A 43392-nucleotide genomic window follows, 5' to 3' on the forward strand; every position below is an offset into this window, starting at 1 on the left:
CACATTAACTCCGCCATAATTCCACCTATTTCTGTTCAAATTTGCATTCACCACGCTATCATGATACGGACACCCTTTTTTCAGGGGCAAGTTGCTCAGGGTTTGGTGATAAAATTCCTGCCGTCTGTCCTGACGCATCCTCAACATCAAAATTGTCTTGTTACAGACCGTTGCAAAAATGGCAAGGCCTTCTCGAAAAGACATTACGAAAATGGCAAAAGCACTCATACACGTTTTTCAAATTTCCTAAAAATTCACATTTATTTGATTTACAAACAGTTGATTACTTAATTTCACTGTTATGAAAATAGCAACAAATGGTGCAATTCGAGGTTTAGCTGGAAATCTCGTGGCACGAAAAATTGGAAATCAACAAATTCTACAGTCTAGACCTCGCAAGGCTAAGCAAACCATGGCCACCAAAAAAGCCTCAATCGATTTTGGTCAAGCCAGCAATGCCGGAGGCTTTGTCCGGTCGGCTTTATCGGACACACACCTAGACTTATATGATAGCAATATGGTGGGTCGACTTAATGGACAAATATTGCGTGCCATGCGCGCTAATCCCGATCAAATACCGGGAAAAATGTGTCTTCAACACGGCAAACTGAATCGCCTAGCTAACTTCCAGTTCAATGAAAAGAGTAATACGCAGGATTATCTAAATTTTGACATCGAATCATCACTTAACGAGAACAACTTACTCGCTATAGAAATTCCGAAGTTTAAAAAAGATCGTGATATCACATTTCTTGACGCTGCCGGAAAGATGATTGTTATCATAAACGCCATGGCTATCGATTTCGCCAAAGCAGACTACCATATAGTATCGTACACAGAAATAGAAATTAATTGCACGCAGTTGAAGGGCTGGCGCGAAGCGGAGCGAATAGAAGTGGATTGCACGCCATTCGTGGGATGCGTAGTTTTCGTTGGGTTATCGGTTTTGTATTTTAATAACTCCCGCGGGAGGGATCTATTAATTAATTCCAGAGCACTTCATCCAGCAAGTATTGTAGGTGCATTTAACGTTGCATAAGTGAATTGTGGCAGAATCATAGCTTAAACACAGAAGCTTGCCTAAAATTTATGGAGGTAGCTTCTTTTGCGTTAATAACCTTACCCAAACAACAGCAACGCAATAACCAGTGTCACCACAATATTGAATCCCTGTGCGACCAGAAACGCATAAAGCGGTTTCTTGTTGTTTTGCACAAATAGATCTTTAAAATTCGTTTCCAAACCGATGGATGTAAACGCCAACGCAAACCATAAGCCCTGTATACTTTTCAATTCCGCTTTTACACCGCTAACTTGCTCTGGATTAATAACAAAAGAAAACAAGAGAGAAGCAAATACGAATCCGATTACAAATTTGGGGAAACGCTCCCAAATAATTTTCAAAGTTGGCTTTTCCGCATGCTCTGCACTCTTGGAGTGTGAATACGTCCAGTAGATACTGATGGCAAAAGCTGCAATTCCAAGCAGTACATTTTGCGAGAACTTCACGATCGTACTGATCTCTAAGGCCCGCTCACCCACTAAAGATCCCGACGCAACGACCGCACCGGTCGTATCAATACTGCCACCGAGCCATGCACCCGTTACCTCTTGGGACAAACCCATCCATTCTGCGATATAGGGCATGAAAATCATCATTGGCACCGCCGTAATCAAGACTAACGAAACCACATAGGATAGCTTCTTGGGATCTCCCTTAATTGCGCCTGACGTTGCAATCGCCGCGGATACACCGCAAATAGATACCGCCGACGAAAGCATCATAGACATTTCCTCATCTATTTTAAGTCTTTTGCAGAGCCAAAACGCGAAATACCAAACTGATAATACCACGACCAACGCTTGAATGAGTCCTAAAGCTCCGGCCTTCAATATATCACCGAAAATGACGGTTGTTCCCAGTAGTACCAGCCCAATTTTCACGTATAATTCCGTAGAAAGGGCTTCCTTAAACCATGTAGGTAATCTGAAAAAATTGCCTATCAACAAACCGATGCCCAAACTAAATATAACCGCTTCCAGGTTGTATTCCCGCACGGTACTGTTACCTGCTAAAACCAATGCAAATGTAGTCAGCACAAACACGAAAGGAAAAACACTTAGTAGTGGTTTTAATGGTTTTCCTAGCAAGAAAGCCCCCAGCAATGCGGTAACGAACACCAATAGGAATTGCATACCGACGGCTAGTAGATTGCTTTCTGATAGCACTTGTCCAAAGAGAACAACTGTCGTATCCCAGGAAAAAGTTGGTTTGGGTATTACAACACCACACAGGGTTACAAAAATGATCGCTAATCCGAGTATCACGACAACCCAGTCTTCGCTAATCGCTATAGCTGATTTAGAAGATGACATTTTTACGTTTTATGAAATAGAATAATGAATGATGGTCACAATATAATATTATTATACTAAATCCGCCAGCGCATCGCTGATATTTCCAAACTTAAAAACAAATCCGTCTTCAACAGTGTATTTGGTCGTCGCCGGAACACTTTGGAGTAGTATGCTCGAGTCGACGCCTTTTATATACGAACCGATATGTGCTATAATCCGTGGAAGAGGCAGGCCAAAAGAGACGCCTACACTTTTTCTAAGCACTTTCATAAAAGCAGCATTCGTAACAGGATGAGGAGTGCACGCATGATAAACTCGCCGAGGATTTGTCTGTTCTATTATCCACTGCACCAACATCACAAAATCCTGCTGATGAATCCAACTAACATATTGACTTCCTTTTGCTACTTTACCTCCCAGTCCCCATTTCGCTATAGGAAGTAATTCAGCAAACATACCCTGTTGCTTAGATAACACGGGACTGACACGAAGTATCACTTTCCATGTATCCGAAAGGTCAAATGCTGAAAAGGCGGCCTCCCACCGGCGGGTCAGTTGGGCTAGATAATCCGTTCCAACAGCTATACTGGTCTCGTCCTGTAATTCATTTAGCCCCGAAAAAATAGATATACCGGAAAAATTTACCCATAGCCTCGGCGGTTTCGAGCATCGTGCAATAGCCCTCCCTAAGGCTTTGGTAGGCAAGATACGGGAGTCGTCCAGGATCGCTTTGTTTTTCGATGTGAAGCGGCATTGTATACTTTTTCCACTCAGATTGATTACGGCATCGGCTCCCTCCAGGACATCCGTCCAGTTCCCTAGGTGTTCGCCGTCCCAAAACACATAGCTTACCTTGTCTTCTTTCTTATTCCGTTGTCGGGACAAAAGCACGACTTCCCATCCTAAATCCAGAAATGCTGTCTTTAATAGTGTTCCCAAATGACCGGTTCCTCCAGCAAGTATAATCTTTCTCATAACTTTACATCAATATTAAAATGGTCTTTTAAGATTAATCTGGCTGCATGAAAGCCGGCCATTCCATGGACACCTCCCCCAGGAGGTGTAGATGAAGAGGCGATATACATGTTTTTATTCGACGTACGGTAAGGTGTAAGAGACAACGTCGGTCTGGTATACAACTGGTAGATATCCATCAAACCTCCATTGATGTCTCCTCCCACATAGTTGGGATTGTATGCCTCGATATCAAGGGCATTCATCGTAGATTTAGCCAGGATGGTGTCCTTAAATCCGGGAGCAAAACGTTCAATCTGATTCTCGATTTCTGCTGTAAAGTCTACTGTAGATCCATTCGGGACATGGCAATATGCCCATCCGGTATGCTTACCCTCCGATGCACGCAGATGATCAAATTGGCTTGGTTGGGCAAACAATACAAATGGTTTTTCCATTATCTTGCCCTGGTGCGTAATCTTTTCATAATTTGCAATCTCCTCGAAAGTATTTCCCAGGTGCACAGTAGCCGCTTGCTTACAGCGTATATCCCGAAAAGGCGTAGGATCAGATAAAGCCCAGTCGATCTTGAAAACGCCCATTCCCTGCTTGAACCGTTCCAATGAACGTCTGTATCCGTCGGAAAGTCCTGTGTTCTGCAATCGTAAAATCTGACGTGGGCTCATATTAAGTACCAGCGTTTTGTGTTCAGGTAATTGTGCTACATTATTGATCCATAAACCTGTTTGTATTTCACCTCCTAGTGAACGATAGTATGCTGCCAGCGCATCAGCGATGGACTGTGAACCACCTTTGGGAATAGGCCAGCCATAACGATGTCCTACGGCCATCAATACCAAACCGATGGCAGAGGTCGCCCAGTTAGACAGCGGTTGTATGCCATGTGCCGCCATTCCTGCCCATAATGCTTTTGCTTTTTGTGTTTTAAACGATGATGCTGTCCACGTAGCGGGTTTTAAAGCCTTTAATCCAAAACTAGCTAAATCCAGCGGATGGCCAGGGAAACGCAATGGCCCCATGGTGTCTAGGGCCAAGCTTTCCCATCGGTTAATTATGGGTAGAATCAATTTTTTATAGGTACGCGCATCAATACCTAAATCTTGTGCGGTTTTTTCTAAACTACGGTGCAATAACGCTGCATCACCGTTATCCAAAGGATGTGCCGCCGCATAGGTAGCATGGACAAATTCTAACCCGTATGCTTGCAAGGGTAAAGAGCGCATAAAAGGAGATGCCATCGCCATCGGATGTATGGCCGAACAAACATCATGCTTAAACCCCGGCAAGGTCAATTCTTTCGTACGCATACCTCCTCCGATGGTATCAGCTCCCTCCACAATCAACGTAGAAAGCCCTTGTTGCTGCAAAGTAATCGCAGCAGCAAATCCATTCGGACCAGAACCTATTATGATGGCATCGTATTTTTTCAAAACAACTATTTTTATATCTGCAATTTAACAAATCGAACGGAACTAGTAGACATCTATAATTAATTGTACCCCGGATTCTGAACTAAATCATCATCAACTTCCAAATCATTGAATGGTATGGGAAACAACCAAAGATTATTATTTGTGACACCAAGAACTTCTCCTGCTCTTTTCGTTCTGACTAAATCAAACCATCGATGCGGCTCCAACGGAAATTCCAATCTTCTCTCTTTTTCAATAGCCTCCACCAGTTCCTCATTGCTTAAAAATTCATGGTATAAGCTCGCATTTGCTCTGGCCCGAACGGCATTGATATCTGCTAGGGCCTGCTCAGCATCGGGATTTAATTTTTTAAGCGAGGCTTCGGCACGAATAAGGTATTGTTCACCAAGCCTTAGAACATACGTCGGATTTTCACCCGTCGCCCGCCAATACAATTTTTGAACAAAATAATTACGTATGGCTGCTGATGAATTATCTTCGATCAACCGTGTCCTATCACCCGCTTCTGTAGCGTCCTGTAAATACGCATAAATTTCAAGACCAGGAGCAAACTGGTTACGATAATCTATGCTTGACCAAGAACCAAAATGAGAACTCTGGTCTACAGCAGAAAAAGCCAATTCAAAAATCGATTCTCTCGTATTTAGATTACTCAAAATAGTAGGCCAAGTAACTAATTCATAAGAACTATCCTGAATTATATGAGTAGAATACGTAACGGCTTCCTCCCAATCTTCATTATAAAGATGTACTCGGGCTTTCAAGGCGTATACTGTCTTCTTGGTAACTCTGTTTCGATCAAGCGTTTCGGGCAGCAAAGATTCCGCCTTGTCAAGATCTTGGAGAACTTGTTGAAAAACATCTTTTTGATTACTTTGTTTTATTCCGCTAAAGTCATTCGGAGCACGTGTTGGCTCCAATACCACGGGAACATTTCCCCAAGCTCTGCCCAAATCAAAATAGGCTAGTGCCCGTATAAAATAGGCTTCACCTACAAATAGGTTTCTTTTCTCCTCGCTGATACTTTCTCCAGATAGACTTTCGACCTTTTCTATAACATTGTTTGCTCCATTAATCACCGTAAATATCTGGCTCCATACATTATCAAGCAATGTGTTATCCGGACGGTAGGTGTGACTAGGGAAAGCATTATAATAATTTAATGTTCCAACCCATATATGATCTCCGCCAGACAGATACGCTGTCGCCGCAAAGCCATCTCCACCATAATATAATCTATCCTGTAGCTGATTATAAACACCCAATATAGCTGTCTCGGCAGTGGCTTCATCTACAATAACAACATTATCGGATACAGATTCTATAGGCTCTATAGCTAGAAAATAATCGGTACATGACTGTGCTAACGCCGACACGCCGATCAAGGCTAGGGCAAATATTTTTCGTATAGATGTTGATAATTTCATGTGTTTCTATTTCGAGTAAGTTTAAAAAGTGACATTTAATCCAAATTGCACCGTTCTGGGATGCGGAGGCATAGAGAAATCCAACCCCTGTACAGTAGCGCCAGGTTGCTGTTGGGCGACATTGACCTCCGGATCAGGTCCGCTGTACTTCGTAAAGGTCAACAAATTAGCCGCATTAACAAATAGCTTGGCCTGTTTGAATAAATTTTGCTTTCTTAAGAGAGACTGTGGTAAAGAATAGCCTAAATACACGCTTTTCAGACGAATAAAGGAAGCATCTTCTAAAAACCTGTCACTTTCGTAATTATGGTTTAAGCTTCCGTCGGCATTTTCCTTCGTCGTTACCCGCGGTATGTCCGTGATATCTCCTGGATTTTGCCACCTATCCATCATACTCTTTTGCATGGACCAGGAGGTTCCCCTAGAACCGGCATGTTCCTGAAAATAGCGGTTCATGTTGAACACCTTATTCCCTTGTGAAAAATAAAAATAGAATGAAAAGTCTATATTTTTATATTTAAAGGTATTATTAATCCCCCCTTGGTATGCGGGCCAAGCATCCCCTACAATTTGTCTATCTTCTACCGTAATCCGTCCATCCTGCGTCCGTGAATCATCATAGACTGCATCACCTGTCTGCGTGTCTACATAAAGCTGCTTATACAACCAGAATGAATAGAGTGGATATCCCTCTTCTAAGCGCACCCAATCCCTATTATATTGTGTAAAAGCCCGCGGAAGTTTTTCAATCCGATTTCTATTATGAGAAACCGTCACCTGTGTTGACCATTGAAAGTTTTCCGATTGTACATTGACCGCGTTAAGAGACAATTCAAATCCCCTGTTGCTCATTTCTCCCAAATTTTGGAATACAGAAGAAAATCCGGTCTTCGCCGGGGTAGGAACCTGAAGCAATAAATCTGTGGTATACTTATCGTAGATGTCCAACCCCACAGTAAACCTGCGATTAAAGAACGATCCTTCCAGTCCGATATTCCATTGACGTGTCGTTTCCCATTTCAAGTCTTCATTGCCGAGCTGCGAAGGAGATACTCCAGGTTGACCAAGATAATTATTACCACCCGTCCAGAGACCCAAAGAAGCAAAATCAGGAATTCCCTGGTTACCAGACCAGCCTATACTAGATTTGAGTAAAACTTCATTTATAGAAGACCATCTATCCTTCAGGAATTCTTCGTTACTGATACGCCAAGCTAAACCTAATGACGGGAAAGTTGCCCATCGATTATTGCGTCCAAAACGTGACGAGGCATCACTCCGCAGATTGGCGTCGACCACATATTTGTCTTGATAGCTATAGTTAACTCCTCCAAAATAGGAAATCAACCCTGAAGGAAGAAGACCTGTCGTAGATCCTGTAGTCACCGCAGCCGCAGAAATAGCTGTAAATTGCGTACTGGGATAATTTGTACCCGTAATGGTTGATCGGGAAAACTCATTTCTTTGCAAGGTGTTTCCTAAAAAAACAGAGAGAAAATGGTCGGTATCGGAGAAAGGGGTATAGTTTAACAATTGCTCGGCAATCCACACGCGCTCGCTAGTCAATGCGTCCGTTCCACTCCCGTTTGAAGAGCGACCTTGATTAAGATTCGCATTATAGTAAATAACTTCATTATAACTGTTGTCGTCTAAGCTAAAAGAACTTCTGAAGCTCAGGTTCTTTAAGATATCCCATTTTATAAATGCATTACCGATGAATCGTTTAGTGTAAGCGTGACTATTGCTGTTTTCCAGTAATACATAAGGATTATTAAAGCGTTCTCCTCTATTGTACGATCCATCGGCATTCAGAATAGGTGTAAGTGTAGGCGTATGTAGTCCCGTATTGGTAATACCTCCTGTATCCCCCGTTGGAACAGTTTCCCTATTGACTAAGCTATAAGAAATGTTAGTTCCAATTTGCAAACTATTAGAAATATTATGATCAAGATTTGATCTAAAACTTTTTCGGTTAAAATTCTGTAGCTTTAAAATAGAGGGTGAATTATTTATTTCTCCGCTCACATAGAAAGACGTTTTGTCGCTTCCTCCTCTGACAGACAGATTATTGATTGTTTGATTGGTTGTTCGGAATATTAATCCCAATCTATCATAGGTACCTTGTTCTTCAGGTAGACCCTGTCCGCCTTCACTTATTGGACGATATGGACGTGTTTCGTAGGTTCCTCCATCATTTATCCACTGCTCATTTAATATAGTAGCATGTTCAGGGCCTGTGACCAACTCCCAAAGCTTTGGAGCCTTTGCAATACCAAATGTGCTATTAAAATTGACTTCGGTTCTTTCGCCCTTCTTTCCTTTCTTGGTCGTAATAACAATAACGCCATTAGCCCCTCTAGCACCGTACACTGCTGTCGCATTCGCATCTTTATATACCTCTATCGTTTCTATATCAGCTGGATTGATATCCGCCAACGGATTTGAGGTTTGTCCTCCTGCACCTACACTCTGCAACGAGGAACTATTGATAAATACACCATCGATGATATACAAAGGGTCGTTATTGGCGTTAATGGAAGTTGCTCCGCGCAGACGGACCAGAGCTGTACCTCCTTCGACACCTGAAGAAGAAGAAATCTGTACGCCGGGTGCAAGGCCTTGTAGCTTTTCGGTGAAACTAGTCCCTAAATTGTTGGAGAGATTGTCCCCATTTACCTGGCTAACGGCTCCTGTTATATTTGATTTTTTCTTTTGTCCGTATCCTACGACCACGATTTCATCTAGTCGCTCTGCAGATGGTTCAAGTTCAATGACAGTCGGTGACAAGCTTACATCCAAAATTTTCTTCTCATATCCTATATAAGTCACATTGATGGTGAAAGGCAGTTTTTGCCCCGTGACAAACTGAAACTCGCCATTATGGTCTGTTTTCACGCTATGTGTGACCCCATCTAACTGTAGGGTAACCCCTTCAAGTGGCTTTTTTTTAATCGCATCTATAACCTTTCCTTCTAGTGCTGCATTAACAATCGGCCTTGGTTTCTGCTGTGCATAACTCGTTGTTGCATATAGCCCTAGAAAAAATAATAATCCTATTTTTACGTATCGAAACGCGGTATCTTTATTTGTGTTCATTTTGTCTTAACAGTAAATATCTACAAGTGCCAACGCCAATTGATTACTTGTTTTTGTTTCTTCTATAAGTTGGGGAATCGAATCATATTGCTTCCCCCAATTTAATATGTCATGTAAAAGTTTTAATCGCATCCAGTCGTAGGATCGACTTCATCGTCTTTATTCAATGCTTTTACACTGTCTGCTTCCAACTTATCCTTCTCTTTTTTATCAGAATTTCCGCCACACGAGATGACCAGTTGGGTTACTACAAATAATAACAAGATATTCTTCAATAAATGCTTCATGTCTGTTTTTTTATGATTATTCAATAATTAATTTAATATGATCGTATATTATCTCTTGGTGAAATACGCTTGATAACGCGCCTTTAACTCTTGCTGTTGCTCCGGCGTAAGGGTAGTATGGCTATCCGTATGAGACACAACTGTCGACACAACTTTATGGGTCCCTTTGCCGTTCTCAATAAAAAGTACGGTTGGGGAAGATATTCGCTTGATGGAATCTATCCCTAAAACCGTATACGGATTTAAGATATCATGGAATTTTTCTAGAATTGCACGATACCCCGCCGATCCTTCTTCCGTAGTTACCACCTCGTCGTCCTGTAATTCTTTAAAGTCGCGTATATCTTTAATATTCAAATAATAGATTGTCGCTTTTTCCTCTGCCGAAAATTCAAGCAAAGGACCTACCGCATTTCTAAACCAAGGACAAGACGGCCAACCGAATAGGACAATGCCATTTTGAAGTTGGAGTATATCGTCTTCATCCGCGATGACAATTCGACTACTATCCGGTACCGAAACGACAATGTCATTCTTCTCGTTCAAATCCTCCAGTTCTTTTTTAAAGTGTTGGACATCTTCGGCACTGATCACAACATCTTTGTTCCGAATCTGATTTTTAATATCCTTACAACCGAGGAATAGTATCAACATCATTCCAAGCCACACTATTTTGTTCCGCATATTGATTTTTATAAAATTTTAGATACAACTTATTTGCTTTACTGATTATATCGAGCATAGATCTCCTTATAGATCTGCTTTAGCTCCTCGTGTTGTTCCGGTGTTAACTTTACATATGGATCTTTTTGACTTTCGATAGTGCCTGATTTTTTCTCAAAGGCCTTATTGTCTTTGATAAACAAGACCGTGGAGGAGGAAATTCTTTTAATGGTATCATCACCCAACCCTTTATAAGGATCCAACACTTCATCGAATTTTTTCAAAATTGCACGATAACCTTCTGTTCCCTCATTTGTCGTGACAATCGCGATGCTGTCTTGCTGTAGTTCCTTTTGATCTCGAATCTTAGCAATATTTAGGTAGTGGATTTTGACATTCTGCTCCTTAGCAAAATCCAACAAGGGCTCGATGGTATTTCTACACCACGGACAGGTCGGAAAACCAAACAAGACTATACCATTTTCAAGTTCAAGGACGTCTTCCTCTGTAGCATAGATAATACTGCTGTCATTTTCTACATGAACGTCGATATGGATATTTTTACCAGAAGGGGACTTAGCCCCGTTTACACTTTCATATTCCTCTCTAAAAGATTTGGCTGTCGTCGTATCTGCAACCGCTGTATCTTCATTATTCTGGTTTTTATTCCCACCTGCGTTTTGGCATGCTACCGTCAGCAAGACGATCACGAAGCTCCATAATAAACTTATTTTTCTTTTCATATCTATTCTTTTTAATGTGTAATATTTACTTTTTTCCCCAAGATCTATTTAACGACAAAACTGATGCGGTCTACACCGGTATTGTACACTTTATTGTCAAATGCAGTGACGGCTATCTCATAATTTCCTGGTTCTTTGACCGGTATTTGAACTTCAAAAACATTGTCTTCAGCCGTTTTGATTAAATCCACTTTAGCGATTTCTACACCTTCTTTCCATATCGTGGCGACCACGTCATAGTTCTTTGCATCCCACACGCCGCCTTCTTGTACCGTGCAACCACACATCAAGACAAGATTGGTCCGGATGATCAACGAATCGCTGTCAGCCGCAATAACCTGATGTGTTGTCGGTGACAGTATATCGACGATAAAGCCGGGTATCTCCAAGATGATACCGTCACCAAGAATGTCTTTGCCTGGTATGGCCCAGATCTGCGTACTCGATCGGATCGCCGCATGCTTTCGCTTGATCGGCGCAATAGCTTCGATATCTAGCAAAGTCGGTTCGTCGATGTCCAAAGTCGCGATAAACTTCGCCGTCTCCTCATCGGAGAGATGAGCATGACGCACTCTTGGATTTTTTACGATGACATCCGTATTTCCCGAAGCTCCGCTTGTATAACCTTTGGCCAAGACCTCTTGAGTATAATGATCTTTCACGACGATATACGCCCCACCTATTCCCGTACCGATGAACTTGGCATCCTTCGCCAGCGCACGAATAGTTATTTGCGTGGTTTGTGCCGTCAATCCGCTAACGATACAGATAGACAACATCATAAAAGCTAAAAATTTTCTCATATTATTTATCTTTTGTTCCTATTTGATTTTTTATACTCTATTATTTCCGAACCGATATCATACACATCGGCATTTGGATATACCTTTTTTATTAAACTGGAACCGATAGAAGACCTATATCCAGACGCACAGTGCACATAGATAGGCTTATCTGTCGGGAGGGTTGCTATTTTTTCTTCCAGCTCAGACAACGGAATGTTGACAACATTTTCGAATACCGGATCCTCTGATGCTTCTTTAACAGTCCGAACATCCAAGATGATGTAATCTGCTTTGTTCTTATCAAAGTCCACTTTATCGAAGTTTGAAAATTGTTGTCCCTGATGATCTTTGTAAATCAAGATAGCTTTCACCAAAGCTTCATATCCTATCTTGGCGGCCTTGGATAGTTGCTTTTCTTTATCGATCTCGTCTCCGACAACGAGATAAAAATTGTCTTCTGGGTCAACGAACGTCCCTAACCAAGTCTCAAACTTTTTGTTGTCCGGTATATTGACTGACTGCGGTAAATGGGAAGCCCTAAAATCTCGTGAACCACGGGTATCTACCACTAGGGTTTGAGAAACATCGGTACCGGTCACGGGAAGAACCGAAACCGCTTTTATAGCTTGTTCAAATGTCGGCGCTCCTTTTTTATTGAGCTCGACGTTGTATGGAAAATATTTAGGAATATAGGGCTGATCCTGAAGCAGGATCTTGACAAACTCTTGTTCATCTTTAATCTGGAAACCAAAATTATGCGCTCTCTCATACCCAATCGTGCTTTCCTTCACATCGCGTATGGCATTGCCACACAAAGAGCCGGCTCCATGCGCAGGGTATACCAATACATTATCATTCAGCGCGGCATATTTTTGATGGACAGTGTGGTACATCTGCTTAGCAAGTTCTTGCCGCCTAGCCGCAGCCTCGCCAGAATACTCCCGCAAATCCGGTCTGCCCACAGAGCCAAAGAGCAAAGCATCACCCGAAAAAACCGCAACATCTTTATCTTCTTCACGCAATACTACAGAAATGCTATCGGGAGAATGTCCTGGTGTATGGAGTGCCACCAAAGTGACCGTATCTGAAAGAGCAATATGATCGCCTTCATCAAAGGTTTGATGCGGATAAGCCGCATGAACCAACCTGCTCACATATATTTTTGCCTGCTTTTCCTGATGGATTTGCAGGTGGGAACTCACGAAATCCGCGTGAGGATGTGTTTCAATAACACCGATGATCTCCGCTTCCTGTTCATCAGCATAATCGTAATATGGTTGAGGATCCCGGGCGGGATCCACCAGTACAATTTTGTTGTCGACCAGTATCGCATATGAAAAATGAGCCAATCCTTCGTCTTCAAATTGTTTGATTGTATACGACGCCTTGCTTTTTTTGGTACCGAGACATGCAATTGCAGTACCTCCAGAAGCAAAAGCCAACAATACCAACGATTTATGCACAAAATCTCTTCTTTTCATCATTTTTGTTTTAGCTACTATATGTTTTTGATTATGCATTACTTTTTTCTTATTTGTAAGTATACTTCTTACTTTTGCTGTACCATCCCTCTCCCACGGCATAGTGCTGATGCTTTCTCTCCAGGACTACTGCTATGGTATCCTTATTTAGGTCTATGCCCGAAAGTACAATCTTGTCATCGTCCGGACGATCGTATAACCATCGTAGGATCTGTATATCATCGCCTACAGAAGTTCCATAGAGTTCTTTTAAATCAGCCTCGTTTTGCCTATTGAAGCGTCTATTGTAACCTCGGGGGTAAAACAGCTGGTTTTTTTCTACTAAATACAGGAGGTTCTCGGCCGAATCTATCTCGTAATAGAAGTAAGAATAACCTCCAGCTCGTCCTGTAAATTCATAATTCTTGATCAAATCGCCAGTTTGGGCGCCTCCGTTGGTGATGTCTATATACAAATCCTTATTCACCTTGTAGGAAAACGTAGAATATCTTTCAAAGATAGCCTCATGCCATCTCACCGAATCGTTTGGTGAGTATTGCAATGTGTCACCATTCAGCACAAATGTTTTAACTTCATAGTAGCCGGCGGCTTGGGGTAGTCCAGGAATCACGGGTTCCTTACGTTTGCCCTTATTATAAATAAGGTCGTAAGCGTAATAGCCATACACCAATACGAACACGAAAATAACGACGAATTTACCACTTGCATAAACTATCTTTACCCATTTGTTGTTGATCCGCGGATGATAATATGTGGGTTGGACAGTTTGACCGGAGAGAAACAACCGCCATAGATTTGGTATATAGGATACCAAAAGGAAAAGAGACAATAACACAAAATACGATGCGTAATTGTGAACTGCGCCGTCGTACGCTAGATTAGCATGTGCAATATTGAACAATACACCTACTGTTGCAATGGCTGCAAAGGCTGTGGTTGCTCTAAAGAAGAAGAGGACACCAATCGCTATCTCCAAAAAGCCTAAAAATATTTCATATCGAAAAGATAACCCCACAGCCTGCCAATAGAGCTTGTACGGTGCATAATTACCCAGTTCGGTATTCAGATTGGCCACAGAGGGAAAAGGCATCTGCATGGGGAAGAATTTGATGAAACCAAACGCAATAAGCCCGATGGCCAAGCGGTACCGTACAAGGACACGTAGCCAATAATACAGTACGTGGTAGATTCTTCCAGCGCTTTTACGGGCGATAATCGTCCATATTGTAGCTAAGAGCAATGCAGCTAAGGTCGTAAGTCCCCACGAAGCATACGATGCTATTCCCCAACGGCCACTTTCCGTAGGGATTTGTATCAACAGATTGAACCGGGATCCTCCTGCTAGCGTATTCAAAAACGCATATACGGAAGAGGACGAAAACAAGTCGTCGTACCATTCCCACCGTAACGGAAAGACCATTAGTACAATAAAAACAAAGGCAAATCGAAAAACAATTTTTTCCAATTTTGTCCAAGCAGCATACGCAATATCACCTCTGCCTATGTTTGTATATATCGAAGCCATGCTCTATATTTATTTAAGATATACGTCTAGCGTAACTTTATTTAGTTATACGTGAATTTGTTGTTCTCCATATACCATTCTTTTCCAGTCAGGTAGCTTTCATCCAAACGATCCAGCACCACAGTTATGCTGTCTTTATTTACATCTTTTCCTGACAACACGACCCGATCCTTGTCAGGTCGTTCGTAGCTCCACAACAAAATATTTATGCTATCACCTGTTGATGTACCGTAAAGCTCTTTGAGACCTATACTGTTTTCTTTGTCCAGGCGTTTTCTCAATTCCTTTGAGAATTTCTGGTTTTTGTCCACAAGATAAAGTTTGTGAGTAGCTGAATCGATCTCGTAATACAAATAGGTCTTACCACCTGCTCTTCCCGTCAACTCATAATCTTTTAGTATATCGCCGACACTAGGCGTACCATTGCCTACCGCTATATCAATATCCTTTTTTACTTTATAGACCAATGTAGAATAACGCTCAAAAACGGCATCATGCCACCTCAACGAATCGTGCGGAGAATATGGAAGCGTATCGCCGTTCAAAACAAATGAACTGATGTTATAATGGCCTGCCGCGCCAGACAATCCCGGCACAACAGGTTCTTTTAGTATACCTTGATTGTAAAATCTATCGTACCTAAAATAACCATACACAACAATGAAAAGGACTATGATGGTTGCTTTTGTGCCTAAGTGTACATATTTTTTTGTTTTCCCACTGAAATCTGGTCTATAATAGTAGGGAGTGACAGTTTCTCTCTTGATAAATAACTTCCATATATTCGGAAAGTATTGCATCAACAAAAACAGGGAGAGCAAAACAAAGTAAGATGCGTATACGTGTACCGCTCCGTCATACCCCAGATTGGCATGCGCAATATTAAACAATACACCGGCGTTGATAATCGCCCCTAAGACTATAGTCTTTCTGAAAAACAACAACGTTCCTGCCGCGATTTCCAAAAATCCCAAAAAGCTTTCATACCTGAACGATACGCCCACGATCTGCCAATACAGTTTAAAAGGAGCATAATCACCAAATTCCGTATTTAAGTTTGAAATCGAAGGAAAGGGCATCTGCATGGGAAAAAACTTGATGTATCCAAAAGCGATAAGGCCCAAAGCTATGCGATAACGAACGATTACTCCTAACCAATAATATAATACATTATACTCCTTTCGCTTACTATTTCGACTAAGAATTGTCCAAATAGCAGCAACCAATAATGCAATCAATGTCGCTAAGCCCCAAGAAGCAAAAGAGGCTGCTCCCCAGCGTCCACTCTCTGTAGGAATGTGAATAAAATTTAATCGAGTACCTGAAATAGCCGATAAAATATTATAAAATGTTTCTGCAGAAAACAGACGCACATACCATTCGCTCTGAACCGGTATTATCAACAAAATGAAAAACACGAAAGCAAACCGAAAGGCTATTTTCTCTACATTGCTCCAGGTCTGATACCTTGAATCCTGGCGCTCTAATACGGTAAGATTTGAACCTGCCATAGTTATTTATAATCTGAATACATTAATAAATCTTAATCGGCTTCCTCCGACCTTCTTTCAATAAATAGCGCTTTGGAAGACGGTCGAGTGTAATACGCAAGGAGTCTCCTTTCCAATCCGTTCCTCGTAACAAAACCTCATTCTTACTCCGTTGCTCATAGGTGAAATCGTAGAACCTGGATGTGTCCGTCTTATTGAATAGTTTGAGTGTCGCTGGTCTGTCCTCTTCTCCCTCCGTGTATGTATATCTATAAAAATGACGCCCTCCATTGCCCAATTGCTCGTAGTTTCTATCTTTATTGGACTGGAACACAATCCTCGGCTTGAGGCTGTCTATCTTTACTTTGGTGTTTTCACGAACACTCAACGTGTTCCACTCTTCGAACACGATGTTCTGCCAGCGAACCGAATCGGTCAAAGAATAAGCAAGTGTATCTCCATTCAACACAAAGTCCCTTACATCATAAATACCACTAGACGCTTCTATACCCTTTTCATAAGGAAACGGGTAATCCGTATCTTTCCATGATGAATAAGCCTGCACACTGAAAATACTAATAACTAGCAGAAACAAGACTTGAAGAAACGGCCTTATTTTTCTAATCTTATCGCTGTAAAGGGGTACAAATGTATCTGGATAAGATGTGGTCTCCCTAACCAAAAGACTATACAATCTTGGTAGATCATAAAGAATAAGAACAAAAGATAACAGAAATAAAAAAGAGCTATACACTTGTTCGCCAATGTCATAAACGAAGTTTACCAACACAACATTCAAAAATACAGCTAACAAAATTCCGGCTCCGATCACAGTCGTCCTTTTGCTCAACAGCAGAAGACCTCCCGCTATTTCTAACACACCGATGACCGGAACGTAACCTGCCGTCGATATTCCGTTGGTTAGATAGTATAACTTCCAAAGGAGGTAATCACCATATTCTGTATGTAAATCACTGATCGTCACATCGGGTATTTGTATAGGTAGAAACTTTACGACACCAAAAAAAATGGCAGCGAGCGCCAGACGATACCGGATAAGGACACGTAACCAATAATAAATCTGATCGTAATCATCATTTCTCCTGTATTTGCTCTTCTGCCATATAAATGTACCTAACAAGGCGACAAAAAAAGCGATAAGCCAGTTATAGTAGCCTTCCAGATTTATACCTACATAAAGACTTTCTGGTATAAAAGATGTTCGATAAGTCGCCAGTTGAAACCAATTCTCAAATGCAAAGAATCCACCAGATAATGACCTAAACAAATTAAGGTCATATGGAATAGACAGGACGATGAAAAATAGAAAGGCCAAACGAAGCAGAAAAATCTGCTGGGGCCTCCAATCCTTGTTTTCTGTAGTAATAGTAGACATTATTTAAAATATTAGAATAATATGAATGACAAGTTTTAACATTAATCTAATCCCGGATTTTGTTTAAGATTAGGATCAACTTGTATCTGACTATAAGGAATGGGCAGCAATAGCCTGTTCGTACTAGCAATATTCAATACAGATTGTGCCCTTCCGGTCCTTACAAGATCATACCATCGATGATTTTCTAAAGCAAATTCTACCCGGTTCTCATTTTCTATAGCCAATAGTAGATCGGTCTTTGTAGCGACATCTGTAATTCCTAAAAGAGGCACATTTGCTCTAGCCCGCACAGCGTTCAAATCCGCCAATGAAGCATCTTTATCTCCAGAAGCATCTCTTTCTGCTAAGGCTTCTGCTCGGATCAAATACAATTCGGCTGTACGGATGATAAATGCAGGATCAGTGCTATTATCTCTATAATATAGGAGTCCAAACCAATTCGGTGCATTGTTAATGGTTTGTAATTCGACCAAAGCAGAACGATCTCCACCAATATTGGGATCTATCAAAAGCTCAACAATGTTACCTGGCTCGTTGTTAACGGGGTTTGAGGGTTTAATCCATGCCACGCCTCCTCTCGTACTTGGCTGCCATTGATACCGTTGGTTGTTCGTGTTGTTGATATCGTAGTAGAGTTCAAAGACAGATTCTTTGGTCCCGGATGCATTGCCTGCATAGAAAGCACTATAAGGTCTGACCAACTCGTAATTATCTGTATCGTCAATAATCCTTGTGGCATAGTCTATCGCTTCATCCCATTCTTTCTGATACAAATGATAACGAGCTTTTAATGCCCATACCGTTTTTTTGGTCGCCCGGATCCTATTGGTAGTTTCGGGTAATAATGCCTCTGCATTGTTTAAATCCTCGAGAACCTGTGCATATGTTCCCTGTAAAGTACTTCGCTCTACATTGGGTAAATCATTTGGTGAGGTAGTCGGCTCTAAAACAAGTTGTACGCCTCCCCATGTTCTGGCTAGATCAAAGTAGGCTAACGCCCGTACAAAGTACGCCTCTCCGATAAAACCGTCTTTTGTCGCCTGCGTAAAGTCGGCCGTAATTGGAAGATCGGGTACTTTATCGATTACATTATTCGCTCTATTAATTGTGCTATATATCGCATTCCATGCGGATTCAATCCCAGCAAAATCCGCTCTTACCGTGTGGTTGGTCAATTGCTGACGAACAATCTGGCTGCCCACATAGACCGTATTATCGGCAGATAAAAGGCTGAGCCAATGAAACTCCTGTCCATAGTAATTATTGGACCTAAGTTCATCATAGATACCCCGCACAGCAGATCTGGCAGATCCCTCGTCGACTATCGTCGCTTCATCCGACAAATACTCCTGTGGATCAACACTTAAAAATTTATCGCACGACGCAAACAAAATTAATACGGCTGCGCTCCATGTTTTTATTATTATTTTCTTGTTCATTCTATATTCATTTTTGAAGTGGTTCCTTAATTTCTCTTTAATCACCTACAGCATACTAGCCTACAGTGTCAAATTAAGTCCAAATTGAAAACTTCTTGGCTGAGGAGGTGTACCAAAAGCACCAAGTCCCTGGGCGTTCGGATTGCTCGTGACAGTTGATTCGGGATCGCCGGTAAATTGGCTCCAAACAAATAGATTGGCTCCGACAAAATAGATTCTCGCTTTGGAGAGGCCTGTTCTGGATAAAATAGCTGTAGGCAATGTATAGCCGAAAGACACTTGTCTTATTTTTAAGAAAGAAGCATCTTCAAGATAACGGCTGTTTTGATCAAGCGTATAATTCAAGCCTTGGGAAGTCAAACGAGGGACATCCGTGATATCACCTGGTTGTTGCCATCTATTCAGCAAGTTTTCGAAGATACCACCACTCGTCGGGTTTCGCTCTCTGAAATACCGATACAAATTCACGCTCTGATTTCCATACTGGAAGCTGATATCTGTGCTTAGGTCAAACTGCTTGAAAGTAAATGTATTGTTTAACCCACCATAGAATTTAGGATAGGCACTCCCCATGATTTTTCGTGCCTCAATAGGTAATGTGCCATCCGGTAACTGCCCGTCAAATACAGGGTCACCGGTTTGCGGGTCCACGTACAATTGTTCATACAACCAAAAGGAATTTAGAGAATAACCCTCTCGGGCCACCACCCAGTCCCGACTATAGAACGAGATCTGGGCTGGTAATTTTTCAATTCTATTTTGATTCCCGGATATGTTAAGGCTCGTATTCCATGAAAAATTCTTCCGTCGAATATTGGATGAACTGACCGTAACCTCATACCCTCTGTTTCTGATCTCACCAATATTCGCCCAATAGCTTGAGAAACCAGATGATGCGGGAATAGGTTGTTCTAGCAATACGCCAGAAGTATACTTGTTATATACGTCTACCGTGAACGACAACCTATTGTTGAACGTCGCAAAATCCAATCCTAAGTTAGTCTGCGCCGTTTCTTCCCAACGTAAATTTTCGTTTCCTAACTGATACGGTGCAATACCTGCCCGCGGCGTCCCTAAAATATCCGCATACGCCGCTCCACCGCTCCATAATCCTCGGGAGGCAAAGTTATCGATACCAGCCTGATTACCCGTAATCCCCCAGGAAGCTCTTAACTTTAAATCGTTAACCCAGGAAGCGCCTTTTAAGAAATCTTCTTCGACAATCCGCCAACCCATAGAAAAAGCAGGGAAGTAACCCCATCGATTATTTCCAAGAAATTTAGAAGAACCATCTGTTCTGAGTGTAGCTTCTACGATATATCTGTCTGCATAATTATATCCTGCCCTTCCAAAGAATGAGGCTATGGTATATTGGGTCCAACTTTCAGAGGCAGTTCTTACAGATGCAGATGAGATGAGTTTATAATTGTCATTGGCAAAACCAACTCCTTGGGCATAATTGTATTGCAACGTATTGCTTTGTAAAGTATTTCCTACTAACGCTGTAATTTGGTGGTTGTCAAACTTCTTTTGATAAGTTAACGTTTGTTCGTTTATCCAGGTACCGCTTCTGGAAATCCCACTTGTTGACTCGCCATCTTGTGCGCTACCGATACTCGTATTGGTATTCCAATATTGCGACTCATCATATTGATTATAATCCAAACTTATACTTGATCTTAATTTTAACCCTTTGGCAAGATCCGCTTCAACAAAAGCACTTCCTACATACCGCAAGCTAACGGTGTTGATGTCGTAATTATTGATTAACGTATAGGTATTGTCTGCCCCACTGGCTGTTCCTTCGTCGGTGAAGATAGGCTCATAAACTGCCCTCGCGATAGCAGAGTTGTACAATTGAACCTGTGGACCATCTCCTGTCCTTGCCTGATTTCTATAGCTTCTTGAGAAACTGTTGGTTAATCCAATTTTAACTTTTTCGGATAATTTCTGATCGAAATTAAACTTTAAGCTAGCTCTCTGGAACTCAAGAACTTTAAGATACGACTGTTGGCCGGTATACCCTGCTCCTAAATAATATCTCGAGTCTTGTCCTCCTCCGCTAATTCCCAAATTATAATCTTGTATATATCCCTTTCTTAATAAGAGCCCTAACCTGTCATAGGTAGGAGTTTCTTCCGGAGTCCCTAGACCGGGCACACCATTAATTACCTCATTGACTGGACGAAAAGGTCTACGGGCATAGGCATAATCATAAGTTTGACCATTATCGATCCCGGAGTTAATATGCCACTCATTAGCCAGCTCAGCCACTTCAGGACCCGTTGCCAGCGGGGGCAACAACGATTTATCGGCTTGAACCCAACCATTTGATACATTGAGATCAATTTTTGTTGTGGCGCCATAATTACCTTGCTTTGTAGTAATAATAACCACACCATTTGCCCCACGGGAACCATATATAGCCGTTGCCGCCGCGTCTTTTAACACTTCTATAGATTCAATATCTCCTGGATTTATGTCGGCCAAAGGCGAAGTGACCCGGCCTGCTAGGCTGATATTCTGTAAAGATGTATTGTTTAGGAATACGCCATCCACTATATATAAAGGATCACTACTGGAGTTAATAGATGTGGTACCTCTCACCCTTAAAAAAATCGCCTCCCCCGGCACTCCAGAGTTAGTAAGAACCTGTACTCCTGGCGCTTTTCCCTGCAATTGGGCATCAAAACTGGCTACTGGAATCTTATTGACTTCAGCGGCATCGATTTTAGCAATAGATCCCGTCAAATCTTGTCTCCTTTGTGTACCGTAGCCAACCACCACCACTTCATCAAGTTCTTTTTCAGAAGGAGAAAGTGCGATCACGGTAGGAGAAGTGGTAATAACTAACTTCTTGTTCTCGTATCCCAAATAAGAGACCGTTACGGTAAAAGGCAACTTTTGTCCCGTTATAAATGAAAAATTTCCATTACGATCAGTTTTCACGCTATGGGTAACGGCTTCAAGTTGTACCGTAGCGCCTGCAATGGGCTCTCTCGTTACTGAATCAATGACAGTTCCAACAAGCGATGCATTAATAATCGGTTTTGTTTCCTGCGATTGAGCCGGCGGAACAAAAATCAAGAATAAAAAAATGGGAAGCGAGTATCGGAATACTCTACGATATTTCATAGTTTTGAATGTTTAATAGTAAATACGGACAAGTGCCAAGACCAATTGAACTTGTTATTTGTTATTGAACAAAAAGGGGAAGCGTCAACTTCCCCTTTTGCTTTTTATGTAGAGAGGAAAGTTAATAACAAGGCATTCGCATGCGATAACAAAGACAAAATAAGATTATTCTATTTTTCATCTGATTAAATTTATTTTTTATAGTTGGTGAAGCTATCAAATTTATTCATCTCATTGTGTGATTGAATAAATCATGATGGTTTCATTGTATCCATATTTTTCATTTCTATTGAAAGCATAATCATCTGAGATTATATCGCAGCGTCACACCATAGGTCTGCGGATCGCCAATTACCCCAGCATATTGACCGAAATTACCCGGAGCAGCGAGTAATTGCTCATAATAATCTTTATTCGTCAAATTCCTGCTCCATACAATGACAGAGAGTCCACTTGCCGCCCGGAATCCTACACGTGCGTTTAGTAATGCATAGGCATCTATGTTCAAGTATTGTGATGGTGACGGGCTAGACGAAAATTTAGACCGATAAAAAAGATCCGTTCCCAAAAAGTAATTTCCTGACAGTCCTAACAAGCGCCCCTTTGTCGTCAATTCGGCGGACAATGACCAAGACCACTTCGAAATCCCAGGAAGTTCTCCACCGGAAACATCTTTAAAGGCTTCGGGACCTCCCACTTCTTCCAATGGAACAGGCGCGTTAGTGAACGAAACATATTTTCCATCCGTATAAGCCAATGATCCATTCAGTCTCAAAAATTCCCACGGCCTAACGCTTCCATCTAGTTCAATACCTTGTACGCGCACTTTCTCCGCATTGGCTAAGTAACCTCTGTTTACTCCCGGATCCGGTGTTTGTACTTGCGCCTGATAATCTTTAATATTTGTCTGGTATACTGTTAAGTTCAAAAAAGCATTTCGGTTAGGGCTGGTTTTTACGCCAAATTCCACGTGGTTTACAGATTCCGGCTTTACTTCCGCTAGATCGGTCGCGACTTCTCCATCAATAACCGGCAGTCCACCGACGTTGATTCCTATTGGCTTGTAACTTTTAGAATAGGTTGCGTAAGCGTTGTAAAAAGGGTTAAACCGATATTGGAGTGACAGTTGACCGGACAGATTTCCGGCGTCAGCATTTACATCAAATGTTTGATCAGAATAGATACTATTTACCGCTGCAAATTGTTCCGGCGTATAATCTATGGTGTTATCGATATACTTTTTACGGTCGTAATCGGCTACTTTTTTATCGTAGTTATACCGTAATCCCGGCAATAGATGTAATTTAGAAGTAATCGCCCAGTCAAATTGGGAGAAAACGGCTAAACTCGTACTTTTGATACCATATTTGGTACGAATGCCAACTCTATCGATCAGACCCGGACCCCATTGCGTGGCCGACTCATTGTTTTGCTGAAAGCGCCATAATGCTTCACCGGCTTCTTCTGTGTGTACCGGATCCGTTTTCAAATCCTGCCATAAACCGAATACGCCGACAACAGCACTTACTTTTTCACTAATATTACCGGAATATCGAAATTCCTGCGACCATTGATCGTGTACGGAATTTCCGGCTGAAATAGTATAAGCAGGAACACCTAAATAATCTCTGTCATTTAGCGGTACCCAATCCCAATAACGCCAGGCTGACGTAGATGTCAATGTACCGTTTCCAATTTTATAATCCACGTTAAGAGACACGCCACCTAGTTCATTGTCAGCCTTAGAACGGGTATCCAAATCCACTTTTCTTTCGAAAGCACTTTTGTAGGGAATTTCATAACCTAAGTCTTCAATAATTTTATTGAACTGGCGATAGGCTGATCGTTGGTTTTCAACAACTCCGGCGATACCCCAGCCGTAACCATCCGGACGTTGCTTCGTCACATCTCCGGCCAATGATATGTTTAAATTCTCATTCGGCGTAAATAACAATTGTCCTCTCACACCTAAGTTATTAATGTCATTAATCTGGCGATCGGAATGAACATTATACAAAGTTCCGTCACGCTGTGTTCCTGAAAAAGAGACACGAGCTGCCAGCTTATCTTTGATTAATGGGCCAGTTAAAGATGTTTTAGCCTGTATATAACCGTAGTTACCGTAACTCAACTCGAAATTTGCACTGGGTGTGAATTCAGGTTGACGGGAGGTTATATTAAAAGCTCCCGACGTCGTATTTTTACCAAATAGTGTTCCTTGGGGACCGCGCAATACTTCAATTTGCTCAATATCAATAAAATCTAAAGATGTCGCAGCGGGACGTGCCAAATAGACACCATCTAAATAAAATCCCACACCCGGATCTATACCATCATTGGTAAGACCGTATGTAGATCCCAACCCTCTGATGTTTAACGTCGTATTACGCGGATTGGAAGAGTAAAGCTGTACCGTGGGAACTATTTCCTTAATTCTACCGACATTAAATGCCCCCGCATCTTCTATCGTGCTCGCTCGTACTATAGAGACCGGAATAGGCACATCCTGAAGTTGCTCTCTCCTTCTCCGCGACGTTACAATAACTTGGTCCAATGTTTCCTGTTTGGGTGATAATTCTATCGTAGTCGGTGAATTATTGGCGACAACTCTTTTCTGCTGATAGCCCACAACCGTGACAATCAACGTGAGGGGTAATTTCTGACCAGTGACAAACACAAATCTTCCGTTTCTGTCCGTGCGGACACTATGAGTCACCGCCTCGAGTTGAATAGTTGCCCCTTCAATTGGTTCTCTGGAAACCGAGTCAACAACGACACCTTCTAATGTAGCATTAATGATCGGTTGAGGTTGTACTTGTGAGAATAGGTTCTGTTTGAGTAGAAAAACAAACAATAAAGCAGTTGAGTATCGCAATACTCCATATTTTTTCATATTTTCGGATGTTTGATAGTGAATACTGACAAGTGCCAACGCCAATTGAACTTGTAATTTACTTATTGAACACAGGAGGGAAACAGCAATGTTTCCCTTTTCTGTGTTTTTATATAGAGGGGAATATTAGCAACAACACATTCGCATCCGAAGTGAAAGGCAATAGAGATTGATTAAATTGCGATTTACTTTAACCGCTGAACTTAAAATTAGGTTGTAGTTTTCCATGTTTTGTTTTAATGTTTTATACTATCGTTGCCAACGCCAATTGAAACGAACAGGACAAATATAAAAACATTTTTAACAAAGTCTACCAAATAGATAGATTTTATTTAAAAAAAACAAAAAAGCCTGCCACACATACTGTGACAGGCCAAATCAATCAAAAACAATGTCTAAAAACAATATTTATTCTCGTCGATCATTTTCTTCGCAATCCGCTGACGAGCTTCTTTTGTATTGAATGGCTCAGCTTTTGTAAAACGACGAAGACCAACCAACATCATTTTCAGTTCATCTCCTTCTGCAAAGGCATAGAGTGCTTCCTTACCTGCTGTAGCTACTTTATCCAGCGTAGCATATAAGTATACCCTTGCCATATCTAAGGAAAAAGCAGCAGCATGCTCTCCCTGTATGTGATAAATTTTCTCCGCCCGCAACAATATCGACTCCGCCACATAAATATAACCAATGATATCCGCAATATTCATCAATATCTCCTCCTCTTTCGACAAGCTCATCATCAGTTTCTGTACCGCCGCGCCTGCCACCATTAGACCGGCTTTTTTCAAGTTCGCTATAATTTTCTTTTCAGCGGCAAAAACAGTTTCGTCTTCTTCTCCGAAATCAGGAATAGCCATCAATTCATTTGCAACAGCCGTTGCGGGTCCCATCAAATCCAGCTCTCCTTTCATCGCACGCTTCAATAACATATCCACTACTAACAAGCGGTTCACTTCATTCGTACCCTCGAAAATCCGATTAATACGGGAATCGCGATAAGCTCTTTCCATCGGACCTTCAGCCGAATAACCCATACCTCCATAAATTTGCACACCTTCATCAACAACATAATCCAGCATTTCAGAGCACCATACTTTTATAATTGCACATTCTATGGCAAACTGTTCTGTAGATTTTAACTTGGCTTTCGCTTCATCCATCCCGCCGGCAACAAGCGCAGCATAAGCATCATCAATATTCTGTCCGGCCCGATAAGCAGCAGATTCATTAGCGTACAGGCGGATAGCCATTTCAGCCAATTTATGACGAATTGCCCCAAATTTGGATATGGGCAAGTTAAATTGTACGCGCTCATTCGCATATTTTACGGCTTGCGTAACGACAGAACGTGCAGAACCAATGGTCGCGGCACCTAATTTGATACGTCCAATATTTAGAATATTAACGGCAATCTTAAAGCCATTTTCCCTTTCAGACAATAGGTTCTCTGCCGGAACCGGACAATCATTAAAAAATATCTGTCTTGTGGATGACCCTTTGATACCCATCTTATGCTCTTCGGGATTCATGGTAATCCCCCCAAAATCTCTTTCTACAATAAAAGCACTGAGATTTTTATCGTTATCAATTTTTGCAAATACAATGAATACATCGGCGAATCCACCATTTGTAATCCACATTTTTTGCCCATTGAGTAGATAGTGTGTCTCTTCTATATTTAACCTTACTGAGGAACGCCCCGAATTCGCATCCGATCCTGCGTTAGGCTCCGTCAAACAATAGGCTGCTTTCCATTCTCCTGACGTTAACTTTGGAATATATTTTTCTTTTTGTTCGTCATTTCCATAATACAAGATAGGTAATGTACCAATGCCGGTATGTGCCGACAGTGCCACGGCAAATGAATAGCCACCACCTACGGCATCGCCAACTAACATAGATGTATTGAAGTTCTTGCCAAATCCTCCATATTGCTCGGGGATAGACACGCCCAACAAACCCAATTCTCCGGCTTTATCCAGCAGACTTTGCATCAACCCCTCTTCCTGTGCATCAATTCTATCGAGCTTATCCAACACCTCCGCATCAAGAAAATCCAAACACGTCTGGCGAATCATTTTTGCTTCTTCATCAAACTCTTCCGGAATAAAAACTTCCGTATAAGGGGTTTCACGGACCACGAATTCCCCGCCTTTCATAGCTTTTGTCTCCATTGTTTATATATTCCTTAATCTAACATCTCAAAGATTCCCGCTGCACCTTGTCCCGTTCCTACACACATCGTCACCATACCGTATTTTTTCTCACGACGTCTTAACTCGTTCAAGATTTGTACGGTCAATTTAGCCCCTGTACAGCCTAAGGGATGCCCTAAAGCAATTGCCCCACCATTGACGTTCACTTTTTCTTCATCTAACCCCAATTCACGGATAACGGCCAGGGATTGTGAAGCAAAAGCTTCGTTCAATTCGATAAGGTCTATATCTTCTTTTTGTAGTCCTGCCATTTCCAGCGCTTTTGGGATCGCGAATATTGGACCTATTCCCATAATCCGCGGCGGTACTCCTGCTACCGCATAACTCACCAAACGTGCTATCGGTTTAACATTCAATTCCTTCAACATTTTTTCTGACACAATCAAAACAAAGGCCGCCCCGTCGGATGTTTGTGACGAATTTCCCGCTGTAACACAACCGCCTGCTGCAAAGACTGGTTTTAGCTTTGCTAACGCCGCCGCAGAAGAATCCGGTCTTGGTCCTTCATCTGTATCCACGACATATTCGCGTGTCGCAATTTTATTATCCTTTAGGTAGTTTTCGGTGACTTTAATCGGCACAACTCCGTCTTTTAAATGACCGTTTTCTATCGCAGCGATTGCTTTTTGGTGCGATCGAAGTGCAAAGGCATCTTGATCTTCACGCGAAACATGATATTCTTTCGCTACCGCTTCCGCCGTTAGTCCCATCCCCCAATACCAATCGGGATGGTCTTTCGCTACCACCGGATTTGGTACAATTTTCCAACCGCCAAACGGCATTCCCGACATAACTTCTACTCCACCGGCAATAATACAATCGGCCATCCCGGACTTAATCTTCGCTGCAGCCGTCGCAATGGTTTCTAGACCAGATGCACAGTAACGATTTACCGTGACGCCAGGGACTTTGTCGGTATCCAAACCCATCAACGAAATCAACCGCCCAACATTTAATCCCTGTTCTGCCTCTGGCATGGCATTGCCGACAACGACATCATCAATTTTCGCCACATCCAATTGCGGCATAGTTGTCACCATGTGCTTAATAACTTCGGCCGCTAGATCGTCTGCACGCATGAAACGAAAACTCCCTCTCGGAGCCTTCCCTACTGCTGTACGATATCCTGCTATAATGTATGCTTCCATCTTTTCATTAATTTCTAAGAGGTTTCCCTTTCGTCAACATATGTTGTATTCTTTCCAATGTTTTACGCTCCGCACATAATTCCAAAAATGCTTTTCGTTCTATATCGAGTAGGTATTGCTCGGAGACTTCGGTAGGTTCTGACAGGTTGCCCCCACACATCACCCACCCCAATTTCTCGGAGATCTTCTTATCATGGTCGGAGATATAATTCCCTTCCCGCATGGAAGAGGCTCCCACATAAACTATTCCTAATCCTTGATTTCCGAGCACTTTAATATCTGTTCGCGGAGCGGGCTGTATGTACCCTGCATGAGCAAGCTCCAACGCTTTTGACTTCGCATCCGCTAGCAAGCGCTTACGATTCATCGTAATGGCATATTTGCCTTCTTTCAAATAGCCCAGTTCTGCAGCTTCTACAGCAGAAGTTGACACCTTCGCCTGTCCTATCGTTAAGAAGCGATCTTTTAACGTGTTCTGTACAATTTGATCGGGTTTATATTCATCCGAGGCGCGAAGGGCAAATTCTTTGGAACCACCTCCACCTGGAATAACACCAACGCCAAATTCTACTAATCCCATATACGTCTCCGCATGCAATTGTACGAAGTCGGCGTGCATCGAAAACTCACAACCACCACCTAACGTCAATTGGAATGGAGCGACGACAACGGGAATAGATGAATAGCGAATCCGCATGGCCGTATTTTGGAACATACGCACCGCTGTATTCAGCTCATCATAATCCTGCTCGACCGCCATCATGAAAATCATCCCGATATTCGCTCCCGCTGAGAAATTTTTACCATCGTTCGTAATAACAAGACCTCGGTAGTCCTTTTCCGCTAAATCAATCGCTTTATTGATGCCCTGGATAACATCCCCACCAATAGTGTTCATCTTGGTATGAAACTCACAATTGAGGATACCATCACCCAAATCCGTAATAGTTACCCCAGAATTTTTCCAAATGGTTTTTGTGTCCCGAATATGGTCTAAAATGATTAAATCTTCGGTTCCTGGAATCGGTTTATAGGATTTCGAACCTATATCGTAATAATGCCTTACACCATCTTGCACTTTATAGAAAGAGTCGTGTCCGGCTTCCAGCATATCATGTACCCACTGTGCTACGTCACCTTGTTGTCCCGGTAACCTTTTCTCTTCTGTCCGAATATGATCAATTGTTTCCCGCACGCCCAGTGCATCCCACACCTCAAACGGCCCCAGTTCCCAACCGAATCCCGCACGCATCGCGTCATCTATCCGATAAAAGTCATCGGTAATTTCTGGAATACGACGGGAGACATATTCGAATAATGGATAATGCATGGCACGGAATAACGTACCGGATTTATCGGTACCTTGCTCATAAACTTTCATCCGTTTACGGATATCTTCTACAGGCTTAGTTGCCTCAAGGGTTGCCGATTTAACTTTCTCTTGCTCTTTATATTCCAGTGTCTTTAAATCGAGCGCAAGAATGACCGAATTGCCTTTGTCGTCTTTTACTTTTTTATAAAAACCTTGTTTGGATTTTTCACCCAACCATTTATTCTCTACCATTTTGGTGATATAGGACGGCAACTGAAAAACCTCTTTCGCTTCATCGTTAGGGACATTTTGTGTCAGCCCCTGCGCTACATTGACTAATGTATCCAATCCCACAACGTCTGCTGTCCGAAAGGTAGCCGACTTTGGGTGGCCCATTGCAGGTCCCGTATATTTATCTACCTCTTCTACAGATAACCCTATCTGCTCCACGAGATGTATCAACGCTAACATGGAGTAAACCCCGACACGGTTCCCTATGAAAGCCGGCGTATCCTTACATAACACCACCGTTTTACCTAACATTTTGTCTCCAAAATGCAATAGAAAATCGATGACTTCCGGTTTGGTATCAGCTGTTGGAATAATTTCCAGCAACTCGAGATAACGGGGGGGATTGAAAAAATGCGTCCCACAAAAATGGGCTTTAAAATCATCTGATCTCCCCTCTGTCATCAAATGAATGGGGATTCCGGAAGTATTCGATGTAATGAGCGTACCCGCCTTCCGGTGTTCTTCTACCTGTTCAAAAACAGTTTTTTTTATATCTAATCGTTCGACAACCACCTCAATAACCCAATCACACGTTGCAATAACGGGCATATCATCTTCAAAATTTCCGGTATGTATACGCTTTACATAGTGTTTGCTATAAATGGGTGACGGATTGGTTTTCAACGCCGTATCCAAAGAATTGTTCACTATCCGATTTCGAACGACCGGACTTTCTAATGTTAATCCTTTAGCTTCTTCCTGTGGTAACAGCTCCCTTGGCACAATGTCCAACAAGAGTACCTCAATACCAACATTCGCAAAGTGACAGGCTATCCTCGAACCCATCACCCCCGAACCTAAAACAGCTACTTTCTTAATATGTTTATCCATTCTGTTACGTTTTAGTACAAATGTCTCACAACTATTTTCTAATACCGACGTCCCGCACTCCCTCACCCTTTTTCTCTACCCGTACTTCTTGTTGCAATTGATAACTTGCCGTCAATGTATTGATCTTTTGTAACGTTTGAATCAACTGCATGCGCTCCTCTTCGGGAATCTGGGACTCTAAAAATTCATTAAAGCTCCGAACAACGTCTTTCGCGAGTTTTCGCTTTTCCATACCCAAGGGCGTCAAATACACCTTTACAGACCGTTTATCGGATGCATTTACCTCTCTATAGATAAACCCTAACGTTTCTAAATTGTTTAACACCCTAGACAACGATGTCGTTTTCACTCCCGTAGCATTTGCAATTTGAGAAACTGAGGTGCCTTCTTTATGTATATTAATTAAAATATAACCAGCTGCTTGGGTGAACCCAAATTGCGAAGCAATGATGTTGTACTTGTTAGCTACCGTTTGCCAACAGGTTTTCAAAAAATAATCTATGGTATTGTCTTGAGACATAATTCGATTTATAGTTTACTATGCAAGCATAACAAATATAATAAGTCTCTTGGATAAAACAATTTTTTTTAGGTTAATATTTTACTGCTTTTTATCTTTACTCTAATTCCCGTATATTTCCTCTGATAAGTAAATTTTTGTGTAAATTTGCACAAAAATTTATCAATATGGCAACAAATAGAACTTTTACGATGATTAAACCAGATGCAGTAGCAAATGGTCACATCGGTGCTATCTTAAATGATATTATCGCAGACGGTTTCAAAATCGTCGCTATGAAATACATCCAGCTTACAAAAGAAACTGCCGGCAACTTCTATGCTGTGCATAAAGAAAGACCTTTTTATAGTGATTTAGTTAGCTTTATGACATCAGGTCCAATCGTGGCTGCTATTTTGGAAAAAGACAATGCTGTCGAAGATTTCCGCAGATTAATCGGCGCGACAAATCCAGCTGAGGCAGCAGAAGGAACGATTCGTAATAAATATGCAAAATCTATCGATGCCAATGCCGTTCATGGATCGGATTCGGATGAAAATGCAGAAATTGAAGGTAATTTCTTTTTCTCAAAATTCGAAAGATTTTAAAACTCGACATATGCGTTTTAAAAAAAGGGTAATCCAATGATTACCCTTTTTTTATATTTATATGCTTTTTTAAAACGCTCGTTTGCTTAAGTATTCGTTCTCCTTCGCTGTCATCAACTCTTTATCTTCCTTTTTCTTATCCAAATATCCACAAAGGTGTAATACCCCGTGAATGATCACACGATGCAATTCATCACGTTCCGAAACACCAAACTTCAACGCATTCTCTGCTGTCCTTTCTACAGATATAAAAATATCGCCTGCAATAACATTATCCTCTTCCGAAGAATCAAATGTCACAATATCGGTATACGTATCATGATCCAAATATTGTTTGTTGATTTCTAACAAATAGGCGTCTGAACAGAGAATAAAATTTAATTCACCGATTCGGTCAAAGCCCTCTGCCGTAATCGTGGTACCGATCCATTGTCGTATTTTTTGTTTGCCTTTAATTTGATAATCAATGTCCTCGTTGAAAAACGAAATATCTCTTAATGCCATTGTATATTGTATTAAAATGCTTTGGAGTCCATATAGGTTTGTAGAATGATGGTTGCTGATACAGCATCGACTAAACCCTTCTCCTGTCGTTTATGCTTTCTCATACCACTTTGGGCAATAACGCTGGAAGCCATTTTAGAAGTAAAGCGTTCATCAATTTCTACGATCGGAATACCAGGATAAATTTTCCTTAGCTTTCGGATGAAACCAACAATATGTTGTGCTGACTGCGATGCCGTTCCATCCATCTGTAAGGGTTTTCCCACCACAAACGTTTCCACTTCTTCTTTTTGAAGATAATCTGCCAAAAATTCCCAAATTTCTTCCGGATGAACTGTCGTCAGCGACGTTGCGATAAGTTGCATCGGGTCGGTAACCGCAATACCTATTCGCTTCGTTCCATAATCAAAAGCCATGATGCGCATATCTGTCTGTTTGCACAAAAATACGAATCCTTGCTGAGCTTTTTATTGTTTATCCCACCATACGGGTTTCAACCAATCATCTTTTTCGCCCATGCGGCTTATGGCCTCTTTTACGTTTGTAGTATTCTGGATTAGTTCCGACTGTGGATAAAAGAAGCGTTTCGGAATAATCCCCCTTGTTTCGCTCGGATTCGATGCTGTTCCTTCAAAAGGAATAATGACCGAAGGATATCCGGTACGTCTATAGTTCGAGTATGCTTCTACGCCATTAAGAAAAAAGTTTACCCACATTTGCCCATGTATTGCATCCATTGCCTCTTCAAAATCAGCCGGAAACGGACTATAGCTTGTTTTCAGGATTTCGATTTTATCTGAATCGATAGCCGGCGCACCCGGATAATATGTCATCATTTCACAACTAGCCTCTATCCCTTTGTTGAAATGCTCGGTTACATTAAACAAGCCGCCCCAACCCCTTAACGCTGCTTCCGCTTTTAAAAACGCTACTTCTGCATACGTTAAATGAAAGAAGGGGGCATCCAGTGCCGAGACATATATACTGGGTTGCACAAATTTAAAGGAATGTCCTACCCAACGAGAGATTCCATCTCCATCGACTATACTGCCATAATCTTCCCAATAGTCCCAACCCATTGCTCCCGGTCTCACGCCTACAGGATCAATATAATCGGTAATATCTTGAACACCTTGTGATATACCAATGATACCATCCCCCAGATAGGTTCCACCGTAGATCTTTAATCTTGGGTCTTGTCGGTCGTACATGTAGTCGACCAACGTTGTTGTTAGCTTAAATCCGGAGGAAATAGGTTCGTTTTTAAATACCTGAGAACGTCCATTCCCTCTATATTCATTTTCACGGTAGCTTAAGTTCATATGCTTAGTCATAGCTATATCAGCGTTGCTTTCCAATACACCTCCAGCCAAAGCAGCCTCCACTTGTTTACGCGCTTCCTGTTCATTCACTTTTGTTAATCGAAAACCTAAACGTAAACGTAGGGAGTTTCCGAGCTTCTTCCATTGAGCTATATCACCATTGTAAAACAAGTCGCCATCAAACGGACCTTTATCTACATCCAATTGCGCTACAGCCTCATCCAGCTCTTTAAAGAAATCAGTATAAATATCCTCTTGTTTATCATATCTCGGTAACAAGATGCCATCTGTGTATCCTCTGATAGCTTCTGAGTAAGGTATGTCGCCATATAAATCTGTCATTTTCGCATAGATCATGACACGCAGGATACGCGCAGCAGCATGGATATTCACCTGTTCGAGATCATTTGTTGTTTTGTATACAATATCTTCTATATTCTTCAGCTCACGGGGATAGGTCTTCTCCCAGTGGCTTGCCCAATACGTGAGATCGAACACTTGGTACATACCACCTGCTTGAATGCCCCAAGCACCACCAAGGTGCTGAACCATCGGTGAAGCCAGCAATAAATCATAACGCCATACATCTTCCCGATCACCCGACATACCTGCCTGCACTGCCGTAAATTGGTACGCTGGATCCAGCTCGCTATATCCTGCCGGGTTTTCATTGAGCGATGTCAAATCTTTTGTACAGCTGTACAAAAAAATGGCAAATACAAATAATGAAATATATTTAATCGTTTTCATATAAATTCCTCCTTGTTAATACAATCCTTAAAACCGTACATTTAAATTGAATCCTATACTTCTTCTACCGGGCAACGAACCATACTCAAACCCCTGTCCGTTACCATTATTATAGTTGGACTCCGGGTCGATATTCGGAACGTTCTTCCGCATAATCCAAAGGTTACGCCCGATCACGCCGATGGAAACAGATTGGATCGGCATTCTTTTCACCATCGACTGTGGTAAAGTATAGCTTATCCCCACATCACGGAGTTTGATATATCCACCGTCATATATGAAAGATGCCGGAATGTGCTCCGAGACGTGGCGCCAGTATTCAGCAGGGTTAATTGCCACATCATTTGGTTCGCCGTTTTCATTCACACCAACGCCGATAAACCCTCTACCATTTCTATCGACAGCATCCGGATCCAAACCAGCATCCTCTGCCGCCCGTCTTTCCTGATAGTATTCGTTCCACGAATCACGACCTTCTGATGTCGCCAGGTGAGAGCCGTTGTCATACATCATCATGTTTGTCATGGAGAACAAGCTTCCGCCTTTCCGGATATCAACGGTCGCGCGGAACTCTACTCCTCTATATGAAAAACTGTTCGTCAAACCGCCCGTCCAATTTGGCAAGCTATTGCCTATTGCTACAGGGCCGTCTGTATAAAGTGGTTTACCATCGCTCCCATGAATAATATTTCCTGTATCATCTTTTTGAAAATCCCGACCTAAGATGGTGCCGAAAGGTTTTCCCTTTTCCGCGATAATAGTTGCTCCTGCCCAACGGGCTTCCGCTACCGTATAAGCTTCGAGATTATCGGAGAGGTCGACGACTGTATTATAGTTTTTCGCAAAGTTGAAAGACAAATCCCATTTAAAGCTATTTTCCAGAGAAACTGGAGTTGTCTTCAACAGAATCTCTACTCCCTTGTTTTTCAGCTTAGCAGCATTCAATGACGCGCGGGCATAGCCTGTCGGCGACGGAACAGGTACATCCAGTAATACATCATTCGTCACTTCATTATAATAGGTTACATCCAGATGTATACGATTTTTCAAGAAACTTAAATCAGTACCTACTTCAAAGGAGTTTTTGCGTTGTGGTTTCAAGTTCGCATTTGGGATAACGTCGCCCAAAATTTCTCCCATAGGAAACCCATTCATCGACTGACCAGTCAGATTATATAAGAAATCTGTTTTATACGGATCAGCATCACTACCTACTTGTCCATAAGATGTCCTTAATTTTGCGTAGTTCAATACGTTCGATTGAAGGTCAAAAGCATCAGACAGGACAAAGCTCAAGTCAGCAGCCGGATAGAAATAAGCATTACTTCCTTTGGGTAGTGTAGACGACCAGTCGTTACGTCCTTGTAAGTTTAAAAATAAATAGTTGTTGTAGCCTATTTCTACATTTCCAAAAACGGATTGGATTTCTTTGCGCGGATGCAAGGGTTGAATCAACAATTCCCGGAAATTCGTAATCAGCATTTTACCCGGAGAAATAATTTCATTACCCATCGTAATCGTTTGTTCCCGGTTAAATTTCATAATATTTCCTCCAAGCATGGCACCAATGGTAAAAGCAGCGTTAATTTCTTTATTGAAGTTCACCATCGCTTGAAAATTATCTTCTCGCACCTTTAGATCGTTAAGCTGTAATTGTCCGCCAGTTCTTGTAGGTGTATGCAAATCATAAAAGTTCGTAAACTCAAAATTGTAGAAATCTGTTCCGGCACTTGCCACAGCCGACCAGTTATCATCAATTTGGTAAATCAAGTTTGCCGACCCACCCGTTCTGACCTTTTTGCTGTCATTGCGTGTCCGGTTTATCGTCCAATACGGGTTAGCACGGTACTGGTTTCCCGTGTAATTTATATATGTTCCATCCTCATTCTCGAAATGCTGTAACCAAGCTTGGTCAAAGTTACCGGCCAAACCAATTAAACCATTCCCGATATTGTTCACATCGTCGGTTAGCGCCGGTCTATTCCGTACTTTCTCATTCATCAAAGACCCCTTCACTTCCAGCGTAAGCCTTTCCGCTATTTTAGATTCCCCTCTAAAAGAGAAATTATTCCTATCGTATCCGCTTGTTGGGATAATATCTTTGTTTGCCACATTCGAATACGAGAATCTCAAGTTATGGTTTTCGTTGCCACCCGTCAATGATACGGTATTCATCCCAGTTACACCTGTTCTAAAGAAATTCTGTACGTTATTTTCCAGATAATCGTACGGACGTTCCTGTCCATCCCGTTGAATAATGGTATTGAAATCGCTATAACGAGGTCCCCAGTTGGCTGTAATATTTCCCGCTTGAGTAGCGTCTTTAGGCAATAAACCATTTGTTCCCTGGCCATATACTTTCTGCCGTTCATCCAAGCGGGTAGAGATATTGTCTGTCGTCAATGAACTATTATATTCAATCCCTAAACCTTTTTTCCCTTTACCGCTTTTCGTGGTAATCAATATTACGCCGTTCAACGCACGGGAACCATATAGCACGGCGGCTGAAGCACCTTTTAATACAGATACTGATTCAATATCATTCGGATTAAGATCCGCCAAACCATCTCCCAAGTCAAATCCGCCATGTTGATCAGCACTACCTATGTTTCCGTTAACAGCAGGAACACCGTCAATCACATACAAAGGTTGGTTACTCCCTTGCAATTCTCTAATTCCACGAATCACCACACGACTGGAACCCGTGGCACCTGCGGTGGTATTGGAAATATTGACTCCGGCTACTTTACCCTGTAACGCAGAAATAGCATTAGGCTCTCCAAAACCAGTCACCTCATCTCCGGAAATATCCGACACAGCATAACCCAACGAACGTTTTTGCCGTTGGATACCTAATGCTGTTACCACAACATTGTCCATTATTTCTTCCCGTTCCACCAATATAGCATCTACCGTTGTCCGGTTGCCCACCGAAACCTCTTGGGTTGCATATCCTAAGAAAGAAAAACTCAATACATTGTTGTCTCCGTTTATTTCCAACACATATTGTCCACGTTCGTTTGTAACACCTGATTTGGTCGTTCCCTTAAGACGCACACTTACACCTGGTAAAGCCACACCGTCGGTACCTCGAACAATACCACTTACGGTACGTGTTTGTATAGTTACCTTGGTGTTATCTTTATTTTTGACAATCACGGTATTGCTTGTCAACGAATACGTGAAAGGTTGATCTCTAAAACACAGCAACAATGCTTCCTCAAGCGTCGCGTTCTTGACATTGATTGTAACTTTCTTTGCATCCTTAAGCATTGTCGCACTATACAGAAAGTCATGGTTACTTTGTTCGCTGATTTTCTTAAGTACCGATTCCAATGTACCATTGGTAGTTGACAACGTGATGTGTTGAGCAAAGCCAGTAGCACTTACTTTCAGAAAAGCACATATCAGTAGGATGGTGGTCAGTTTCATAACAAGTAAAATCCTGTAAAAGGAAAGAATTCTCTCCCTACCCAAATTAAATTTCATATTTTTGAAAGTTAGAGTTTATGTAATTGATAATATTTTGTTAGTACATTTTATTATGACGAAACTCAACACGTTTTAGGTGCTGGAGCGCGGCCACGCTTCAGCATTTTTCGTTGTTGGTTATGAAAGTAAATTTATGGCATGACAACAACCCTCCTTCCTTCTATTTGAAACTTAATTGTTCCCGTTTGTTCCAACATATTTAACACTTCAGTGATATCGCTTCTACGGAGTATGCGTCCCGAGTATATTTTATCTTTCATATCTCCCCGATAGACCACCTCACAGTCATACCATCTAGAAAGTTGGTTCATAATACTTCTTATATTATCATCGTTAAACATAAAATAGCCTTTAGTCCATGCTGTCTCTGCTGTTAAATCAGCTTTTTTAGTATGCATCGCGCCACTTGCTTTATTCAGTATCGCAGACTGCCCCGGCTTCAGCAATATATCTTTTTTATCCGTCTTAACCTTTACTGATCCTTCCACCAGGGTCGTGGAAATATCATCTTCATCTTGATAGCCCTTCACATTAAATGTTGTGCCCAACACTTCGATTTCCATAGCAGACGTCGATACGAAAAAAGGTTTATCCTCATTTTTTGCAACTTCAAAATAGGCTTCTCCTTGTAGTACGACTTTACGCTCATTACCTTCAAACGAACTTGGAAAAGACAATACGCTCTCACTATTTAAGGAAATCTTGCTACCATCGGGTAAATGTATGATATACTGTCCTCCCTTTGGAGTCGTTAGTTCATTATAGATTAACGCCGTCGTTGTACCATTTGTTTCGGGATTAAAAAGCAATTCACCATTTTTATCCGTAAAAGTTCCCTGATTTTCAATACCAGATATTGCTAATGAATCTCCCAGAGCAAAGGTCTGTCCGTTGGCAAGCTTTAATACAGCTTTACTTCCTCCCGGTTTGATGCCATCATCTTTTAATGCCATGTTTTCGTCAGCTACATCTTTTCTCGTATCTAACAAAAAAATGGTTGATAGGCCAATAATCATCAGTGCTACCGCCGCTATAGAAATTAATTTCCAGGGAAAAATACGCCTAATGGGCGTCGTATCATCCGTTACTAAACTGCTTGATTGCTTTATTTCTGAAAGAACACGCGTTATACGCTGTTCAAAAACAGCCTCTTCTTCAGGCCATAATGTCTCATCGTGTTTTACAGATCGATACCAATCCAATAACTCTTCGCGCTCTTGATCTGTAGCTGTACCAGTAATGTATTTTTCAATAAGTTCAGGAATATGTTGTTCGTCCATAGCTTTATTTTTGGCTGTAACTATAAGGACGTCACATAAAGGTGGGGGTTACCCTTAGCTCATTTACAAATTTTTTAAAAATATTTTATGAATGTGTTAATCAAAATCGTAGAGATTCCCAATCCTTCTAATCCTTTACGCACATTTTTGATCGCTTTGGTGAGGTGTGCTTCAACCGTTTTCTCGGCAATATTCAGCTCCTCCGAGATTTCTTTATTACTCATATGCAGATTTCGGCTGTAGTGGAATACCAGTCTACATTTTTCAGGTAATTCTTCCGTAATGCCATTTACGTATTCTTCAAGAAACTTGGCGTATATCCGCTCATCATCATACACCACTTCTTCTTTAACATAATGTTCCTGAGCAATAGCTTCTTGCCTTCGCTTCCGCTGTATAACCCGAAAAACAGAGAATTTAATAGCTGTTGCCAAATAGGCACTTAATGTATTGATATCTACATTTCTTCGCTTTTCCCATAACTGTATAAATACCTCTTGGACGATCTCCTCTGCTAAAGTACTGTCTTTAGCATAGTTATAACCCATTGCCATCAACTTGCGGCTATATCGGTTATAAATTTCAGTATACGCTACTTCGTCTCCCTGTTTCAGCAGGACAGTCAATTCTGTATCCGAAGATAATGCATATCGGTTCATATATTAACTTGGTGCCTCCCAAAGATAACATAAAATTAATAGTTAGAAAAACAGGGGATCTCTTTCTTAACGCTCTATTATTTTTACTTCGTAAAGTTTGTTCCATTGTTTACCCGTAACGAAGAATCGCTTACCCATTTTATCGTAGGCAATCCCGTTCATTTCTTCGTCTACAGCATTTCTCTTGGCATTTTTATACAGACCTACAAAATTTATCTGTCCTTCAACGGCTCCTGTTTCAGGGTTAATGATAACGACAATATCTTTTCCGTATATATTGGCATATACTTTCCCGTCAATATATTCTAATTCATTAATGTAATCAATTGCCCCATTGTGGTCATATACGGAGATAAAACCTATTTCCTGATAAGTGGTGGGGTCTAGAAAATATAATTTATTGGAACTATCGGTTTTAATAAGTCTCTTCCCGTCATAACACAAACCCCACCCTTGCGTACTTTGCTGGTAATTAAATGTTCCAACCTGCTCAAACGTATTTTTATTAAACACATATCCCAGTTTATTGCGCCAAGTTAGCATCACAATTTTATCTCCTACTATAGTCATTCCCTCACCGAAATAAGGTTCGCCAGATGCGTCAGTCCCGGTAATTTCCTTCTTCTGTAAAACCTTTCCGGTAGTAAGCTCTACTTTCCTTAAGGAGGTTTTCAAATCATTTCCAGCACCTGTAGATTCATACAAAAAGCCATTTTCAAATTCTAGGCCTTGCGTAAATGCCGTTGTATCATGTGGATATTCATTGATCACTTCGAACGTATATTGACGTGGCGATTCCGGCAAAATAGTTACATTACTAAATGCTACATGCTCTTTTCCCTCCCGGTAAAGTTTCGCCACCAAGTTACGTGCTCCAAGGCCAATAGATTCGGTGTCCAGCAGAAGTTCTGTTGTATCCTGCTTTCTTTCAATAATCTGTCCATCTACTGAATATACAACAGAATCCAACATACTATCCGGAAATTGCATGCGTACAGCGACTTTTTCTCCTAGAATAATTGTTTCACCGGATTTGGGTGACAAAAACTCAAATTTTCCTTTCTGCGATTTACATCCTGCCATAAGCACGATAGCAAAGGCTACAAAAACTAGAATATTATTTATTTTCATTGTTCTTCCGTATTTGCGGTACCAATTTACAGAAATAAAATGACAACATAAACCCGCCGACTATTTCACCACAATATTTCCCAAAAAATCTCCTAGTACCTTCTCCGCCTCTTTCAGCTTCTGATATTTGGCTAATAGAATTTCCATATCTTCTTCGGTAGGCATCACTTTTAACTCTTCTCTGATTTTGACCATTTCTTTCTCTACCTTACGCTTTTTTATGCGATATATGGCTTGCATGATAAGTTCCTTAAGATGCTCTCGTTCTTCGCGAACATAAATTTTTCGCTTTTCATCGTTCCAGTTTGGACTAAGTTCATACGGTGTAGCCACACATGTGATAGCTAAATCCTGTACCTCCTTGTCTTCGTGCGAGAAGAAATATTTTGCATCTGGAATTTCAAAATGTTCGGCTTTTTGTTTAAAAGTATCGACGATAAAGGCGCTCGCTCTATCTTCAAAAGCAATATCATCCAAAGCACTCAAGAGTAAAGGAGCTATAGGAACATCTCCGTCACCTTCCCATACAGCAAGTTCCTCACCATAATTCAATAGGATACGTACGATTTCTCTTTCCTGTAAAGTATCTGATGTAATATTCTGGGGAGTTTCTCCTCCAGAAGAAACTTCTTGAACACGCTCTGCATCAGTCAAAAATAGATCAGCAGGTGGTATATCCGTCGGAACAATCTCATTTGAAAATTTAGATGCCTGTTGTATCTTTTTGTCCTGTGCCTTTGCTTTCTGTATACGTATTTTGTTCAACTCAGTCAGCAATACACGCTCTTCAATATCTAACAAATGCGAACATTGTTGGATAAATACAGAAACCTTTATTTCGTCAGGTATCAAAGCAATACTCTCTACTACTTCCCTAATCACCTCTGCACGTTTAATCGGGTCCCCTCCCGTATCTTTTAATAAGATATTTGTTTTGTAAAAAATAAAATCTTCTTGATACTTAGCGATATATTCTTTGAATGCCGTAGAACCATACGTCTGTACATAAGAATCGGGGTCATTACCATCTGGAAATAATAGCACTTTCACATTAAGTCCTTCTTCCAGTAGCATATCTGTTCCGCGTAAGGAAGCCTTAATACCGGCGGCATCTCCATCATATAAAATAACAACGTTATTCGTGAAGCGGGAAATAAGACGAATCTGACCAGAAGTTAGCGAAGTTCCAGAAGAAGACACCACATTTTCTATTCCGGCTTGATGCATAGACAGGACGTCTGCGTAGCCCTCTACCAAGTAACATACGTCATTATCCTTTATGGTTTTTTTTGCAAAATGAAGTCCATACAGAACATCCGATTTGTGGTATATATCGCTTTCCGGTGAGTTAACGTACTTCGGAACAGTTTTCTCGGTCTTTAACGTCCGACCACCGAAACCAATAACACGGCCTGTAAGATTATGAATAGGAAAGATAACACGACCTCTAAAACGATCGTAAAGACTAGCGTCATCCCGTTCAATAGCAAGTCCGATTTCTTTTAAATAATCTTTATGAAACCCATTTTCAACAGCAGCATCTGCAAGAGCGGTCCATTGATCGGGCGAATAGCCCAGGTCAAATTTCTTTATGATGTCCTCGCGATAACCGCGCTCCTTAAAATAAGATAGCGCTATACTTTGACCCGATTCGGTATTCCATAGTTGTACTTTAAAAAATTTACTCGCCCAAGTACTGAGTACATACAAACTCTCTCGTTTATCTTGAGCAGCAAGCTGTGCAGGAGAACGTTCGATTTCCTCTACCGGAATACTATATTTATCAGCCAGATAACGTATTGCCTCCGGATAGGAATACTTTTCTAGCTCCATAACAAACTTAAGCGCATCTCCCCCGACCCCACAACCAAAGCATTTATAAATACCTTTAGCTACTGATACATGAAAAGAAGGTGTTTTTTCATTGTGAAAAGGACAATTACCAATGAGAGAGGTTCCTCGTTTTTTTAAATCCACAAAATCCCCCACTACCTCTTCTATCCTAGCTGCATCTAAAACTTTCTCAATGGTTTCTTTTTTTATCATAAATCATCTGTAAAATGATAAAGCGATTTATACAAAGATACTAATTAGTAACGAGTAATGTGTGCAGTGAAGGCGGTCCACAAAACAAAAAAAGGCCCCTGCAGTTATGACTGCAGGGGCCTGTATAGGATTCGGCACCGACCTACTCTCCCACCTTTTACGGCAGTACCA

30 protein-coding genes are annotated in these 43392 nt (G+C 41.4%); 2 read left to right on the plus strand and 28 right to left on the minus strand.

Annotated elements, in window-relative coordinates; translation table 11 throughout:
• Positions 1 to 301 precede the first annotated feature (301 nt).
• The gene (locus FXV77_RS15825; RefSeq protein WP_148920207.1) at positions 302 to 1039 is read left to right on the plus strand and encodes a hypothetical protein; all 738 of its coding nucleotides are present in this window, start codon (positions 302 to 304) and stop codon (positions 1037 to 1039) included.
• An 80-nt stretch (positions 1040 to 1119) separates the two neighbouring features.
• Here the strand turns inward: FXV77_RS15825 and FXV77_RS15830 are convergent, their stop codons facing one another.
• From FXV77_RS15830 to FXV77_RS15920, 20 genes are all read right to left on the minus strand, one after another.
• On the minus strand, positions 1120 to 2376 hold the full coding sequence (locus tag FXV77_RS15830) for a YeiH family protein (RefSeq protein WP_148920208.1): 1257 nt from the start codon (positions 2374 to 2376) through the stop codon (positions 1120 to 1122).
• A 51-nt stretch (positions 2377 to 2427) separates the two neighbouring features.
• Positions 2428 to 3333: an epimerase gene (locus tag FXV77_RS15835; RefSeq protein WP_148920209.1), complete on the minus strand. Its 906-nt coding sequence runs from the start codon at positions 3331 to 3333 to the stop codon at positions 2428 to 2430.
• Complete coding sequence (locus FXV77_RS15840) at positions 3330 to 4763, minus strand: phytoene desaturase family protein (RefSeq protein ID WP_148920210.1); 1434 nt, start codon at positions 4761 to 4763, stop codon at positions 3330 to 3332. The genes FXV77_RS15835 and FXV77_RS15840 overlap by 4 nt, the downstream gene beginning before the upstream one ends.
• Positions 4764 to 4822: 59 nt before the next feature.
• Positions 4823 to 6193: a RagB/SusD family nutrient uptake outer membrane protein gene (locus FXV77_RS15845; RefSeq protein WP_148920211.1), complete on the minus strand. Its 1371-nt coding sequence runs from the start codon at positions 6191 to 6193 to the stop codon at positions 4823 to 4825.
• Between the two features lie 21 nt (positions 6194 to 6214).
• On the minus strand, positions 6215 to 9289 hold the full coding sequence (locus FXV77_RS15850) for a SusC/RagA family TonB-linked outer membrane protein (RefSeq protein WP_148920212.1): 3075 nt from the start codon (positions 9287 to 9289) through the stop codon (positions 6215 to 6217).
• Between the two features lie 122 nt (positions 9290 to 9411).
• A complete protein-coding gene (locus FXV77_RS22190) occupies positions 9412 to 9576 on the minus strand; it encodes a hypothetical protein (RefSeq protein ID WP_187444158.1) in 165 nt (54 codons plus the stop codon).
• A gap of 48 nt (positions 9577 to 9624) precedes the next feature.
• Positions 9625 to 10260, minus strand: a complete 636-nt coding sequence (locus tag FXV77_RS15855; RefSeq protein ID WP_148920213.1) for a hypothetical protein — start codon at positions 10258 to 10260, stop codon at positions 9625 to 9627.
• Between the two features lie 38 nt (positions 10261 to 10298).
• Positions 10299 to 10982: a glutaredoxin gene (locus FXV77_RS15860; RefSeq protein WP_148920214.1), complete on the minus strand. Its 684-nt coding sequence runs from the start codon at positions 10980 to 10982 to the stop codon at positions 10299 to 10301.
• Positions 10983 to 11026: 44 nt separating this feature from the next.
• Positions 11027 to 11785: a hypothetical protein gene (locus FXV77_RS15865; RefSeq protein WP_222867808.1), complete on the minus strand. Its 759-nt coding sequence runs from the start codon at positions 11783 to 11785 to the stop codon at positions 11027 to 11029.
• A 5-nt stretch (positions 11786 to 11790) separates the two neighbouring features.
• Positions 11791 to 13251, minus strand: a complete 1461-nt coding sequence (locus FXV77_RS15870) for a rhodanese-like domain-containing protein (RefSeq protein ID WP_246162489.1) — start codon at positions 13249 to 13251, stop codon at positions 11791 to 11793.
• Between the two features lie 46 nt (positions 13252 to 13297).
• Complete coding sequence (locus FXV77_RS15875) at positions 13298 to 14773, minus strand: hypothetical protein (protein ID WP_148920215.1); 1476 nt, start codon at positions 14771 to 14773, stop codon at positions 13298 to 13300.
• Positions 14774 to 14814: 41 nt separating this feature from the next.
• A complete protein-coding gene (locus tag FXV77_RS15880; protein WP_148920216.1) occupies positions 14815 to 16284 on the minus strand; it encodes a hypothetical protein in 1470 nt (489 codons plus the stop codon).
• A 22-nt stretch (positions 16285 to 16306) separates the two neighbouring features.
• The gene (locus tag FXV77_RS15885; protein ID WP_148920217.1) at positions 16307 to 17659 is read right to left on the minus strand and encodes a DoxX family protein; all 1353 of its coding nucleotides are present in this window, start codon (positions 17657 to 17659) and stop codon (positions 16307 to 16309) included.
• A gap of 41 nt (positions 17660 to 17700) precedes the next feature.
• Positions 17701 to 19101 (minus strand): RagB/SusD family nutrient uptake outer membrane protein, encoded by a 1401-nt coding sequence (locus FXV77_RS15890; RefSeq protein ID WP_148920218.1) that lies wholly within the window; start codon positions 19099 to 19101, stop codon positions 17701 to 17703.
• 60 nt (positions 19102 to 19161) lie between these two features.
• Positions 19162 to 22236, minus strand: coding sequence for a SusC/RagA family TonB-linked outer membrane protein (locus FXV77_RS15895; RefSeq protein ID WP_148920219.1), 3075 nt, complete (start codon positions 22234 to 22236; stop codon positions 19162 to 19164).
• 301 nt (positions 22237 to 22537) lie between these two features.
• Positions 22538 to 25129 carry a TonB-dependent receptor gene (locus tag FXV77_RS15900; protein WP_148920220.1) on the minus strand — a complete coding sequence of 864 codons (2592 nt, stop codon included), beginning with the start codon at positions 25127 to 25129 and terminating at the stop codon, positions 22538 to 22540.
• Between the two features lie 395 nt (positions 25130 to 25524).
• A complete protein-coding gene (locus tag FXV77_RS15905) occupies positions 25525 to 27306 on the minus strand; it encodes an acyl-CoA dehydrogenase family protein (protein WP_148920221.1) in 1782 nt (593 codons plus the stop codon).
• Positions 27307 to 27320: 14 nt separating this feature from the next.
• On the minus strand, positions 27321 to 28496 hold the full coding sequence (locus FXV77_RS15910) for an acetyl-CoA C-acyltransferase (RefSeq protein WP_148920222.1): 1176 nt from the start codon (positions 28494 to 28496) through the stop codon (positions 27321 to 27323).
• A gap of 7 nt (positions 28497 to 28503) precedes the next feature.
• A complete protein-coding gene (locus tag FXV77_RS15915) occupies positions 28504 to 30930 on the minus strand; it encodes a 3-hydroxyacyl-CoA dehydrogenase/enoyl-CoA hydratase family protein (RefSeq protein WP_148920223.1) in 2427 nt (808 codons plus the stop codon).
• A 31-nt stretch (positions 30931 to 30961) separates the two neighbouring features.
• On the minus strand, positions 30962 to 31450 hold the full coding sequence (locus tag FXV77_RS15920) for a MarR family winged helix-turn-helix transcriptional regulator (RefSeq protein ID WP_148920224.1): 489 nt from the start codon (positions 31448 to 31450) through the stop codon (positions 30962 to 30964).
• Positions 31451 to 31617: 167 nt separating this feature from the next.
• Between FXV77_RS15920 and FXV77_RS15925 the strand changes: the two genes are divergently transcribed.
• Complete coding sequence (locus FXV77_RS15925; RefSeq protein ID WP_148920225.1) at positions 31618 to 32037, plus strand: nucleoside-diphosphate kinase; 420 nt, start codon at positions 31618 to 31620, stop codon at positions 32035 to 32037.
• 69 nt (positions 32038 to 32106) lie between these two features.
• Here FXV77_RS15925 and ybeY read toward each other — a convergent pair whose 3' ends face one another.
• The 8 genes from ybeY to dnaG form a co-directional block, all read right to left on the minus strand.
• Positions 32107 to 32541 carry an rRNA maturation RNase YbeY gene (gene ybeY / locus FXV77_RS15930; RefSeq protein ID WP_148920226.1) on the minus strand — a complete coding sequence of 145 codons (435 nt, stop codon included), beginning with the start codon at positions 32539 to 32541 and terminating at the stop codon, positions 32107 to 32109.
• A gap of 11 nt (positions 32542 to 32552) precedes the next feature.
• The gene (gene ruvX / locus FXV77_RS15935; RefSeq protein ID WP_148920227.1) at positions 32553 to 32966 is read right to left on the minus strand and encodes a Holliday junction resolvase RuvX; all 414 of its coding nucleotides are present in this window, start codon (positions 32964 to 32966) and stop codon (positions 32553 to 32555) included.
• A 42-nt stretch (positions 32967 to 33008) separates the two neighbouring features.
• A complete protein-coding gene (locus FXV77_RS15940; RefSeq protein ID WP_148920228.1) occupies positions 33009 to 34613 on the minus strand; it encodes a SusD/RagB family nutrient-binding outer membrane lipoprotein in 1605 nt (534 codons plus the stop codon).
• Between the two features lie 27 nt (positions 34614 to 34640).
• The gene (locus FXV77_RS15945; RefSeq protein WP_148920229.1) at positions 34641 to 38102 is read right to left on the minus strand and encodes a SusC/RagA family TonB-linked outer membrane protein; all 3462 of its coding nucleotides are present in this window, start codon (positions 38100 to 38102) and stop codon (positions 34641 to 34643) included.
• Positions 38103 to 38236: 134 nt separating this feature from the next.
• Entirely contained in the window at positions 38237 to 39385 is a 1149-nt protein-coding gene (locus tag FXV77_RS15950) for a FecR family protein (RefSeq protein ID WP_148920230.1), read from the minus strand.
• A 74-nt stretch (positions 39386 to 39459) separates the two neighbouring features.
• Entirely contained in the window at positions 39460 to 40044 is a 585-nt protein-coding gene (locus FXV77_RS15955) for an RNA polymerase sigma-70 factor (RefSeq protein ID WP_148920231.1), read from the minus strand.
• 66 nt (positions 40045 to 40110) lie between these two features.
• Entirely contained in the window at positions 40111 to 41175 is a 1065-nt protein-coding gene (locus FXV77_RS15960) for a glutaminyl-peptide cyclotransferase (protein WP_148920232.1), read from the minus strand.
• 60 nt (positions 41176 to 41235) lie between these two features.
• The gene (gene dnaG, locus FXV77_RS15965) at positions 41236 to 43221 is read right to left on the minus strand and encodes a DNA primase (RefSeq protein WP_148920233.1); all 1986 of its coding nucleotides are present in this window, start codon (positions 43219 to 43221) and stop codon (positions 41236 to 41238) included.
• Between the last annotated feature and the right edge of the window lie 171 nt (positions 43222 to 43392).

The organism is Sphingobacterium phlebotomi, from assembly GCF_008180195.1.
GTDB lineage: Bacteria > Bacteroidota > Bacteroidia > Sphingobacteriales > Sphingobacteriaceae > Sphingobacterium > Sphingobacterium phlebotomi.

Coding starts and splice junctions, on each gene's coding strand:
- FXV77_RS22190 (WP_187444158.1), bottom strand. CDS start 9,576: ATGAAGCATTTATTGAAGAATATCTTGTTATTATTTGTAGTAACCCAA.
- FXV77_RS15860 (WP_148920214.1), bottom strand. CDS start 10,982: ATGAAAAGAAAAATAAGTTTATTATGGAGCTTCGTGATCGTCTTGCTG.
- ybeY (WP_148920226.1), bottom strand. CDS start 32,541: ATGGCATTAAGAGATATTTCGTTTTTCAACGAGGACATTGATTATCAA.
- FXV77_RS15960 (WP_148920232.1), bottom strand. CDS start 41,175: ATGAAAATAAATAATATTCTAGTTTTTGTAGCCTTTGCTATCGTGCTT.
- FXV77_RS15880 (WP_148920216.1), bottom strand. CDS start 16,284: ATGGCAGGTTCAAATCTTACCGTATTAGAGCGCCAGGATTCAAGGTAT.
- FXV77_RS15900 (WP_148920220.1), bottom strand. CDS start 25,129: ATGAAAAAATATGGAGTATTGCGATACTCAACTGCTTTATTGTTTGTT.
- FXV77_RS15855 (WP_148920213.1), bottom strand. CDS start 10,260: ATGCGGAACAAAATAGTGTGGCTTGGAATGATGTTGATACTATTCCTC.
- dnaG (WP_148920233.1), bottom strand. CDS start 43,221: ATGATAAAAAAAGAAACCATTGAGAAAGTTTTAGATGCAGCTAGGATA.
- FXV77_RS15925 (WP_148920225.1), top strand. CDS start 31,618: ATGGCAACAAATAGAACTTTTACGATGATTAAACCAGATGCAGTAGCA.
- ruvX (WP_148920227.1), bottom strand. CDS start 32,966: ATGCGCATCATGGCTTTTGATTATGGAACGAAGCGAATAGGTATTGCG.
- FXV77_RS15885 (WP_148920217.1), bottom strand. CDS start 17,659: ATGTCTACTATTACTACAGAAAACAAGGATTGGAGGCCCCAGCAGATT.
- FXV77_RS15850 (WP_148920212.1), bottom strand. CDS start 9,289: ATGAACACAAATAAAGATACCGCGTTTCGATACGTAAAAATAGGATTA.
- FXV77_RS15890 (WP_148920218.1), bottom strand. CDS start 19,101: ATGAACAAGAAAATAATAATAAAAACATGGAGCGCAGCCGTATTAATT.
- FXV77_RS15910 (WP_148920222.1), bottom strand. CDS start 28,496: ATGGAAGCATACATTATAGCAGGATATCGTACAGCAGTAGGGAAGGCT.
- FXV77_RS15950 (WP_148920230.1), bottom strand. CDS start 39,385: ATGGACGAACAACATATTCCTGAACTTATTGAAAAATACATTACTGGT.
- FXV77_RS15920 (WP_148920224.1), bottom strand. CDS start 31,450: ATGTCTCAAGACAATACCATAGATTATTTTTTGAAAACCTGTTGGCAA.
- FXV77_RS15905 (WP_148920221.1), bottom strand. CDS start 27,306: ATGGAGACAAAAGCTATGAAAGGCGGGGAATTCGTGGTCCGTGAAACC.
- FXV77_RS15830 (WP_148920208.1), bottom strand. CDS start 2,376: ATGTCATCTTCTAAATCAGCTATAGCGATTAGCGAAGACTGGGTTGTC.
- FXV77_RS15870 (WP_246162489.1), bottom strand. CDS start 13,251: ATGATGAAAAGAAGAGATTTTGTGCATAAATCGTTGGTATTGTTGGCT.
- FXV77_RS15875 (WP_148920215.1), bottom strand. CDS start 14,773: ATGGCTTCGATATATACAAACATAGGCAGAGGTGATATTGCGTATGCT.
- FXV77_RS15915 (WP_148920223.1), bottom strand. CDS start 30,930: ATGGATAAACATATTAAGAAAGTAGCTGTTTTAGGTTCGGGGGTGATG.
- FXV77_RS15865 (WP_222867808.1), bottom strand. CDS start 11,785: ATGAGAAAATTTTTAGCTTTTATGATGTTGTCTATCTGTATCGTTAGC.
- FXV77_RS15835 (WP_148920209.1), bottom strand. CDS start 3,333: ATGAGAAAGATTATACTTGCTGGAGGAACCGGTCATTTGGGAACACTA.
- FXV77_RS15945 (WP_148920229.1), bottom strand. CDS start 38,102: ATGAAATTTAATTTGGGTAGGGAGAGAATTCTTTCCTTTTACAGGATT.
- FXV77_RS15845 (WP_148920211.1), bottom strand. CDS start 6,193: ATGAAATTATCAACATCTATACGAAAAATATTTGCCCTAGCCTTGATC.
- FXV77_RS15955 (WP_148920231.1), bottom strand. CDS start 40,044: ATGAACCGATATGCATTATCTTCGGATACAGAATTGACTGTCCTGCTG.
- FXV77_RS15895 (WP_148920219.1), bottom strand. CDS start 22,236: ATGAAATATCGTAGAGTATTCCGATACTCGCTTCCCATTTTTTTATTC.
- FXV77_RS15825 (WP_148920207.1), top strand. CDS start 302: ATGAAAATAGCAACAAATGGTGCAATTCGAGGTTTAGCTGGAAATCTC.
- FXV77_RS15940 (WP_148920228.1), bottom strand. CDS start 34,613: ATGAAAACGATTAAATATATTTCATTATTTGTATTTGCCATTTTTTTG.